We start from the raw sequence: 57,671 nt of genomic DNA, 5'->3' as shown, positions 1-57,671 counted from the left end.
ATAGCCGTCGAACGATCGCCAGGTCGTGGGCAATGAACAGAATCGCCAGGTTCATGCGCTGGCGCAGTTCCAGCAGCAGGTTGATGATCTGTCCCTGGATGGAAACGTCCAGCGCGGCCACGCATTCATCGGCAATGATCAACCGTGGCTCGATGGCCAGTGCCCGAGCGATCCCCACGCGTTGGCATTGACCGCCACTCAACGAGCCCGGCTTGCGGTTGGCCAGCTGCGGCCGCAGGCCGACCAGGGTCAGCAACTCATCGACCCGATGGCGAATCAGCGATGCTGGGGTCGCACATCGCACGCGCAGCACTTCAGCCAGGGTATCGCCAATGCTCATTCGCGGATTGAGGGCGGTATAAGGATCCTGGAAAATCATCGCGGTTTCGTGGCGCAGTCGCTCGATGTCGATCCGCTTGCCTTGCGCCATATCCACGCCATCGAACAGGATTTGTCCGGCGCTGACCTCATTGAGGCGCAAGATGGCCCGACCCAGGGTGCTCTTGCCACTGCCCGACTCACCCACCAGCCCAAGCACCTCCCCGGTGGCCAGGCTCAGCGACACACCGTTGACGGCTTTGACCCATTGCCTGTTGATCCCGAACGGACCACTGCCAGGGGCGGCGAAGCGCACCTGTAGATCCTTCACGTGCAACAGGGTCATGACGAAGCTCCCACAGGCAGCGGGTAATGGCAGGCCACCCGGTGTGCCTGTGCCGTGACTTGCATCTGTGGCAACAGCTGCGTGCACTGGCTGCCCTGCTGAAGGCAGCGTGGATTGAAGCGGCAACCGGTGGGCAGCGCATCCAGCAGAGGAGGCTGGCCGGCGATGGTTTTGAGCATGGCATGGCCGGCGCTGGTAGCCGGTTGGCAGTCGATCAGGGCCGCCGTATAGGGATGTCGTGGGTGAGCCAGCAGATCTAGCTTGTTGCCGTGCTCGCAGAGCCGACCGGCGTACATTACCGCGATGGAATCACAGGTCTGGGCGACGACCCCCAGGTCGTGGGTGATCATGATGATTGACAGCCCACGTTGATCGCGCAAATCCAGGAGCAGGCGCAGGATCTGTGCCTGTACGGTGACATCCAGGGCAGTGGTCGGCTCATCGGCGATCAGCACCTGGGGGTTGCAACCCAATGCCACGGCAATCATGGCGCGTTGACGCATGCCACCGGAAAACTCATGGGGGTAACTGTCGACCCGCCTTAGCGGATCGGGAATGCCCACCTGGCGTAACACATCAATGGCCTTGGCCCGTGCTTCACGTTTGGACGCCCCCTGATGCAGGCGTATGCCCTCGCCGATCTGTTCGCCGATACGCATCAGCGGGTCAAGATGACTGCCAGGATTCTGAAAAATCATCCCCAGCCGCCGACCCCGTATGCGCCGCATGTCGGCTTCATCCAGCGGCAGCAGGTCCTCACCGGCAAGGCGCACGGCCTTGCCCTGGACCCGTAGGTTCGAAGAGGGTAGCAAGCGCATCAAGGCCCGACAGGCCATCGTCTTGCCTGAGCCGCTTTCACCCACCAGACCGAGGATTTCGCCTTCGGCCAGGTCAAATGACACACGATCCACCAGCGTGACTTCGCGCTCACCGTGGCCGGCGATCACGCTGAGGTCCTCGACGTGCAACACCGGTGTGCTCATGGACGCTCTCCGAGGTGCTCGGCGACACCGTCGGCCAACAGACTGAAGCCCATGGCCAGGGTGACGATCGCCAGTCCCGGGAAGGTGCAGATCCACCAGGCATTGGTGATAAAACTCTGGCCCTCGGCGACCATCGTGCCCCACTCGGCGGTGGGTGGCTGAACCCCCAGGCCGAGGTAGCTGACCGCCGCCCCATTGAGCAGTACCAGCACCGCGTCGGACATGGAAAACACGATCGAGCCGAACATGGCATTGGGCAACAGGTGCCGAAACAGAATGCGTCCATGACCAAAGCCCAGGCTTTTCGCCGCCAAGGCGAAATCGCTCTCCTTGAGTACCAGAATCTGCGAGCGGATCAGCCGTGCATAGGACACCCAACCCACCAGGGCCATCGCAATATAAAAGCTGCTCAGGCCGGGGCCGAGGATGGCCATGATTGCCAACATCAGCACCAGGAAAGGGAAGGCCAGAATAATATCGATCAGGCGCATGCAGATCGTGTCGAACCGGCCACCGATATAGCCGGCCAAGGCGCCGACGCAAGTGCCGATCAAGAACGGGAAAATCACCCCGATCACGGAAATCTGCAAGTCGATGCGCGCGCCCCAGATCACTCGGGAAAGAACGTCGCGGCCGAAATTGTCCGTACCGAACGGATGGGCCAGGCTCGGCCCCAGCAGGCGGATATCGGTGTTCTGGGCAATCGGATCGAAGGGTGCGACCCAGGGTGCGAAGAGTGCGAGCAACAGCCAGCCAAACAGAATCGCCAGGCCCAGCACGGTGGTCAGGCGAGCGTTGCGCAAGCCCAAACGCAGCGCCAGGCGCCAGGCGGGACTGAGGGTCTGGCCGCTCATCGCATGTTCACCCGCGGGTCGATCATCACGGTCAGCACATCGGCGAGGAAATTGACCGTGACGGTGGCGAGGGCCAGCACCATGGCCACGCCTTGGACCACCATGTAGTCGCGGGTAAAGATACCGCGTACCAGCAATTGGCCGATGCCGGGAATGGCAAACAGACTTTCGATGACCACCGTGCCGCTGATCAACCAGCCGATGTTCACCGCCAGCAGGTTGACCGCCGGCACCAGGGAGTTGGGCAGCACATGCCGCCGAAATATCGCCCGCTCGGACAAGCCCCGGGCCCGTGCAGCGGTGGCATGATCGGCGTGTAGCTCCATGAGCATGTTGGCGCGCAGATTGCGCACCAGAACGGCGCAGAGGGCCAAGGCAATGGTCAGGCACGGCAAAACCATGTGATGCAGTTTGTCCCAGGCTGTACGTCCATAGCCTGAGACCGGAAATAGCCCCAACTGCACACTGAACAGCAGGATCAACATGATGCCCAGCCAAAACGCCGGCATGCCGAGCCCTGCGGTGGTGAACAGGCGAATCAGGTGATCCTGCCAGCCGCCCTTGTTGCGCGCCGCCACCGTTGCCAGCGGCACGGCAATCAGCAGCGCCAGCAGTACGCTGCCGAGCACCAGGAACAGGGTTGGCTCAATGCGGGTACTGATCAGCTTCAAGGCATCGACTTTGTAGAGCAGCGATTGGCCGAGATCGCCTTTGAGCAGGTTCTTGAGAAAGTAGAAGTACTGCATCCACAACGGCTGGTCGAGACCGTACTGGGCACGAATCCGGATCAGCGCCTCCGGTGTGCTGCGCGAGCCCAGCAGCGCCCGGGCGGGGTCCCCGGGGATTGAGCGCACGAGCACAAAGGTGATCATGCTGATGCCAAACAGCACCGGCAATAGCTGTAGCGGGCGCGACAGTATGAAACGGTAGCGCGCCAGGTTCATGGGCTAGTTCCGATGGCGGCGCAGAAAATCCAGCAGGACTGGGAAGTAGGCGTGGGGCTCTTCGTAGAACGGCATGTGGCTGCTGTTGGGGAACACATTCAGTTGTACATCCTTGAGCGCCATTTTCATGCGCATAGCACAGGCGGGCGTCAGTTCATCATGTTGACCGGTGGTGATCAGCACAGGCATTTCGAAGCCGGCCATCTGCTCGATGCGATTCCAGTCCTTGAGATTACCGGTATAGAGAAATTCGTTGGGGCCCTGCATGGTCATGTAGGGCCCCATGTTCCAGTCACCCAGGGAACGTGTCACCGGTGCTGGCCACTCGTCCAGACGGCAGACATGGCGATAGTTGAGCAGGGTGATGGCCGCCTGGTATTGCGGATGATCCAGGGTGCCCAAGGCTTCATGGCGCTGCATCATCGCGACGGTCTCACTGCCCAGGGCAGCCCGCAGACGCTCGAGCTCCAGGGACAGGTGGGGGATATCGCCGGCGGTATTTTCCAGAATCAGGGTTTTCAGCGCTTGGGGGTGATGAATGGCGTACTCGATCGCCAGCCAGCCACCCCAGGAGTGCCCTAGCAGGTGCACTTTGCCCAGGTCGAGGGCTTGGCGGACGGTCTCGACCTCCGCCACATAGCGGGTGATGTCCCACAGGGATTCGTCAGTAGGCCTGGCCGAGGCACCGGTACCCAATTGATCGAAGGCGATGACCCGCAAGCCCTTTTCCTTGAGCCAGCCATGGCTGTCACGCAGATAATCGCAAGGCAATCCCGGGCCGCCATTGAGGCACAACAGCACCTCGTCGCCGTCGCCAAAGCCATAGGCCACCAGGTGATGACCATCGACTTCCACGTCGTACCGCTGGTCTGGCTCGATCTCACGCCACATCATTGCTCTCCTGCTCGGGTGCCGCTCGTTGGCTAAACCTTACCGAGGAAACTACGCGCCCATAAGCTAGCAATTCTTATAGGTTTGATCTGGCATTCCCTCGCCCAGGCATGGCATTCTACTTGCACGATTTCAGGATTGAAATTAATAAGGGAGCTGAATGGATGCAGGCCAAGCTGTCTGACTTCAATACTCGTCTTTTATCTGGCAGGAGCCTGGACGAACAGATGGATAACGCCTTGGGGATGGTCCAGGCGTTAGGCTTTGAAGCGTTGGTGTACGACTACAGTCCGGTGCCGCTGGATCATGAAGGGGCGCTGATCACCCCGGCTGTGCTGAAGTTGCGCAATACCCCCCGTGATTGGCACTCGCTCTGGTGTGAAGAAGGTTATTACCAGATCGACCCTGTCCAGCATCTGGCAATCAATACCATTTCCCCTTTTGTCTGGTCCTATCGACCGGAGGCCGACACGGTGCTGCAGTCGTTCATCGGCCAGTGTCATGCACCGGTCGTGAGCTATCTGCAGGATTCGCGCATGACCTGTGGCGTGACGGTGCCGATGCATTTGCCCAAAGGCGGCTTTGCGACATTGACCGGGCTGCGCGCCGATACGAAGGGGAGCTCCCTGCCGGATATCCGGCAAACGCTGGGCGACTTCAGCTTGATTTCCCATGCCCTGCAAGAGGCGGCTTTTCCGCTGCTCGGCAAGGAAGCCCGCGCATGCCCGGTTCGCCTGACCAAACGCGAGCGTGAGTGCTTGAGATTAGCCGCTGAAGGGTTGACGGCGGGGGACATCGCCAGGCAACTGAATCGTTCCTTGGCCACCATCACCCTCCACCTGACGTCTGCAATGCACAAGCTTGGCGCCAAAAATCGGGTCCAGGCCGTGGTCAGGGCGGTGCATTATCGGTTGCTCGATAGCTGAAATCGGGCAAAAACCTATCTGTTTCTCTAGTTATTCCGCCGGCCAGTCCCCGGTATCGTGTGCCGCAGGATTTCTAGAGAGCGGAACGAAATGGATCTTCCCCTAACACACGAAGGCTTTGCGCCTTTTGGTTCGTATCAGACCTGGTATCGCATCACTGGCGATTTCAGTAGTGGCCGTACGCCGCTGCTGGTCCTGCACGGCGGCCCGGGCTGCACACACGATTATGTCGATGCCTTCAAGGATATTGCCAACAGTGGCTATCCGGTGATTCATTACGACCAACTGGGCAATGGGCGTTCCACCCATCTTCCGGAAAAAGACCCCTCGTTCTGGAACGTGGCGCTCTTTCTTGATGAGTTGGCGAACCTGCTGGATCATCTGGGCATTGGCGACAACTATGCACTGTTGGGGCAATCCTGGGGCGGCATGTTGGCCAGCGAGCATGCGGTGCTCCAGCCCGCGGGCTTGCGCGCGTTGATTATCGCCAACTCCCCGGCGGACATGTCCACCTGGCTCCTTGAAGTCAATCGCTTGCGCCAGCTTCTACCCATTGAGGTGCAGCAAACACTGCTCAAGCACGAGCGGGCGGGGACCTTGACGTCTACCGAGTATTTTGAGGCCGCTCGGGTTTTCTACGACCGTCATGTCTGTCGTGTCACGCCCTGGCCCGATGACGTCGCCCGTACCTTTGCCCAGATCGATGCTGATCCTACTGTTTATCACGCCATGAATGGCCCCACCGAATTCCATGTGATCGGCAGCATGAAGGACTGGTCCATCACCGATCGCTTGCCTCGGATCAAGGTGCCGACACTGCTGATTTCAGGCCGATACGATGAAGCGACGCCGTTGGTGGTCAAACCCTATGTGGATCATGTTCCCGACATTCGCTGGGCGTTGTTCGAACACTCCAGCCATATGCCCCATATCGAGGAGCGGATGGCTTGTATGGGAACGGTGGTGAGTTTCCTGGATGGGTGTTTGTAGGCGTCTGCGCAATCTGAATCGTCGTTTTTGTTGTGTTTTTCGACGCGTCTTGTGAGACGCGTCTCTTTTTTACGTAGAAAGTTTCCGCTCTCTTGAACCGAAAACGATATGCAGGGTCTGGTGTGCGCGCATTGCTATGCACACCTGCTCGCAAGCCTGCTGTCATTTCTGTATCGAGGGATTGAACATGTCCGTATTTGCCTTAGGGACGAGGCTAGTCGTTGCTTCGCTGTGTTTTCTGGCGATGAGCAGTGCCGTCGCCGCACCAACCCCCGGTGACACGGACCTGATCCGTGAACGTCAGGATCGCCTGCTCCAAGAGCAGCGCCGACGCCTTGAAGAGCTCAAGGACCTGCCCGGCAAGGAAGCGAAGCCGACCCAGCCGACGGCACCTGTCGATACCCGTTGCTTCCCGATCAAGACCATCGAGCTCAAGGGCGCCGATGCTTTGTCCGATGTGGCGCGCGAACGCCTGCTCAAGCCTTACATCGGCCAATGCCTGGGCGTGCCGCAGCTCAACGAGCTGCTCAAAGTCATTACTGACCATTATCTCGACAAAGGCCTGGTCACCAGTCGCGCCTACTTGCCCCAACAGGACCTGTCCAGCGGCCACCTGCAAGTGCTGGTCGTCGAGGGCCGCCTGGAAGGCTTGAAAGGTGCCGAGAACAGCAAGCTGTCGGATCGCGAGTTGACGATGGCGTTTCCCGGCAAGACCGGCGATCTGCTCAACCTGCGTGAGATCGAGCAGATGGTCGATCAACTGAACCGTTTGCCGTCCAACCGTGCACAAATGGAACTGACGCCGGGACAGAACATCGGCGGCAGTGAAGTGCGGGTCAATAACACCCCGCAAAAACCTTGGCGCGCCGGCCTGTCACGGCATAACGACGGCCAAAAAAGCACTGGCGAGCAGCAATGGGGCGCCTCCCTGGACTGGGACAGTCCCCTGGGCCTGGCTGACCAACTGGCCTTGCGCGGCGGCCACGATGCCGTCAGCGATCACCAGAAAACCTCGCGCAACGGCATGCTCTATTACAACCTGCCGTTTGGCTGGTGGAACCTGAGCTACACCTACAGCCAAAGCGAGTACCGCGCCGTGGGCCAGGCCAACGGCTTCAATTTCAAGCAGAGCGGCGACAGCCAGAACCATCAGGTGCGCCTGGAGCGTGTGGTCCATCGCGACGCGGTGAGCAAGACCTCCCTCAATACTGGCCTGGCGTACTTGCGTACCAACAACTTCATCGAAGACAGCAAACTCGCCGAGAGCAGCAATCGCATCAGCGAGGCGCAGTTCGGCATCAACCATGGACGGCGAGTGGGCAATGCCTTCGTCAACCTCGACCTGGGCATGCAAGAGGGCATCGGCGCCCTCGATGCCCAGGGCGATGACGACCCTGGCCCCGGGCTGCCGGATGCGCGCTATCGCAAATACACCGCCACCCTCAGCTACCTGCAACCCTTTGAACTGGGCGGCGAGTCCTTCAGTTTCAGCAGCCTGATGACCGGCCAGCGCAGCGAGGATGCGTTGTTCAGCCCGCAGCGCATGAGCCTGGGCGGCCTGTCGTCGATTCGTGGCTACAAGGACCAGACATTGTCCGGCGACAGCGGCGGCTACTGGCGCAACGACTTGCGTTGGAGCCGTCCGGTGGCCGTGGAATGGCTGCGCCCGGTGTTCGCCGAGTACGGCACCAGCCTCGGTTACGACCAGGGCGTGATTAGCGGTAATCGCTACAACGGTGACCAGCACGGGCGCATGTCGAGCAACTCGCTGGAGTTGTTCGCCCGCGGTGAGCACCTGAGCGCCAGCGTCACCTTCGCCCACTCCCTGGAACGTCCGGATGCCCTGACCGAGCGCGAAGCGCCGATCTACTTCCGCGTGGATGTATCCATCTAATTTCTGCTGCAACGAGACCTGATCATGGACGACCGCCAACACGCCTTCCTGGCCCGCCAGCCCTCTGCTGCCCTGCAAACCCGCGACGCCTTCTGGGGCATGCCCAAGCGTGGCCTGGCGTTCCTGTTGGCCAACGTCATGTTCTGGCAGCCGATGTGGGCCCAGGCGGGCGGCATCGTGGTCAGCGCGCCGGGCACCAGCCTCGGCCAGGCCGGCAACGGCGTGCCGGTGGTCAACATCGCCAAGCCCAACGGCAGCGGCCTGTCTCACAACCAGTTCAAGGACTACAACGTCGGCATCAACGGCGTGATCCTCAACAACGCCACCAACCCCGCCCAGTCCACGCAACTGGGTGGGATCATCCTCGGCAACCCGAACCTCAAGGGCACGGCCGCGAAAGTCATCCTCAACGAAGTCAACGGCGGCAACCCCAGCCAATTGCGCGGCTACACCGAAGTGGCGGGGCAGTCGGCCCACGTCATCGTTGCCAACCCCTATGGCATCACCTGCAATGGCTGCGGGTTTATCAATACCCCGAAGGCGACCCTGACCACGGGCAAGCCGATCATCGAAAACGGCCAGGTGGGTCGTTATCAGGTGGACCAGGGCAGCGTCGCGATTGAAGGCGCGGGCCTGAACGCGAACAACGTCGACCGCTTCGAAATCATCACTCGCAGCGCCAAGATCAACGCCGAGATCCAGGCGAAGAACCTGACCATCGTGGCTGGGCGCAATGACGTTAATGCCAATACCCTCAACGCCACTGCCCGGGCCGATGATGGCAGTGCGAAACCGGAGCTGGCCATCGACTCTTCGGCGTTGGGTGGTATGTACGCCGGCGCGATCAAGCTGGTGGGCACCGAGGCCGGGGTTGGTGTGAAGCTGGATGGCAAGATGGTTGCCAGTGGGGGGGATATTCAGCTGGATGCCAATGGTCATTTGAGCATGGCGCAGACGGCTGCTGCCGGCGCCATCGTCATCGACGCCAAAAGCCTGGAAACCCGTGGTCAGGTTTACGCCGGTAGCCGCCTGGACGTGAAGACCCAGGGCGACCTGATCAGCCAGAACAACCTGGTAGCGCGCGACAACGTTCATCTGGACAGCGGTGGCACACTGAGCAACAACGGCATTATCGAAGCCGGGGTCAACGCCGATAACAGCCGCAATACCACGGGTGATGTCACCCTCACCGCCAAGCAGTTGAACAACGCCGGCAAAACCGTCATCGCCAGTCGCGACCTGAATGTCACGACCACCGCAGCGCTGAACAACCAGGGCGGCACGCTCAGTGGGCAGGGCAAGACCACCGTCACCGGCAACGTTGTGGATAACCGCAATAAAGGCCGGATCCTGGGTAACACCGAACTGCACCTGAGCGCCGATCAAGTCCTCAACAGCCAGGGCGGCCTGATCAATAGCCAGGGCCTGCTGACGGCCGACCTGGGCCATTTGGAAAACAATGCAGGTGAACTGTCGAGCCTGAACAGCGCGACCCTGGTCCTCGGCAGCCTGGACAACCTGACCGGCCTGGTCATGGCCGGCAAAAATCTCGACATCACTAACACCGGCGCGATCAATAACCGGGGCGGCGAGCTATCCAGCCAAGGCGTCATGACCGTGCACACCGCCAGCCTGGACAACAGCAACAAAGGCACCGTCGCCGCCAATGGCAAGTTGCTGGTCAGCGCCACCGGCGCGGTCAACAACGCCGAAAAAGGCCTGCTCGCCAGCCGTGCTGCCGAGGTCGAGTTCGATGCTGCCAGTCTGAATAACGCCAAGGGCACGCTGCAAGGCGAGGGCCTGGTCACCGTGGATGTATCCGGCGACATCGATAACCAGGGCGGCAGCATCATCGCCAAGGACGCCAAGCTGAGTGTCTTCGCCACCAACCTGGACAACCGTGGCGGCGTGCTGTCCAGCGTCAAGGCGGCGCTGGAGGCACGCACCACCGGTGTGCTGAAAAACGGCCATGACGTGAACCGCCAGGGCGGCACGATCCAGGCTCAAGGACTCAACATCCGAGCCTTGGCTGGGCTGTTCAACGACGGCGGACGCATCGCTGCACAAGCCGGCGATGTCGTGGTCACCAACGCGGCGGCGGATATCAACAATCGCAACGGCGGGATATACGCCACGGGCAAGGTCTGGGTCACTGGCCGGGGCATGGACAACAGCGGCGGCGGGCAGGTCAGCGCCAGTGGTATCGACTTTGACCTTTCGGGTGCGCTGAACAACAACGCCGGCATCATCGAAAGCCAGGACAGCCTGGACATTCTGGCCGCCAGCTTGAGCAACCAGAAAGGCCAACTGCGCACCCTGGGCCAGAACAGCACCACGGTGTTCAACATCGGTGACCTGTTCGATAACAACGACGGCACCCTGGAAACCGCCAGCCAAAATGTCGGCCTGGACACCGGCAGCATTCAGAACGTGGGTGGCAAGCTGTTGCACACTGGCCTGGGAGTGTTCGGCATCAGCCAGGCCAACCTGGGGCAGGCCGGCGGACAGCTGGTGACCTACGGCAACCTGACGGTGACGGCTGATCGCTGGACCAACAGCACGGCGATCCAGGCCGGGAACCTGGTCGTGGATGTCGACCAGTTGACCCAGACCGCCACCGGCCAGTTGCTCAGTACCGACAGCATGGTGGGCCGTGGCAGCAACTGGCGGGTTGACGGCCTGATCGGCAGCGATGGAGCCATCGACCTGCAATTGACCGGTGCCTATGCAGGCAACGGTCGCTTGAGCAGTCTCGGCACCTTGGGCCTCAAGGCCGCGCTGATCAGTCTGGAGCAAAACGGCAGTATCGCTGGCGGTGGCAACACAACCGTCGTGGTCGATGGCGTCCTCAACAGCTACGGTCGGCTGACCTCGGCGGCGGACCTGAGCGTCACGGCCGCCACGCTCAACAACTACGGCACGTTGGGCAGTGCCGGCGCGCTCGGTGTCACAACCGGCGACCTGCTCAACGAACACGGATTGATCTTCAGCGGCGGCAATACCAGCCTGCGCGTCAATAGCCTGACCAACCGCTATGCCGATATCTACAGCCTGGGTGATCTGAGCATCGATCGCGACGGCCTCGGCACCCGTGCCAGCCGCATCCTCAACAGCTCCGGCACGCTGCAAAGCGGCGGCAACATGCGCCTGGCGGCCAGCACCATCGACAACGTCCGTGAGGTCTTGGCCACCAACGATGCTGGCATCTACACCGCCTCAATCAGGGAAGTGGCTTGTATCGAAGGGGTCAACGCCGGTGATTGCAGCGGTGGCAAGGAAAACCACGTCTGGCAGATCGTCCAGCGCGACAAGTTCGAAGTCACCGCGGCCAGCGCTGCCTCCAGCATCACCACCGGCGGCAACCTGAATATCCAGGGCGACACGCTGACCAACCGGAGCAGCAGCATCGGCGTCGGCGGTGCATTGACCGCCAACCTCGTCAGCCTGGACAACATCGGCATCGAGCCCGGCGAGATTGAAACCTCGCGCACCTTCAGGTCCCAACGCACGCGCCGCCCGGGTAGCTGGCGCACCGCCGCCAATAACTTCACCAAAAAATACTGGTTGCAGAGCCCAGGCTACAACGCCAATGACCTGAGCGGTCTTGAAGCGGCGATGAGCCGCTTCATTGGTATGACCGAGCGTGAGCTGCTGGAGTTTCGCACCCAAACCAGTACTACCGATAACCAGACCTATGCCGCGATTATCCAGGCCGGTGGTGCCGTCGACATTCCTACCCAGGGCGACCTCAACAGCGGCGTCGTGCGTGGCGGCTACAACTACGTTGGCGCCGGCCCGCGCACCGACACCCAGGCCGACAACGCCTTCTCGACCCGTATCAGCGTCAATCGGCAGCTACCCCCGAACCTGACCCAGCAACAGGTCGATCCGCTGACCTTGCCGGGTTTTGACTTGCCCACCGGGCAAAACGGCCTGTTCCGCATGAGCGGCGACGGCTCGGCCACGCCGACCCAGAGCACGGGCCTGACGCAAGTGCGTGGCCTGCCGGACCGTTCGTTCCAGGCCAACCCGCAAAAGTACCTGATCGAGACCAACCCGGCGCTGACCGACATGCGCCGGTTCATGAGCTCCGATTACCTGCTGACAAACCTGGGCTACGACCCGGACACCGCCGCCAAGCGCCTGGGCGACGGTTTCTACGAACAACGCCTGATCCAACAGGCGGTGATCGCCCGCACCGGCCAACGCTTCCTCGACGGCCAGAACTCCGACGACGGCATGTTCAAGTACCTGATGAACAACGCCATCGCCAGCAAGGACAGTCTCAACCTGTCCCTGGGCGTCAGCCTGACCGCCGAACAGGTTACGGCCCTGACCCATGACATCGTCTGGATGGAAAACCGGACGGTGAATAATCAACAGGTGCTGGTGCCGGTGCTTTATCTGGCCCAGGCCAATAATCGCCTGGCGCCGAATGGTGCGCTGATTCAGGGCTCAGACGTCAGCCTGATTGCGGGTAAGAACCTGAACAATGCGGGCACCTTGCGTGCGTCCAGCAACCTGAGGGCGACGGCGGGCGACAGCTTGGTCAACAGTGGGTTGATGGAAGCGGGTGGTCGGCTGGATGCGTTGGCGAGTAATAACCTGACTAACAGGGCGGGTGGGGTTATTGCTGGGCGGGATGTCAGTGTTGTTGCTCTGACTGGCGACGTGACTAACGAGCGTACCGTTACCACCCACGAAAGCGACAGCGGCTACCGCAGCGAACGCACCGACTTCATCGACAGCGCCGCACGTATCGAAGCCGGCAACAACCTGATCATCAGTGCAGGGCGTGACATCAACAGCGTCGGCGGCGTGCTGAAAAGTGGCGCCGACACCACCCTAAACGCCACGCGCGATGTCAATCTCATCGCCGCCGAACGCATCACCAGCGGCACTCGCGGCAGGCATCGCGACCAAGACATCAAGCAATACGGCTCCAGCCTCGACAGCGGCCGCGACCTGACCGTCAACGCTGGTCGCAACCTCACCGTTGTCGGCACTCAGATCGATGCCAAGCGCGACGTTGCCATGGCCGCCCAAGGAAACTTGACCTTCGCCTCGGCGGCGGATGAGCAGCATTCCTACGGCAAGAGCAAGAAGGTCACCCGCCAAGAGGACCACGTCAGTCAGGTGGCCTCGACGGTTAATGCGGGGCGCAACGTTGTAATGAGCGCGGGGCAGGATTTGGCGATGATCGCCAGCAAGGTCAACGCTGCAAACAAGGCCTACTTCGTGGCGGGTGGCAAGCTTGAGCTGCTGGCTGCGCAGAACAGCGACTATTCGCTGTATGACATGAAGAAGAAAGGTGGTTGGGGGAGTAAGAAGACTCAGCGGGATGAAGTGACCGATGTGAAAAACATCGGCAGTGAAATCACTACCGGGGGCGACCTGCGATTGGTCAGCGGCGGCGACCAGCTGTATCAGGTGGCGAAACTGCAGAGCGGCAAGGACATCACGCTGGACAGTAGCGGTTCCATTACCTTCGAAGGCGTGAAGGATCTACATCAGGAGAGCCACGAGAAGACTGACAACAACGCGTTCTGGGTCTCGTCCAAGGGTAAGGGCAAGACCGACGAAACCTTGCGCCAAAGCCAGTTTATTGCTGAGGGCAGTGTTGCGATCAAAGCCGTCAACGGTTTGAAGATCGATATCAACCAGGTCAATCAGCAAACCGTCAGCCAATCCATCGATGCGATGGTCAAGGCTGATCCGCAATTGGCATGGCTCAAGGACGCGGAAAAACGCGGTGATGTGGACTGGCGTCAAGTCAAAGAGATCCACGACAGCTTCAAGTACAGCAACTCCGGCTTGGGGCCGGCTTCGCAGATCATCATTGCGATTGTGATGGCAGCGGTCGTTGGACCGTTAGCGGCAGGCGCAATGGGAACCGCGACTGGAGGGATGGTTGCCGCCGGGACAATTACGGCGGAGACGGCTGCTGGTATTTCAGCCGCGGCAGGCGCCGTTGCAGCGGGAGCTGCAACTAACGCGACCGTCAGCGTTGTCAATAATCGCGGCAATCTTGGCGCCGTGTTCAAGGACGTGACTTCTTCAGATGCCATGAAGGGGTATGCCATCGCTGGCGTTACAGCAGGACTGACGGCTGCATATTTTGATGGGTGGACTGGCACTGAAACGAATACGGCAATCGACAACGTAAGCACGACGAGCTCACTGAGCACTTGGAGCGGCGTCGGTCAATTTGCCGCCAATCAAGCGTTGCAGAACGGAACCTCCATGTTGCTGAGCAAGGCGCTCGGGCAGGGTGGCAGTGCCAGCGATGCGTTGAAAAGCGCGCTGTTCAACACCTTGGCGGCAGCAAGCTTCAACGCGGTGGGCGACTACACGAAGGGTGTGTTCGCCACCGGTACGCCACAGAAAATTGTGATTCATTCAATGGTGGGCGGGCTTCTCGCCGAAGCTACTGGCGGTGATTTCAAAATCGGCGCCTTGGCAGCGGGGGCTAACGAGGCGCTAGTTGGGCATCTCTACGATCTGGTTAAAGGTGATCAAAACCTGCTGAGCATGAGCTCCCAGATGGTTGGGTTGCTTGCGGCAGCTTCGCAGGCGGATGGAGATGCCAGCAAGCTAGAGAAAGGTGCCTGGGTGGCGAGGAACGCTACGCAGTACAACCATTCGTTGCATGAAATGCAAACCGTTGCATTGGATGAGCAACGTCGACGCAACCCCGATAACAAGGCCCGCCTCAATGCAGCTGCATGTGCATTGACCCACTGCAGTAAGTCCGTTCCGTCAAGTGATAAACGCTACGATGACCTCGTGAAACTGGAAACGCTAGGGCAAGGGTTTACTGAGGAACTCGCGTTACTTAAAAGCACAGGACAGTTTGATTATGGCGTTGGAGATCGGATAGACGACACCCTCAGTGCTCATGATGAGTTAATTAACGACCTAGGGTGGACGGGGAGTGCGGCCATGGAGGCGGGAGCGGGCACGCTCTCATATATTGGTATGGTCGGCTCCGCCCCTGCCTGCGTAAGCGTTGTAGGTTGCGTGGCACCATTCGCCTTGGGATCGATGGGAACTATCGCGTTTGCAAGCGCAGCTGAATCTTTCGACCAGACCAATGCCCCTTATATCTCAGCAGAGGGTGAGCGAGTTCTCGCTTCATTTGATCCTGCTCAGTATCCCGGAGAAGCGAGCCCGACCGGGGATCTCGGCTATAAGGCTGCTCAGTCGCTGGCAGAACTGCTAGCCGCGCACGTTGGGGGTAAGGCACTATCCGGAGAACTCTCCTCTGCTTTGAAAGGTGGCGCTACTCCTAATCTGGGTGGTACAGCAGATGAGCTTCTAAGCGGGGCAAAAGAAGTAGGCGTTCCTGCGAAAGTCGATTATTCAAGTATTGAAAATCCGCCAAATGTTGGCCCCGGTAAAGAATTCACTTTGCGGCAAAAACAAGAGGCATTAGAGTTGAACAAAGCAGCCAACGAAGGTGTAGTTAAATCCGATGTCAGTGGTACTGTGTTAGTCAAGCCACAAAAAAGCCAGCGCGGTGTAACCCCAGATCCTAACGAGTGGCAGTTTGATCATATGAAGCCAAAAAATTGTGGTGGTACAAATTGCAGCTCAAATCTTCAGATTCTATCTCGACAAGAAAATAGAGCTAAATCTGACAAGTAGGTGAACTTAGATGAATAATTTTATTCGAAATATAGATGAGCTACCTTCAATTGAGCGTGTTAAATATGTGGCTCAGGGGTTGGCTCTGTTAGATGCCATAATTATGCCTGAGTGGGAATATAGATATTTCTCATTCAACTGTAATTGGGATGGGGCGGGGAAAGAAATGATGGGCTCAATGAGAGACGGTTCGGGAGGGGAGTATTTTTTGCATTTTACGAATGCAGGTGTTGCAGGGAAAGTGATATTTGGTTCACCTCTATCTGATGTGTCTGGCTGTTTGAATACTATGCCCGAGGCGTTTCAGCAATTTAAAGTTGAGCCAGCGTTCTCTACGGATAATGCAAGTCTGTTTTTTTGGCGAGGTGTCAAGCAGCCTTCGTGGTGTGCGTCGCCGGATGGGCTGAAAGAGTATCCGCTGCTAGGTTTTCTTGTGGAAGGAATTGAGGCTTATAAAACCTTAGCTAAGGACTATTACGAAAAAAATATTGATGCAGCTGTGCTTGAGGAGGTATTCGCATCGCTAAACGTGACCGCGGACCAGCTAATGATACTTAATCCTAATATAGAACTCGGTGACTTGGCCGATGATTTTCAAGAGATTTTAGGTCATGCGCTTTAATTTTTAAATTGGTAGGCCGGTGCAAAAGCGACAGCTGAAGCTCCCAAGCCGACGTAACCGGGTCGTCCGCCAAGTGAGCCAGTTGAGACTGGACGTGCGTGCCACGCGCGAGCCACAGTTCTGCGACACGTTTTTGACACATTGGCGGTACCAACGTTTCTCTGGGGCAGTTCACTGCCAGGGCGGTGCGTGCCGTATCGCTACCGCTTGATCCAAAGCGAAAAGGGACAGATTTGAATGGCACTTACTTAACGACTAACCAGCTGATACACCTATAAAAATTAAAACGTCTGGCCGAGTGCTCCCTCGAGGATGTTGTGTCAGGCTAAACCGTTTTCACCCGTAGCTTCTAGTTTCGCTAGGGCTTTTTCATACTTAGACGAGTCATTCAAGATGTTGATGAAGTTGGCGCCGAAGAAACGGCGCAACCCGCGTAATTTCTATTTGGGTATCGCTGCGGTAGTACTGATTGCCGGGATTGGACGCTATTTCGCGCTCAAAGCCGAGCAGGAGAAGATGGCCCAACAGGCGCTGCTGGTCGAGCACCTCGCCCAGCTGGACGCGACGCTGCCAAAGCAACTGGATGCAATTACCACCCTTGAGTACGTCGGTTTTACGTACGGTGACACGATCTTCTACCGCTACAGGATCGACTTAGCAGCGAGCAGCCTCTCCGAGGAACGCAAGGCCAGCATGGAGGCGAGAGTACGCCGTGATTTGGAGGAACTGGCCTGCAAGGAACCGCAGTTGCTGACGATGATGCGCAGGTTCAAGTTTCACCAGGAGCATCACTACCTGGCCCGAAACAGCACACTCTTTTCCATTGAGCTTCGCCCTGAACAGTTGAACTGCCCAAAATGATGCCGGTAAGGTGGCTGCCGTCGCTCGTTCATCGCTTCAACCATTCCCTAGACCGCAAGCGTCCAGCCAATCCGTCTTGCGAAAAGGGGATTTATGTCTTTTTCTAGATAAAAACGTGTCTTGGAGGGCCATTGATGCGACACGATGTTGTTTTACGCTTTGTAGTGATGACTTTATTCTGCTTCACGCTGACCGGGTGCATTCATTACGAACATAAAAGCGCAGAAGGAAAACCCTAGGACGAGGTCGCGACAATTCGGCAGTTCGACAAGCATCTGTCGATAGACGAGATCGATGACGATACGTCGCTATATTGGCTAGCCCGCCAAACCGAGTATCGACTCGGCGCAGGAAGGCATAAACTTTCCGTTAAGTACGCTATTGGAACTGGATACTCACGTCCAATTGAAATGACCGTGGATTTGGTCGGTGGCCGTACCTATGGGCTTTATGGCATTTCTTCGATGAAATGGTGGTATTACGAAGTTCGTGATGTCGAGACAGGTCTTTCGGCGAAAGTTATAGAGCCGGCCGTCACAACGACGCCTTCTGGATCAGCCGGGCAGGCGGTCCAATAGTTTTATCGTGGAAAGGGCGTTTGCTCTCTGTCGGTTGGCGATGAATAGCGAGGGTTGCTTCGCAGCCCAGCGGGAGCAAGCTCCCTCGCCACAGAAGCCGGATTGTTGATCGCTCGCCCATGGCGCAGTTTTATTTTGCTATCCCCTTCTTTTGTGGTTACAGCGGACACCACGGGTCTCCCCCATTCGCGCTTTCCAGGATCTTCGGAAAATTTCGTCCAAATCCCCAGCCTGAGGCCACGGCGGTCATGGTGGTTTTGCAGGCGGGGTTCTTTTCCGAGACGATCACGTTCATATAGAACTGGCTGCCGTAGATCGTTGGTGCCCATAGCACCATGTCGCTTCTGTCGGCATTGCTGTCGACTTTCAATTGGATGGTATTGACGAGTCTCCCACCCGTCGTGAGCTCGGTCACTTGTGGGTGAAAGCAGTGGTTCAGGTAGCCTTGCACCCGCTCTTCGACCACCGCCCGCTCTTGCGTCAGGCAGTACTCGGGGCTGGTTACGCCAGTGTTCAGCAGCTCGTCCTTGGTATACGGATGCAGTGAGCAGCCGCTCAATAGCAGAAAAACGATCCCTGTAAATTTCTTGTACAAAACTCATGCTCCATCTGAAAAAGGCAATATTTTCCATCTATTTAAGAGGTGGATGGCCGTGTGGCTGGATAGGTGACTGGCCCAAGGGCCGTCAGCTTGTCTATCGTGAAGGTGCTCATCAACACTTTGATGAGTACACCGATGGTGGCGTTCAGCGCGGCGATGCAGAGGGCAAACATCACCTCAGTGATCATCCATCAGTGGCCATGGAGCGACTTCCAGGACATGAACTCCGATGGTCGTAACCCGTAGCGCGCGAGCACCCCTTCGTGCAGGCGACGGAGTTCTTCGATGATCAGTGCTTGCACTTGCGGCTGCTCTCTTTCTGAAACATATTCCGCTACCGAGCGTTGAATACATGACAACGGGTCAAGTTCTGGGTGAGTGATGATTTCCCGAATGGTCTTCTTGATGAGGTCTCGCCATGCCAGGCGTAAAGGGTCCGGCTCCGCAAGGTCTTGCTTGATTGCCAGATATTCCTGTGTCGAGCGTTCGTAGGCCCAGATATACAGGTCGCGAAGCAGCTCTACACGGGTCATTTCGTACACACCCAATGTGGCTCGGCTGTAGGCCTGCTCCGGTACATCCAGAAAGGTCAGCGGACAAAGATTGGCACGGAACAAGGGGAGATTCGCTGCCAGTCGGGATGTGCGTTTATTGATGTCGGCAAAGGGCTGCAAGTAGGGCAGGTGCACCATCATGAAGAAAGACTGCTCGAACGGATCAGCGATCTGATTGGCTTTGCCAAGCAGGACGTCCAGTGCATCTTCAATTTGCTGTGGCGTTGAGAGCGGGCGATAGGTGCTTTTCCCGATGTCGACGGCGTGCTGGCGAATTCGGCCCTCGTCTGCTGGGTTGGGCAGTAGGTTTTCGGCCAAGGCGCTATGCAGGTTCATTAATGTGTAACGGTTGAACTCGGCACTCTCGATGTTCTCGACCAAAAGCTCGATAGCTGTCTTATGGTTCAAGATCATCTGCGTTTCTATAGCGGCCTTGCCCTGTGCTGCCTTACCTTGCTCGATGAGTTGTCGTGTGTCGAGCCGTGAGTAGGTGTTCCCTTCCAGATGGCTTGATGCCCACGACAGATCAATCAACAAGCGATTCAGGACCGCCCGGCTGTAAGTGCCTGCTGGCTCCGTCGCATCAGCGGTTTTGCCCATCCTGTGCAATTGGCGCCGCAACGACTCAGGTAAGTACCCTGTCTCGTTAGGACGATAGGCGTCCAGAAAGTCACGTTGGTAGCCCACCGGCTTGCGCGCTTCTGTGGGCTGGTTGATATAGGCGAGTATGTCCCGGCTGTCTGCAGATAATGGAATGAAGGCAGGGAAGGCATCGGTGTCAGTATTCAGGGCGTGGGTTTCGGCCTGGTGTTCTATTGCGAAATAACGTCGTGCCCTGCCTTCTCCCTGTGCAGTGATTTGGCTGCTTTCGACCAGGTTTGCAAGGATGCGCTGCGCCGTTCGCCGGGCGATTTCCGGGTGCTTGGTCAAAAGCTCTGAGAGGCTCGCCCCGCTCCTGGATGCCAGGATACTGTTCAGTATGTCGGTGGTCGAAGGCATGGTTATGTTGGCGCTGTTAGAGAAGATTTGGCGCGATTATGGCGCAGTTCTCAGAACTGCGCCATTTTTGGATTAAAGATGTGGCGCAGTTCTTGACGAACTGCGCCACAGCTCATCGCAGCAGATGGATGTAGTTGCTCCCGACGGTCGGGGCTACGTTATGGCCACAGATAAACCCAATGCTGCTCCGTTTAAATGGGTGGCATTGGGTTATCGACCAACCTAGCAGATTGACTCCCCCAGCGTTTTCATTTATTCAACCGCCTGCACCCGCAATCGCCTGCCAATCACATCCATCACATCACACCCGTCGCGCAACGCGATCGTCAGCATTTTGCAAAAGTCGGAAAGCACCAGCGTGTCGGAACTGATCTCCGAGCGGAACGCGATGTTTTCCAGCAGTTGGGTCACGGTGCGGATGCGGTAGTCAGCGGTTTCGAAGAGGACATCAAGCGGGGCTTGGGTGTCGATCAGCAGGGTAGCGGGGATGCAGTCGACGCCGGTGATGGGCATGTATCGGTTCATCGGTAGGACCTCATTCAGTTGAAAGGAGCTACCTCGTTGCCGGGTCGCCAAACCCGAGTCGCCATTGGGGCGACGAGGAACTATAGGCCGCCCCGATCAAGCGCTACAAGACACCGCTTTCCGAGCTTCATGTAGGAGCTTTGGCCTTTCAGTGGCGGTATTTCCCTACATCGCTTTGTGGCTATCAACAAGCTCGAAACCAGCCGTCCATTCGGCACATCATCATGGCTAGAGAGGTGATCGTGGCGAGGGAGCTTGCTCCCGCTCGGTTGCGCAGCGACCGTAAAATCGTGGGGCCGCTACGCAGTCCAGCGGGAGCAAACTCCCTCGCCATAGGGTGAAAGCGATTGCCGCTGCGGGACCTGACACTCGGCGCTGATCCAGGGGAATCGCGGATCACGTCGGCCGTGGTGCCTGTGTTGGAGCAACTGCCGCTGCAAACACTGTGGTTGCCCAACTGCGCCGGGATCGATGCAGACGGTTGGGATCGCTTGGCCAGGTTGCCAGCCCACGTGACAGGTCCCGGAATCTGACGCGCTGATAGGAATAGGCAATGCCCCAAGGCAAACCGGCATAGGTGGGCCATTTTTCGATCGTTACCATGGCCTCCTGTTTATCCATTGGAGTTCACCATGCACGACAGAAAAACCCTCTTCATCACCGGCGTGAGCAGCGGCTTGGGCAACGCCCTGGCGCAAGAGGCGCTCGCAGCGGGCCACCGTGTCATCGGCACTGTGCGCAGTGAGGCGGCGTTGCAGGCCTTCGAAGCGCTCTCCACGGAACGTGCCCATGGCGTGATCCTGGACGTCACCGAGTTCGACCGAATCGATAGCGCAGTGGCGCAGATAGAAACCACTTACGGCCCGGTCGATGTCCTGGTCAACAATGCCGGCTACGGCCATGAAGGCATCTTCGAAGAATCGCCGCTGGAGGAGATGCGTCGCCAGTTCGACGTCAACGTGTTTGGCGCGGTAGCGGTGACCAAGGCCTTCGTGCCGTACTTTCGTCAGCGCCGTGCCGGTCATATCCTCAATATCACTTCCATGGGCGGCACCATTACCATGCCGGGCATTTCCTATTACTGCGCGAGCAAGTTTGCCCTCGAAGGCCTCTCCGATACGCTGAGCAAGGAGCTGCTACCGTTCAACATCTTCGTGACCGCGGTCGCGCCAGGCTCGTTTCGCACCGACTGGGCGGGCCGTTCGATGCAGCGTACGGCGCGGAGCATTGCCGACTACGACGCCAGTTTCGATCCGATACGTAAAGCGCGCGTGGAAAAAAGCGGCAAGCAACTGGGCGATCCTCGGAAAGCGGCGCAAGCGATGTTGCAGATCATTGCCAGCCCGACGCCTCCTGCGCATGTGTTGTTGGGCAGCGATGCACTGAACCTGGTGCGCGACAAACTCAGTCGTGCGGCCAGTGAGATCGATCAATGGGAAGCGCTGACCCGTTCGACCGACGGTTGAGCGACCAGCAAAGGGGCATCAATGACTCAGGCCTCAAACACCTCGCGCATGGTGCAGTTGATGGAACATCTTGCGCCGGTCGAGGGCTACAACCTCAGCGCGTTGGAGGACATCCGTTTTCTGCGTTCGAACCGGCCGCTGACGCGCACGCCGGTGTTGTATGAGCCCGGTATCGTGATCCTGTGCCAGGGGCGCAAGCGCGGTTATCTGGGTGAGGACGTCTACGTGTATGACGCCCAGCACTATCTGGTGGTGTCTGTCCCGGTTCCGTTCACCATGGAGACCGACGCCACCGAAGCTGAGCCCATGCTGGCGGTCTACATGCGCCTCGACTTACAGCTGGCCAGCGAGTTGATGTTGCAAGTCGACGAGACCCTCGGCCCCAGCGATGCCCAACCCAAAGGCATGTACGCCTCGCCCATGGACGATTTGCTGCGCAGCTCGACGCTGCGTTTGCTGGAAGCCATGAGCCGCCCGGGCGAAGCGCAAATACTCGGGCCGTCACTGGTACGGGAAATCTACTACCGGATCCTGACCGGCGAGCAGGGCGGCTCGATGCGCGCCGCGCTCAGTCGCCAGGGGCACTTCGGCAAGATCACCCGGGCAATCCGCAAGATCCATAGCTGCTACCACGAGCATCTGGACGTCGAAGCGCTCGCCCATGAAGCCAACATGAGCATCCCCAACTTTCATCTGCACTTTCGCAGCGTGACGGACTCCACGCCCATGCAGTACTTGAAATCGACACGCCTGCACCAGGCGCGACTATTGATGCTGCACAACCCCATGAGCGCTTCGACGGCCGCGTTCAACGTCGGCTACGAAAGCGCCTCGCAATTCAGTCGCGAATTCAAGCGGATGTTCGGGCGAACGCCTCAGGCGGAGATTGAATGGATGAAGGCGACTTATGCGTTGCCGGCACCTGTTGCGCCGTCTGTTTATGTTTCGTCGCATTAGCGCTGGGCTGGATCCTGCTGGAGCTGAAATTGTTCAAATATTTAGATATTGAGCATAAATAACCAAGACGTTAAATTTTATTGGTTATTTTTTGTTGTTTTATCCTTCTTTTGATGTGAAAAAGCAATTTGCCTCAAGTTATGTTCATTTATGATTGGATCCAATGTTCGGTGACGTCAGATGCCGAGCCTGCCCACCTACGGACGTATCAAAAAGGATAAACGCCATGATGCTGAAGGATCCTTCCAGCAAATATCGACATTTCACCACCGTGGATCTGCCGGACCGCGCCTGGCCCAGCCGGGTCCAGTCCGTTGCGCCTAGCTGGTGCAGCGTCGATATGCGCGATGGCAATCAGGCCTTGATTGAGCCGATGAATGCCGAACGCAAGCGCCGTTTCTTCGACCTGTTGGTCAAGGTCGGTTTCAAGGAAATCGAAGTAGGCTTTCCCGCCGCTTCGCAGACTGACTTCGACTACGTGCGCGAACTTATCGAAACCGGTGCGATTCCCGATGACGTGACGATTCAGGTCATGACGCAAGCCCGCAGCCATCTCATCGAGCGCACGTTTGAGGCATTGAAGGGCGCTCCTCGCGCTATCGTGCATGTGTACAACGCGACCGCCCCGGTGTTTCGAGACGTGGTATTCGGTGTTGACCGCGCCGGGTGCATCGAGATTGCCACCCAGGCCACTCGCGAAATCAAACAGCACATGGACGACAATCCCGAGACGCAGTGGACCTTCCAGTATTCCCCCGAAACCTTTTGTTTCACCGAGTTGGATTTTGCATTGCAAGTCTGCGAGGCGGTGACGGACGTCTTCGCCCCAACGCCTTGCAACAAGATGATCCTGAACCTGCCGACGACCGTCGAAGTCTCCACGGCCAATGTTTTCGCCGATCAGATCGAATGGTTTTGCCGGCATTTCAGCCGTCGTGACAGCGTGATCATCAGCGTCCATCCGCACAATGACCGGGGCACCGGGGTTGCCACCGCCGAGCAGGCCTGCCTGGCCGGTGCCGAACGGGTCGAGGGCACGCTGTTTGGTAACGGCGAGCGAACCGGCAATGTCGATGTCCTCACCCTGGCCATGAATCTCTACACCAGCGGTATCGATCCACAGCTGGATTTCTCGGACATCCTCCACGTCCAGCGCGAGGTGGAGCACTGTAATCAGCTGCCCACGCATCCTCGCCATCCTTACGCGGGCGAGCTGGTGTTCACGGCTTTTTCAGGGTCGCATCAAGACGCGATCAAGAAAGGCTTTGCAGTGCGCCAGGCCAACCCCGATGGCTTCTGGGAAGTGCCTTATCTGCCTATTGATCCGGCGGACATGGGGCGCAGTTATGAGGCGGTCATTCGCGTCAACAGCCAATCCGGCAAGGGCGGCGTGGCCTATCTGCTTGAACAGCATGGGGTCGTGATGCCGCGCCGGTTGCAGATGGAGTTCAGCACCCTGGTCCAGCAAGAGGCGGATGGATCGGGCCAGGAGATCAGTAGCGAGATGATCCTTGCGTGCTTTACCCGGCATTATCTGGAGGAGGGCAAGCCCTACACGTTGTTGCAGCCTAAATTGGTCAGCGAAGGCGCTGTGACTTACCTGGAGGGCGTGCTCGACATGGGTGGCACCCAGTTCGATCTCAGCGGTGAGGGCAACGGGCCGCTGGCGGCGCTGGTCGATGCATTTGCCCAGCGAGGCGTTCACTTCGATATCGCCGATTATCATGAGCACGCTGCTCGCGATGGGGCTCAGGCCGAAGCACTGGCCTATGTCGAGATTCGCGTGAATAACCGGCTGCTATTCGGCGCCGCGCGCGACGGCAGTAGTTTGCTGGCGTCGCTCAAGGCGGTGACAAGCGCCGTCAATCACGCATCACGCCAGGGGCTGCTCAGCATGATGCGCGCTGCGGTGCCTTGCTGACAGGGTTGCGTGTACAGCCCGGCGCCGCTGCTGTGGCGCTCTAGCGCATATCCGCATAAGGCGAGATCGGCTCCACCGGTAGCGGCAGGTTGCCTTGCCAAGGGTCAAATGTGTAGCGCAAGTAAAGCAAGGCCCGGCTCGGGGCGTAGCCTTCGCTGTGCTGCCAGGTGATGCCGGCGCCCAGGACCAGGTTATCGGAAAGGCGACGTTCCACGAGGCCCTGGACACGTAAATTGTAGCCGTTGCTGCTACTGCCACTCTTGGTCAGGGACGGGTTGTCCACCAGCGTCTTGTTCGATTGCGCCAGCAGGCTCTGCAGATCAGCTTCGCGATTGTCTTTGGGGTAGAAATCAGAGCCGTCGATTTGCGCGAACGACCAACCCACTGAGCTTTCGAGCAGGGCCGACCAGTCGGCGTTACGCCAGGCGTAGTTCACCGGCACGCTGACCGAGTAGTACTGCTGTGGGCTGTAGTAGCCGCCCTGGCCGAGTGTATCTTCGCTCAAGTCCTTGTCGAAACCCATGTACATCAGGGTCAGGCCAGTGCGCAGACGTTCGTCGGCACGTTCCATCAGGCGATAGTAGTAACCGCCCATGGCTGTGCGCCGTTGGTTGTTCTCAACGTTCTGCCCCACTAACCAATGACTGCTCAGGCTTGCCCACACGCCATCCTTGGCGCCTCGGTCATGGCTCAGGCCCAAGGTGAAGCCGTTGGCGGTAACGCCGCCCCACTGGGTTCCGGTGACCGGATCGACCGCACCGGCATACGACACCAGTGAATTGGTCAGGGGGCGCCGCGATGCCGTGAGGCGGTAGTCCAGGCTGCTCCAGTCGCCGCTGTAGGTGACACCGCCCACCCAGTTCGATACGGTGAACTCTTGTGGCGTATGACCAAGGTCGAAGGCCCATCGATCATCGTGCCAGCCCATGCCCAGCTGGGTGCCGCGCACGCTCTGCGAAGCGCTGGTACAGCCATTCGCCACCACCGCGCACAAGCCGAACCGGTCGCTGCTGGAAAAATTGCTGACATCCAGATTTATGTCTTCAGCCTGGACAAAACCCTGCCCTTGCGCCACTGGCGCGTCGATGCGCAGGATGGTGGTTTGGGTGGTCAGGTCCGAGACCCCCGAGGAACTGTTGTCGGTGCGCCAGGCGAGGTCGTGGTATAGGTTCACCGTCGGATTCTGTTTTTGGTACAGCTCGTCGACGTCGCTGCGGATGCTGCGCTTCAACCAGTCATCGCTGTCGCTGGCACGGCTGGCCAAGGTCATGGCGCGGTTGTCGCGCGGTTGGGCCTGTGGCGGTTCGATCATCCTTGCCGCGCCCATGCTGCGCGCATAGTCATCCAGAGCCCGCTGCGGCTCTTCTCGGGACAGCAGACGCGCCGCATCCCGATAGACCAACGGATCACTTTGCGGGGTCTTGAGCAACTGCGCGAACAGCGCGTTCGCACGCGTCTTGTCGCCCAGCGACGCCCAGGCATTGGCCAGCCGGCGCTGAAACGACACATCCGCCGGTACCGGCGCCGACACGGCCATAAGACTGACCTTGGCGGCGTTCGGTTGACCGCTGGCGATCAGCACTTCGCTCAGGCCGAGTTGGGCCTCGGCATTGTTCGGCACGCTGGTCAGCACCTTGCGATAGCGGCTTTCGGCCTGTACCAGGTCGCCACGCTGCTGAGCCCAGTCGGCCAGGGTCAGTTGGTCGTCAGTGGTCGGCGCGCGCATCAGCAGCGCTTCGGCCTGGGCCTCATGGCCGCCGTCGCGTAGCGCTCGGGCCTTCGCGAGCAACTGGCGACGCTGCAGACGAGCCCACAGCGCGTTCATGTTGTCGTTCCAGGCGGCACGGGGGATCTGTTGCAGAGTGCCCATGGCATCGCCGTCACGCTCGGCATTGGCCAGAAACAGGCCGTGGGCATAGCGCGCGTCGGCGTTCTGGCCCCGACGTTGTAACAGCCCGTGGAAGCTTTGATCGGCCTCGGCATGGAGACCAAGTTCGCGTTGGGCATTGGCCAAGCGGTACACCAACCAGGGATTGTCCGGGTCCAGCACGCGAGCCTTGCTCAAGGCTACCGTCACCTGCGCCCAATCGCTGCGCCGGGTAGCGCCATCGGCCTGCGCATTGAGGCGATCCAGCGTCAGTTCCCGACGCACGCTTTGGAACTCTTGCTGTTCTTTGGGCGTCAGGCTGTCGAGGTAGTGCTCGGCCTTTTCCGGTGATTGCGACTGGTACAGGCGGACCATCGCACGCACCGTGCTTGCATTGCTCGGATCGAGCTTGCGCGCACGCACCAGCAAGGCTTCTGCGGTGATGTCATCGGCTTCGCCCTGGGCAACGTAGGACAAGCCGATCAGCGGCGCAGGGTCGTTTGGCTTGGCTCGGTTCGCCTGCCGGTACCATTTTTTTGCAACGCGATAATCCTTTCGCTCAAGGGCTTCATCACCCTTTTGCAGCAGCATCCACTGATAGTTGGCAGCCTTGAGATCCTGCCATTTGGTCATCCAGAAGGTGTCTTGCTCGATGGACGAGGCTTTGACGAAAGCGTGGTATGCCGCTTCGTGCCTGTTCTGGCGCATCAGCGAAACACCCAGTGAACCCAGCAGGCTGGAGTCTTGCGGGTAACGCTTGATCGCCCGCCGCAAACGGGCTTCAGCGCCGACGTTGTTGCCGGCCTCAAGCAATGCCTTGCCTTTGACTCCGGCCTGCCAGGCCGGATCAGTCAGGTATTGCTCCTGCTTTTGCAGCTGTTTAGTCGCGTCGGGGCGCAAGCTGGTATTGGGATAGTGCTTCAGAAACACTCGCCAGCCCTGCGCGGTTTCGGGCCCTACCGGTTGTTCGAGCCAATAGTTGTATTCGCGCTCGGCAGCGTTGTTGCTGGCGTTCGGATCGCCAGCCAATTGATGCAGGACGTCCAGCGCCTCAGGATCACGCTTTTCGGCAAACAGCAGGCCGACCAAGGTCTGGCGCAGCGAGGCATTGCCGGGGTACTGCCGGTCCAGTTCGCGCAGTTGCTCTATCACGACAGGGCGCTCGGCCTTGATGCCGCTACGCACATTCAGATATTCCAGCGCCGTGGCAAAGTCCGGCATATCATCGCCGAACAACTGTCGATATGCCTTGATTGCGTCTTCAGAGCGGCCGGCGACGGCCAGCAGGCGCGCCTCCTGCAGAGCCTTTTGACCGTCGGCACCGTGCATTTTCAACAAGCTCTCGGCCTGACGCAGGGCCGCCGTGCCTGGTGCCTGTTGGCGCAGTTGAGCGACCAGGCGTTCGGCTTCCGGTTGATTTTTTTGCAGCAGTGCCTGGCGGACTTCGAGAACTTTCACCTGCGGATTGTTCGGGGCGATCAGCTCCAGACGAGCCAGCGAGTCATGCACCAGGTCTTCGCGGTACAGAGCCTCACCAATGCGGACCTGCTCCAGCAGCCATTGCTGCTGGTCGGGCGGGCTGAGAGGCTGGCCCAGGGCGACCCCATAAACGCTGCTCAGCAGCAGCCCGAAACCGGTCATTTTTTGCATGGGGCAATCCAGTTTGGCACGAGGCGTCCGTTCTTATCGAAGCGATAACGTTGTTGGTCCCAGCCCTGCCCGAACAGCGTCAGTGATTGGTTGTAATAGGCATCTGCCAAGGGCGGCTGTTGTTGCAGGCGTTGGCGTTGGGTCTTGAGGGCAGCCACGCTGTCCGGGCTGGCAGCCAGCAAGGGCAGCAATGCGGCACTGAAACCAACCGGGCCGGCGCCATTGTCAAGACCGGTGAGTGTGTCGACTTTTTCCGGAACGTGGCCCCGCCGCACAGTCAGGTCCAGCATGGGTTTGAAGTGTTCGATCAACCTGGTGCGCCCGGGGGTATCCTTGTCCAGCATGCCCAGCCAGAGGTAGACACGAATGGCGTCATAGCTACCAACGCTGCCTTTCTGAGTGTCCACGGCCCAACCCTGCCCGGGTTTCCACCGTTGCCAGTCGGGTGCCAGGCCCTTGGGTGAGCTTTCGATCAGCAGACGCTCGGTGTTGCTGGCCAGCTCCGCCCAGATCGGTGCTTCCAGGGCGAAGCGTGCCAGCAATTGCGGCGGCAGATAGCTGGCATTCAGACGCCAACCCTCGGCGTTTTCGAATCCGGAGTCGCCGGGCAACAGCATCAGGCCCAGGCCTGGTAGCTTGCGCAGGCTTTGTGCCGCACTGCGCCAGAGCAAGCTGCGGCCCAAGGCCAGGTAATCCGGTTGATGCCACAGACGCCCGGCTTCCAGCAGGCTATAGGCGATCCACAAGTCGGCATCGGTGGCGTTATTGCTATCGAGTACCTGCCAGCGGCCAGCGTTGTCGCGGCCCCACTGCCATGCCGGAAGCTGCCGGTTAAGGTCTCCGCCGGCCAAATTGTCCTGAGTCCAGCGCAGCACTTTGGCGAAGCTATCGCGGTCATTGCCCAGCAGGGCGAAAAACAGCCCGTAGCTCTGTCCTTCAGACGTGGAGATCAACTGCTCCGAGGAGTGGTCAATGACCCGTCCGTCCGAGCTGAGCATCGCCTGACGAAAATTCTGCCAGGCCGGCCAAGCGCATTCGGCAGCACCGGCAAAGCTAGGCGCTACGATCAACGCGGCCAAGGCTGACGCGAAAAAAGCTTTCACCCGACTACTCCTGACCGGCCAGGCGACGACGGGCAGCCCAACGGAGTGCGCGCCACAGTAGGAATGCCGTCAGCAGCGCACTGATGGTGGCCATGACCGCCAGCAGGATCGGGTGCTCGGACAATTGGTACCAGAGCAGCAGCCACCACGGAAGGTGGCCGACGAAGTACTGCTGGCCCACCCAACTGCTCTCTACGCCACTGCTGCGGATCAGCGCCACAGAACCGGTAACAGCGTCCATTTTTCCCACGTCGCCCAGGGTGTCGCGCAGCAGTTGGTAATCGGCGTCATCGCTCGCCAGCAAGGCCACGATGCTGCGCTGTGGGTGATACGGCGACTGCAAGCCAACGATGGCGGCGATCGGTGCCTGGGCGCTGACTTCGACGCGGTTGGCAGCCAGGTCGCGTTCATCGCTGAACTGACCGGCGCGGGTCGACTTGCCGCTCTGCTCGTGGGACGGTTTGAGTAGCCAGGCACGCGTCTTGTTCAGCACCAGATTGGCATCGGCGCCATCGCCCACGCCCGGCGCCATGGCGCCGAACACCAGCAGATCGACATCCGCCTTGGCGTCGTCCCAGTTGTCCGACAGCCGCAGGCCAAACGCGGGCAGGCCTGAGCGCGCAGAGATTGCGGCGATGGTCTCGAACACCGTACTCAGTTGCACGGCACTGATGTGGGGCGGCACCATCACCAGGGTTTGCGACAGGTCAGCCATACGGCTGTATGGAAAACCGCTTCGGGCAAGGGCGCGCAGGTCGGGCATGGCGATGTAGTGATAGTAACCGGACAGGTCGATGGTCGACTCTTCATCAATCACGGCCTGGTTGTTCACCGGCAGTGAAGTCTGGCAACGGTCGCGCTGGGCACTGCCAAAGGTGCTGGCGAAGTTGAAGTCGAAACGCAGGGTGTTACGGTCGCCAATCTTCAGCGCTGGCACCAGCAACTTGTCGCTGTGGTTAGCCGACTCGTTGGACAGCACCGCCAGGCGCAGCGCCTCCAGACGGCTGTCGGTCTTGCTTTGCAGCGCCAGGCTGGTGATGAACTGGTTGTTCAGGCTGATGGTCAAGCGCGATTCGTCGTTGACCGACGGTGGCGTGTAACGGAACTTGGTTTGCAGCGCAATCCCTTGGTTACGCCAGAGGAACAGGTCAGGCGGCAGATTCACGTCCACCGTGATGGGACGTGGCTGCAGCCCGTTGGCCTGAAGCTGCTCGGGGTACTTGATCAACTCGGCGAAACGTACCGAGCGGTCCGTGCGCATCCAGTTCGGCGCGTCATAAGGCACCCGAGGCTTGAGCTGCTCGACCTTGTTGACAGTCACGCTCGAGCCCCGGAACGCGCCTGCGCCCAAGGCCAGGGCGCGGGCAGCTACAGCCAGGTCATCGTCATTGCGACCCAATACCAGCAAGACTTTACTGTAGGGATCCTGCGGGTTGTCGATCATCTGTACAACGGGTGCATCCACGGCCGGGAACTTGTCTGTGTCAGCGAGGAAGGACGGACGATGATCGTTGGTGGCAAAGACAATGGCCGACTTGGCGCGATGGTGTTCATCAGCGGGCGGCAGCTGGTCGAACAGAACGGGGAACTGCGCACCACGCCAGGCGGCCAGACTGCCGAAATAGGACACCAGGATACCGGCTGCACGCTGCTCGCCCAAGGTCGGCGCATCGGCCAAGACCATGTTCAGGACCGGCTTGTCCTGGCCCCGAGTGTCGAAGAAAGGCATCGGGAAATAGGCCAGGTCGTTCTTGAGTGCGAGTGCCTGCTCCTGCAATTGGATCTGGCTGCTGCGCCCAACGTTCAGCCATAGCGTGCTGTTGGCCGGATCTTCGCAGATATCGGTGTAGTGGCCGACGAACTCCAGGCGTACGCGGTTGAAGTCCGAAATCAGTCGCGGGTCCAGGGCTACCGATTGGGTGACCCTCTTACCCAATTGCTCCTTTTCGATCGGTACAACGCTCATTAGCACGTCGTTGAGATACACACGTAAATGCGAGATCTGTGGCTGCAGCGAAGGCGACGGCGTGTACTCCAGCTGCAGTTTCGCGTCACTGGCAATACGATCACGACGCAGGCTGAACTCGATCTGGTCGCTATTGTGGATGCCCAGCAATAGGCTGTCGGCGGGACGGCCCAGCTGTTCGAAGCTGTACGCGGTGTTCCAGCTCGGTACGTTGCTGACCGCGGCTGGCGCGACCGGCGCGGCCGGCGCTAGTGCGGTGGCGGCCTGGGCACAAACGGTGGTCAGGAGCGCCAGACTGGCAAAAAGGGTTTTGCTGAAGTAGCGGCTCATGGTGCGCTCACTGATCGAGAGTTGAGAGATGGGGCAACGGCCGGCATGCGCGGCAGAAAACTGGCCAGCCAGCGCAATATTCGCAACGGCGGGCCGGCGATGCGGCGGATCCAGGCAGGCAGGTATTCGTAGAGGCGGTAGTAACCGGTACCGCCAAGTTTGAGAATGTCCACAAAACTGTGCAGCGGGCGATCCGGGGTGAATTTCTCGCCCCAGTTGAGCCACGCGTCGGCGCGGGCAAACGTGCACTGCACAAAGTCGACTTTCTGTTGTGCATTGAGGCCGGTGAAGCTGATACCGATGAAGTGCTTGTGGCTGCGGCTGATATAGCCCGGGAACAGGAATTCACGGGTGCCGCGCTGCATCATCAGCGAGATGCTCCCACCCACCGCCAGCGACTGTGGGGTGTCGAGCTGGATGCCTGCGCCACCGTCGGAATAGTCCTGCAACATGCCTGGATAACAGTGACCATTCTCAAGGCGCACTGCCGCGGGCAACTTGACGTATACCCGGTGGGTGTGGCGAACCTGGCGAACTTCAGCGGCGACCGCCATGGCGCCCCCGATGATCAGCAGGTTGTAGATCACCCAGAGAATACTCACCACAACGGTGACAATCTCCTCGCGGGGGCCGCAGATCAGACGCCAGACGGCAAAACCCAGGCCGGTAATGTTCAGCAACGCCAGTAGCAGGTACGGCTGGGCGATTTTCCAGTCAAACTGGTTCTGCTCCATCAGGCCGCCCTTGGCGGTGACATTGAACTTGCCTTTGCTGGGGTTAAACAGTGCCACGGTGGTAGGGCGCGCGATGTACCAAGCCAGGACGGTCTCGTACACCTCCCCCCAGAAAGTCCGACGATAGGCGCCCTGCAGCCGCGAGTTGGTGATGCTTGCGTGGATCATGTGTGGTAGCACGTACAGCAGGATCATCAGCGCCGGGGCGTAGATGATGTAGGCATGCAGGAACAAAAACGCCAGCGGCGCCATCAGAAACACCAAGCGCGGCAGGCCGGCCAAAAAGTGCATCATCGCGTTGGCGTAACAGATGCGCTGGAAGAGGGTCAGGCCTTTTCCGAGCAAGGGGTTGTCGGTGCGGAAGATCTGCGCCATGCCACGGGCCCAGCGAATGCGCTGGCCGATATGCGCTGACAGGCTTTCGGTCGCCAGGCCAGCCGCTTGCGGCAATTTGATATAGGCCGAGTTCCAGCCGTTGCGGTGTAGGCGTAGCGCCGTGTGGGCGTCTTCGGTAACCGTCTCGACGGCAAAGCCGCCAATCGCATCCAGCGCGGTGCGCCGCAGCACCGCGCATGAGCCGCAGAAAAACGCCGCGTTCCACATGTCGTTGCCGTCCTGAATCAACCCGTAGAACAACTCGCCCTCGTTGGGGTGCTCGCGGAATACATTGAGGTTTCGCTCGAAGGGGTCCGGTGACAGGAAATGGTGCGGGGTCTGCACCAGCGCGAGTTTCGGATCACGCAAAAAGCCCCCGGTGGTCATCTGCAGGAAAGAGCGCACAGGTACGTGGTCACAGTCGAAAATGGCGACCAGTTCGCCGTTCAGTTGCTTCAGCGCGTGGTTGAGATTACCGGCCTTGGCATGACGATTGTCGCTGCGAGTGATGTAGCCCACCCCTACTTCGGCGGCGAACTGGCGGAAACTCTCGCGTCTGCCGTCATCGAGAATGTAGATGTTCAGCTTGTCGGCCGGCCAGTCGATGCCCATGGCCGCGTACACCGTACCTCGCACGATCGACAGGTCTTCGTTGTAGGTCGGGATCAACAGGTCGACGCTCGGCCACAGGCGCGTGTCGCGCGGCAGCGGCGCCGGTTTTCGGCCCAAGGGCCAGCACGTCTGGATGTACCCCAGGATCAGCACTACCCAGGAATAAGTTTCGGCCACCAGCAGGATCATCCCGCACATCAGGTCCAGGGGCTGGTTCCAGTTCAGGGTCGAGGTGTAGCGCCACCACAGGTAACGGCACGAGACGATGGTCGACAGGACCACCATCAACAACGTCGCAAAGCGGCCCGGAACCCGCCGCACCAGCATGGCCAAGCTCCACAGCAGCAAGACGAATACCAACTGGGAGACGTAGCCGAAAGGCTCGGTGATGCACAGCAACATAAAAATGAAGGCGACGACACCGATGGCCGCATTGACCAATCGTTGGCTGTGACGGTCCAGGCCTTTCCACCAATGGCTGCTCTGACGAATTGGCTGGCTGGACTCGGTGCGCAGGGGCAACGCTTCCAGCACCTTGCCAATGCGCGTCCACTGCCGCAGGTACAGCGCGCCGACACGTTTGAGCCAGGCTGGGGTCGACAGCGTCCACCCCCGCGGCCTGGCCGGGCGAACCAGCAGTAGCCAGAGGCTTTGTACCGCATAGCGCAACGGATCGCCCAGGCTCGGAGCCTTGTCGTTCAGTTGTGGATACCAGCGCTTTGGCTGATCGAGCACTGCGCGCCAGTTCGGTGACTCCAGACGCAACAACAGCCATGCCAGGGCGTTCATTGTCGCCAGCAGCAACGCAATTGGCGGAGCACAGTCATAGCGCCGACGCAGGTGAGCGTAAGGGAAAATGCGAGCGATCATGCCGTCCCCATGCGTTGGGTCAGGCACCAGGTGGCCAGGCTCAGCACATCCTGGGCAACCAGACTGGCCTCGGCATATGCCCCCACCGGCATCTTGAACGCCTGGGCTTCGCGCATCGCTTCATCCTGATGCACGTTGAGAGGCAGCAGGCGGGCACCATATTGTTTGCGCCAGATCAGCAGCAGGTCGCGCTGCAATTGGCTGACCGGGTCGAAGCGGTTGATCAGCAGATGCTCGCGAGGGGCTTCCTCCTGCTGCAACAGCACGTGACAGGCAGCATCCGCCTCGACAATCTGCAGGCGCAACGCACAGGGTCCGACACAAGCATGACCGGACAGTCGCAAGGGCACATCGAACAGGATCCAGTCAAAGTGTTCGGCAAGGGCGGCCTGTCGGCGGCGCCATAGATTCGGCTCGTTTAGCAGGCGCTGCTCGATGTGGTCCTGCTCGTCCCGTTTCAGGCGGCCGTAAGGCAATACACTCAATCCCGGTTCCACGGTCCAGGCCTCGGTGTTCCAACCCTTACCTTCGATCATGGCGCGCGCCCAGCCACCGCGCTCGCCGAAGCTGACACTGAAGTGCAGGCGAAGCAGGTTTTCCGGGCACATGTCGACCAGCAGCACGCGCTCGCCCAGGCTATGCAGTGCATAGCCTGTGGCCGCCAGCAGCGAGCTGGTGCCGACACCGCCGCGTAGACCACGCAGGCTAAGTGCGGTCACGACAGCATCTCCAGTTCGGGCTCACGTATCATCGGCAGGACCGCCGGCTGCAGGCGGTCCATCTCTGCCAGCAGCGGCCAGCGATGCAGGGCCTTTTGCAATTCGATCTGTGCGGAGGTGTCCACGTAGTCCAGTTCGGGCAGCTCAAGTGCCAGTTTCAGGCGGGCGATGTCATCGGCACGATCCGCACGCGACTGCACCCTGGCCTTCACTTGAAGCGCTGTGGGTAAGGCAGCCATGCTGCTTTCTCCTTGATTCGTATGTAGGGTTTCCCGGCGTAGTCAACGACCACCGTGCCAGCGTTTTCGGAGACTGCCGCTGTCTGCGGCAGATTGCTCAGCAGAGCCGACCAGTTTGGACCCTGGCCATCCGCCTGGGGTTGGGCGCTATACAAGCGGCTGATGATCTCCGACAGGGCCAGGAAACTGCTCGGATCGGTGATGTGCCGGGGGGCAGAACCGGGGTTATGCCCCATGCCCACCAACTTGATGCCGACCGGCACGTGGGTAATGGACTGGCTCGGAATCTCGCGCATGCCGGCGATCTGCATACGGTCGCCATGCAGCGCCGCACCATGCTCCGGCACGATCACCACCACTACCCGACGGCCACTGAGTTCCAGTTGTTTGAGAAAGCCACTGAGGTCATCGATCAGCCCTTGGGCAAGCGGTTTGTAATCGCTGCTCCTGGTGCCGCCATCAGCGGTCAGCACACGGTTGCCGTCATGCAGTGTGGTGGTGTTGTAGAACAGCGCCACGCGATCGTTCTTTTCTGCTTCGCGGTGCTTCCACCAGGCGTCCAGTACCTGAGCATCGCGCAGGATCGGTGAACCGTCGAAACCCACCAAGGCACGCGGTAATTTGCTGGTACTGATCGCGGGCCCCGGCAATGACCCTTGGGCGCGGACTTCATCAAGGAAGCCTTCGAACTGCCCAGTGTGGTTGAGCATCACTTCGCTGGAAAAGCCCAGCTTGCTCAGGTCGTCCATCAACATGCACTGTTGCGGCGCGGTGCCATAGAGCTGCTTGTGCGGAACCTGTCCACAACTGGCGCGCAACAGGCGGATCGCCGCCGGGCCGCTGTAGGAAGTGGCCGAGTTGAAGTTGTCGAAAATAACGTCCATCTGCTGGAACAGCGTGTTGTCGCGCAGGCCCACGGTTTCCAGATCATCCCAGGCCATGGAGCAGATATTGATCAGCAACAGGTCGAAAGGCTGCGCTGCAGAGGTCGAAGGCTTGAACTCCACCTGCCGTCCAGCCTCGGTGCTATAGAACTTCTGCAGGTAGGCTTCCAGTGTCGCGCTGTCTGGGGGGGCCGTGCTCACCGCTGCAATGGGAGCGCCACTGGCCGCCGCCGCGACCGGCTCGTCGCTGGGGCGCAGGGCTAGCACATTCGCGCTGGCCAGCCAGGCTAAACCCAGCACACTCAGAGTGGTCAGGCGCAGCCAGTGCCGGACGAAGGCGTAGACCACCACCAACACAGCCAGCAGCGCACACAGGTTCCAGTCAATGAAACGACCCATCAGTTCGACCATGTATGCACCGCTGAAATCCAGCACGCCTGGCTGGTTCAGCAGGCGGCTGAAGGGCGGCAGCCAGGTGTCCTGGTAAAACAGCGCAACACCCACGGGGATCGCGATGGCTGTGCGCAGGATACGCAGATAACGATGCGGCAACGGCAGCAGCAACGCCGCCGCGAACACCAGGTTGGGCAATACCTGCAAGTTCAGGTAACCCGCCCACAGCAATACGAACTTGAGGATGAAATACAGATTCCAGGGGCCCAGGCCCGGCCAGACGCGCACTGACGCCGGGTTAATGACTTCAAACTGGCTCATTGGGCTCGCTCTGGGCTGGGGCACGACGACGCACACCACGGGATTTCAGGTAACGCGGGGGCAAGAAACCCTGCACCACAGATAGAAAATGGCGACCGAATCTAATCAGTACCACGATCAGTGCCAGGGTCAGCAGGCTACTGAGGCCAATTACCTGGATCAGCTCGGAATAACTCATGAACAAGGGTCCGTAATGGGCAGTGTGGTGCGTTGAGGCGAATAGGCAACACGGCCGGCCGCTTCGGTGGAGCTACCGACCGTGTGTTCTTCTGCCAGAGCGAACGTGAGAGGCAGCAAGGGCGCCGCGAGGAAGTCCTCGCGCGGCAACGCTTCAACACCTTGGAGAATCTGGAAACTGCTGAAAAGATCGCGCCAGGCGAGCCGACAGATATTCCCCAATGCGGGTTCCAGTCCGTCCGCGCGACAGCCAAACAGGAACAGATAAAAGGCACCGTTGACCACGCAGGCGACGTCACCAAAACGACGCAAGCCGATTTGACTCGAGTACTGCTCGATTTCCAGGCCACCGCGCGGCATCAGCTTGAGCAGTTGGTGGCTGATTTCTCCAGAGGCGCCGTTATAGACACGCTCCACCATGGCGATGAATTCCTGGGGCGTTAACAGACCGCGCTCGGGGGGCGGCCGCAGACGTTCGAATAGGGACTGGAAGTTGGTGGTGCGGCTCCGGCGCCAGGTCTGGCCCTGGGCTCTGTCGATGATGCTGAAGAAGTGCGCCAGCGTCGTCCCATAGGGCACGGTGATGTTGGCACCGCAGGACACCAGCAAACGCTCGTCCCGATAACGCAGGCAGGGTTCCATCTCGCGTATGATGATCTTCAGTGCGATACCGCAGCGCTCGCGCAGGGCGTGAATCTGACGAGCCAACGCTTCGACGTGCAGGTTGCTGTCGATGGCCACGATGATACTGGCAGCACGAGCGTGACTGGCTTGCTGAAGCAAGTCCTCGCGGCTCTCGAACAGCCTCCACTGATCCGACAACGGCGGCGAGCCTTCAAGCACAGAACGCTGGGTCAGGTAGATCCGCTGGTCGTCGGTATGGGGCACTTGCACATTGGCCTGTTCATTGACCGACAGCGCAAACCCGTCCACCAGCAACTCGAGCTCGAACTCCTGCCCGCTGCACACGCCCAGTTCGCTGTGCCAGTAGTGCAATTGATAGCGAATACCACCATCACGGCGATAGAGCTGAGCGAGCCCGGAGATCGTATCGTTGAGCCGCAACAAACAGTCATGCAGTTGAGGTGTCTGGCCATGGCTGATCACCAACAGAGAGCATTGGCGTGCGCCCAGCCATTGCCTCAGGGACAGACAGCAATGCCGCAGCTGCGGCGCGACGTCGCCCTGCCATGCGCTCCCCGGCAGCATCAACACAATGGTAGTGCCGGCAACCGGAGCAGCACGGGTCAGCTCGCCGACCAGCGATTTGAGGGTCAGACCAATGTCGTCTTTGTTGATGTCAAACAGCTTCAGCTGACCAGGACCGGTATCTGCCGCCAGTCCCTGGGCCAGGTCCTGACTTGAATGTCCGCAGCACACTAACATCCCTTGCGCATGGGCCGGCATCGCTGCCAGGCACTGGACCGCCAGCGCGGCAGAGTCGCTCGCCTGATCCACTGCCACCCAATAGAGCCCGCCGTCACGTAACAATATCTGCTCATCGCGCAGATGGCGGATGTCTAAGGTGACCTGACTCAAATGAAACTCCCTTTTCCTTTAAATCGGATGCGGCGCGATCAGCACCTTCCCTGGCGTTACAGTTTTTCAAATGCGTCACGTTTCTGACGACTAGCACAAGCGCTCCGAGCCGGGCTCAGTGTCAGACTTAGTCAGCATGAGTAGGGTGTTGCACTGCCAAGTAGCCCCCATGATGTTCAGCAAGCGAGCTTTCAAAGCAGTATCGAGCGGCTGGAAGAAGACGAAATACCGCATTCTCCGCCGATCACCATTGGCAGACTCTCTTATGCCTCGGTGATGGCGCGCAATTGTGATGACGTTGGACTGGCAGTGTCAATAAATTGTAACTAATTTGCTCAAATATTGTGCAAAAACGGTTGAGCTGAGGATTTCGCCATTTTATTGGCGATCGCGAGGCGGCCTAATTTCAACACGCTGATTTATACCGCTTGGGGAATGCTCCGCTGTACGCTGCAGGGTTCAAGGTGGGTCGGCCGCCGGCCGCTGACACCCAACAGGTAAGGGGGGATCTCATTGCCGGGCAGAGCCGCCGCCGGATCCACTCATCAATCACACCAACGAGTAAACAAACCGCTTACCGGGGCTCCTCCGAAGCAAATGAACGGCGACTGGTTCGGTACATTCTTAATGAATTGGGCCTATACCGCCGGGTTCAACACCTTGTCGCAATTGCTGGCGCTGTTCACGCTGTTCACTGCCGCCGCGGTCTTTTTGTTCCCGGGTCGCCAAGGCGAGGTCGACGTCGGTGTCGAATCCACGCCCCGATATCGCCCGTCTCTCATCGGATACCTGGAAAAATTCACTGCTCGGATCTTCTTTCAAATACACCTACACCGACTACTTGCCGCGTTATTTCCCATCTTGTTGCATCAGGGCCTTGCGTAACTTCCCTGGCGACATGCCAAACATGCTCTGAAAGTGCCGAATAAAATGCGGCGCATCCGCGAAGCCACATTCAAAGGCGATCTCGCCGATCTGGCGATCGGAACTCACCAGCAGCCATCTGCCAAACCGGAGTCGGACCTGGCGGTAGAACTGGGCTGGGCTGTTGTTGGTTTCAGCGACAAACAGGCGTTCCAATTGCCGTTTACTGGTGCCGACCAGATGCGCAATGGCCTCGATATCCAAGGGGTGGGCCATGTGTTTTTCCATCAACATCACGGCTTCGTGCAGCCGGCGATTGGATGAGCTGGCGTACCCGAGCGCCTTGCGTCGGTCGACGAAACTGTTGGACGTGTTCTTTGCCACCGTCATCTGATGCACAACTTTGCCCGCACGATCCGGCCCGCAATGCAGGCCGATCAGATGAAGCGCCAGATCGATAACTGAAACCCCGCCCGCGCAGGTAATCCGGTCCCGGTCGATCAGAAAGTCTCTGTTGATGACAAAGCGCAACGTGGGAAACCGCTGCTTCCAGTCGTCGCCATGGTAGGCGTGGACGCACGCCGTTCGCCCCTCCATCAGGCCATGTCGCGCGAGCACGAAGCTGCCGGTGCACAGGCCGATCAATGGCACCTGTGCGGCCGCGGCCTGGTGGAGGAACGCGGGATAGGTTTTCGGCACCGCCTCGATGGAATCGAGCAATCCACCAATCACCACGATGTAGTCGAAACGCTCCGGGTCAGCGAGTTCGCTGTCGATCGGTACGTCCAGTCCGCTACTGGAAATGACTCTTTGCCCGGGTGTGCCGAGTACTTTCCATTGGCAGCGGATGGGGCGGCTTTGATCACCCGTATCGGCGGCATGCCGCAACGCATCGGTCAGCCCTGACAGCGACAGCAAGGGGAAGCGTGGCCACAACATGATGCCAATGGACAACTCGGCGGTGCCGCGGCGCATGGGTGGATGACGCGCCTGCCCATGATCGAGCCCGTCCACGAGGCTTTCCGGGGGTGTCACATTCTCTGTGTCGCCAGAATGTCGCAAATATTCAATCATTCGTGCAAAGCATCCAACAAGTTAGACCGCCGGTCCCACTACGATGGGCCTATGCGAAACGTTCTGCTACCACAATAAAAACGATCGAGGAGCAACCGATGACGACGTCCAAAATTCAGCGCTTTTCCGGTATTTGTGCCGGTTTACTGGTGTCCGTGTTGGCTACGGCACCGGTGTTCGCATTGGAGACAGTAGCGCCGGGAAGCCTGACCATCGCCTTCAGTGGTGATATGCCAGGAACAGGGTATCAAGATAGTCGGATGATCGGCTATGACGGTGAAATCATTCAACAAATTGCCGAAAAAATGGGCCTTAAGGTCAAGCCGGCATTGATGGAGTGGTCAGGGACGATTGCATCGGTGCAGTCCCAGCGCGTGGATGTCATGGCCGGCACGATGGGCTGGACCGAGCAACGCTCGAAAATCATGGCCTTGAGCGACCCGATCCACTACTTCAAGAACGGGATCACCCAGACAGACAAGACCAACTGGAACAGCCTCAAGGATTTGCAAGGTAAGAAAGTCGGCACCATCACCGGTTTTTCGTTCATCCCTGAGATGCGCAAGATCGATGGCCTGCAAGTCGCCCTGTACGACACGTCTGATGCGGCCGTTCGCGATCTGCTCGCCGGACGCATCGATGCGGTGATCGGCGACCCACCGGTCATGCAATACGCCATTTCCCGCAATGAGCAATGGCACCTGCATTTCAACGCCTTCGTCGACAACGATCCGAATTTCCCATTGCTGACTGGCTTGGGTCAGGTGGTGTTCGGCTTCAACAAGGCCAGTCCGGAACTGGTGGCGGCGGTCAACGCGCAGATTCAGACGCTCTGGAAAAACTGTGAGATGCGCAAGATCGGTGCTCGCTACGGCCTGACCCAGGATGTCTGGTTCATGCCCGAAGGCAAGGACCTGCGCTTGGGCGTCGACCGCCCGGCGGACTGGACGCTGCCCGGCTGCAAATAAGTGTGTGCGGCGATGGGGCGGACTCCTGCGGATGCACCGACTCATCGCCATGCCTATAACAAAAAGAGGTTAGCCAAAATGTCGAGCCCGTCTGACGCCGCCTTGCTGCGCGTGCACGCATTACACAAGAACTATGGCGATCTGGAAGTGCTCAAGGGCATCAGCCTGGAGTTGAAGCCCGGTGAGACCCTGTCGCTGATTGGCCCAAGCGGATCTGGAAAGTCCACCTGCCTGCGTTGCATCAATTACCTGGAAAAACCGACCAGTGGCGAGATCTGGCTGGGTAACGAGCTGATCGGGCAGGTCAAGGACGGTCAGCGTTCGCGCCTGATGAGTGACCGGGAGATGGCTGCGCAGCGCCGCGAGATCGCCATGGTGTTCCAGTTGTTCTATCTCTGGCCGCACTTGAACGTGCGCGACAACGTCGCGCTCGGCCCCATCAAGGTCCAAGGCATGCCGCGCAAGCAGGCGTATGAGTTGGCCGACGCGATGTTGGAAAAAGTCCATCTGCGGCACAAGGCCGAGTCTTATCCCGAGCAATTATCGGGTGGTCAGCAACAGCGGGTCGCCATCGCCCGGGCTTTGGCCCAGCAACCGAAAGTGATTTTGTTCGACGAACCGACCTCGGCGTTGGATCCCGAGTTGGTCGGCGAAGTGTTGGCCGTGATTCGCGAGCTGGCGCAAGAGGGCCGCAGCATGATCATGGTCACCCACGAAGTGAGGTTTGCCCGCGATGTGGCGGATCGGGTGATCTTCATGGACGGCGGGCGCATTGTCGAACAGGGACCGTCGGCGCAAGTGATCGACAACCCTTGTCACGAACGTACCCGCAGCTTTCTTGGGCGTATGGCTGTGGAGAGCGCGTGATGGTGAATCTGCAAGCTTTCCTTGGGCTGTTGCCCTTGCTAATGAAAGGCGCAATGAGCGCATTGGAAATCGCCCTCTGCACCTTAGTGCTGGCCAGCGTGGGCGGTTTGGTACTGGCGGTTTTACTGACGTTCAGCCGATCGCGACTGGTACACGGCGCCATCGCCTGTTTCGTCGAGTGGATGCGCAATGTGCCTGCGCTGGCGCATCTGTTTCTGATCTACTTTGGGCTGTCCTATCTGGGAATCAATCTACCCGCGTGGCTGGCGGCCATCGTCGGTTTGAGCCTGGTAGGCAGCGCCGTGTTGGCCGATACTTTCCGAGCCGGCTTGCAATCGCTGCACGTCGGCCAGCATGAAGCCGGGCAGGCCATCGGCCTGCACCGCGTGCAAATTTTGCGCTACATCCTCTTGCCCCAGGCCCTGCGCGTTGCGTTGCCGGCTTATGCCAACTACGTCACGCAATTGATCAAGGACACGTCCATCGCCTCGGCCATTGCCGTGCCGGAAATCATGTTCCTTGCCCGCAATCTTGTGACATCCACGTTCCAGACCTCGCTGATTTATCTGGCGGTGATGTGCATCTATGTGGCGATGATCCTGCCAATTGGTGTGGGCTTCATCCGACTTGAACGTCATCTGGGGGCGGCGCGATGATCAGTTTTTTCCAGCAATACCCGGAATACTGGAGCGACTGGATCGCGCGCCTGCTACTCGGCGCACGGGTCAGCGCCGAGTTGTCCCTGACAGGCTTCGCCCTGGCGGCGATGTTGGGCGCGTTACTGGCCTGGGCGATGAAGAGTCCCAGTGTATTGCTCAAGCGTCTGGCCGTGTCATTCATCCAGGGGATGCGTGCGGTGCCGCTTCTGGCGTTGCTGCTGGCGCTGTATTTCTCCTTGCCCAGCCTCGGGCTGACGTTGTCTGGTTATTGGGCCGGGGCCATCGGTTTGGGCTTGCAGGGCTCGGCCTACGTCGCGGAAATCCTGCGCGGTGGGCTGGACTCCGTGCATCGAGGCCAACGTGAGGCGGCCATCGCCACCGGCCTGACGCCATTGCAAGCCTTCACCGCTGTGATCTTTCCGCAAGCCATTCGCGGCATGTTGCCGCCGTTGCTCAATGCCTACGTGTCGATTCTGAAGGACAGCTCCCTGTGCGCCTTGATCGCCACCGATGAGTTGATGCTGGCGGCCCGGGCCATCGCGTCCGAATCCTTTTTGCCGATGCATATTTTCCTGCTGGTGGGGTTGTTCTATTTCGTCATCGCTTTCCCTCTTTCTCTGTTATCGCGAGTGCTGGAAGTACGATTTTCTCGCGGACGCAAAACCATTCGAGGTTGAACACATGAACATCAAGGATCGAACCGCTTCCCACAGCATTGGCCAGTTGCGGCAAGCGCTGGAGTCCGGAACGCTCACGAGCGAGTCCCTGGTTTGCGCGCAACTGGAGCGGATCGAACGCTTCAACGGTCAACTCAATGCTTATGTCGAGGCCTATCCCCAGCGCGCGCTCGGTGCCGCCATCGCGGCCGACCAGCAGCGGGCTGCCGGTGTCAACCTGGGGCCACTGCATGGCATTCCAGTTGCGATCAAGGATTTGTTCGAGATCGATGGCAAGGCCATAACCGGTGGTTCGCTGGCGCAGGAGCCGCGTATCTCGCGGCTCACCGCCACGGCAGTCCAGCGACTGGAGCGTGCCGGGGCGATCATCATGGGCAAGACCCACACCGTTGAATTTGCTTTCGGAGGGTGGGGCACAAATGCCGTGATGGGCACGCCGTGGAATCCATGGGACGCCGATGTGCATCGTGCTCCAGGCGGTTCCAGCAGTGGTTCAGCGGTGGCTGTGGCCGGCGGGTTGGCAAGCGCGGCATTGGGCACCGACACCGGCGGCTCGGTGCGGATTCCTGCGGGTATGTGTGGTCTGGTTGGCCTGAAAACCACACGTGGGTTGGTTAGCCGTCACGGTTTGATTGAGTTGTGCCCATCGCTGGATTCGGTGGGGCCGATTACCCACACCGTCGAAGACGCCGCGTGGATGCTTGACGCGCTGCTGGGGCCGGACCCGCTGGATCCGGTCTCGGCCAAGTCACCAGTGTTCAGCGCCGCGGCAGGTTTGAACCTTCCGGTGGCCGGTCTGCGCATCTGGGTGCTGCCACAGACCGAACGCGTGCACATTGCCCCTGGCGTATTGGCAGCCTATGACCGGGGGCTTGACCAATTGGCCGCGCTGGGCATGCATCTGGTCGAACAACCGCTGCCGACTTCGCTGGAGCAGTGCATGCGCGTCGCCGGTGGCCTCATGAGTGCCGAAGGCTACGCCAGCCTTGGTAGCCTGTTCGAACGCGATGATCTGCGCTTCGATCCTCATGTGCAGCGTCGGGTACTGAGCGGGCGCGCCATCGACGCGGCGGCTTATATCGATTTGCACAACCAGCGACGTGTTGCCCGTCAAGCCATGGACGAGGCCATGTCCAATGTCGATGCTTGTGCATTCCCGACCAACGCCATTGGCAGTGTGCCGTTGAGTCAGGTCGATGAGTACGGTACGCCGCTGGCCTTGCTCGGCCGTTTCGCCAACCTGCTCAATCTCTGTTCAGTGGCGCTGCCGGTGGGCTTCGACGAACAACGTATGCCGGTCTCGATGCAGATCGTCGGGCGTGCTTTCGCCGAACCATTGGCCCTGCGGATCGCCCACGCTTACCAGCAAGTCAGTGATTGGCACCAACGGAGGCCTGTGGGTTGGGACCTCTCGGACAGGGTGGTGGCGTAATGGAAATCTGTGTCGTCGGCGCTGGAATCGTTGGCTTGAGCAGTGCCTGGTTTTTACACAAGGCCGGTCATAACGTTACCGTTATCGATCGTGCGGGGGAGGCAGGCATGGGCGCCAGCGCTGCCAATGGAGCGCAATTGAGTTACAGCTATGTGCAACCGCTGGCTGATCCCTCTTTGTTGCCGGGCATTGCGAAAATGCTGTTGGCGCGCAACGGACCGCTGAAGTTTTCGCCGCAATGGAGCCTGGAACAATGGCGCTGGTGTTTGGCATTTCTCGCGGCCTGCCGTACAGCCACTTCGCGTCAGACCACTGTCGAGTTGCTGGAACTGGCGCAGGAAAGTCGGCTGGCGCTGGACGCCTTCATCAGTCAGGAAAAGGTGCAATGCGATTTCGCCCGTACCGGAAAACTGGTTCTCTACCCCGATGCTGAAAGCCTGCGCAAGGCCGGCGATCAGGTGAAGTTCCAGGCCGCCCAAGGCGCCAAACAACAAAAAATCCTCAGCCCCGCCGAAGCCTTGTCGATCGAGCCTGCACTTGAGGGCTATAAGAAGGCGTTTCACGGCGCGATCCATACCGACAGCGAATGCGCGGTCGATGGGCGCAAGCTTTGTCAGGAGCTTGCGAGATTATTGAGCAAGCAGGGTGTGCGTTTTCTGTTCGACAGTGAGGTTGCCGCTTTCCGACGTGAACGCGGGCGTATCACCGCGTTGGAGATCCACCACGCCATCGAAGGCCCAGCGCTTTTAGGAACGCAGGCGGTCGTGCTGGCGGCTGGTGCTTACAGTGCGGGGCTATTATCAGCGTTCGGTGTGCGCATGCCGGTCTACCCGCTCAAGGGATACAGCATTACGTTGCCGATCACTGATTCGATGAATGCACCGACGGTCAGCGTCACTGACATGCGGCGTAAAACGGTGTTCGCCCGGATCGGCGATCGCTTACGCGTCGCGGGGATGGTCGAGTTGTGTGGGCTGGACGCGTCGATTCCCGTTAAGCGTATCGAACAACTGAAAGCCTCGACGCAGGCATTGTTCGGTTCGGGATGGAACACCGATGATTGTCAGCCCTGGACCGGTTGGCGTCCGGCGACCCCCACCGGGCAGCCAATTCTGGCGGTCAGTGGTTGTGACAACCTGTACGTCAATTGCGGCCAGGGTGCGCTGGGCATGACCTTGGCATTCGGTAGTGCCCAGCGTTTGGTCCGACTGATCGGCAGCGCAGCGTCTTAATGTTCTCAATTCAGGGAGTAAACCCGATGGCAACGATTCAACGTTTTCAGAGCAGCGCGCGGATGTCCGGTGTGGTCAGTCACGGCGACCTGCTTTACCTCTCCGGCCAAGTGCCCACTGATCTGCAGGTTGGCATTGAAGAACAGACGCAGCAGGTGCTGGCCAAGATCGAAGCCTTGTTGTCGCTGGCGGGCAGCGACAAGGGCCAGCTTTTGAGCGCACAGATCTGGCTCAAGGATATTGATCGTGATTTCGCGCTGATGAATTCGGTGTGGGACGCCTGGCTGCCAGCGGACAGTGCTCCGGCACGGGCCACTGTTCAGGCACGTCTGGCGCGGCCTGAGGTGCTGGTGGAGATTATGGTTGTAGCGGTGAAACCTGCTTCTGGTGTTTGAGAGGGGCGGGGCGACTCATTTTTTTGGGTACAAAAAAGGCACTTGCGATAATCGCTAAGTGCCTGATTTGTTTAGCTTGTTTGGCCTTGGTAAGTTGAACAGGATTGGTAATTTTTTGATTTTGATAGGTAATTTTATTTTATAGATTTATGTGGAATACCTTTTGGAATACCAGAGGTTTCCGCAGGTTGTTGGGATTTTCAGCGATATCCCTGCCAATTGTCTTGACTAAGCTGAAGCGCTTCCACCCTCACAGCGCTAAGGCCTCCGTAGTTTCGACATGCGGACCTTCGACTCAGTGATATCCAGTACACTTGCCCCATCTCTAGCCTGCCAGCGGAGCAGGCTACCCGAACAGCTGCTCAAGATTTTTTCGAGTAAAAATGACCCTGATTAAATTAAAAGACCTTGAAGCCCACCTATGGCATGCCGCGCATATCATCACCGGCCCCATTGACGCCTCCGACTACAAAACCTACATATTCCCGATCCTGTTCTTCAAACGGATCTGCGATGTATATGACGAAGAGTTTGAAGAGGTGCTGGCCAAGGTCGGAAGCGTGGACCTGGCGCGCGAGAAAATCTTCCATCGCATCCAGGTTCCTGTTGGCAGTCACTGGGATGACGTGTTCGCCAAGTTCCACGATATCGGCAAGGCACTCAAGGATGCTTTTCTAGGCATAGAGCAAGCCAACACCCAGTTGCATGGCATCTTCGGCGATGCCAGTTGGACCAATAAAGAGCGCTTGCCGGATGAGCTGCTGGCCACGTTGCTCAACCACTTCAACAAAGTCGACCTCGGGGTTGCCAGCGTTCGTAACGACGATATGGGGCGCGCCTACGAATACCTGATCAAGCGCTTTGCCGACAAAGCCAACAAGAAAGCCGGTGAGTTCTACACCCCGCGCACTATTGTGCGGCTGATGGTCAACATTCTTGACCCCAAAGCGGGTGAAAGCGTTTATGACCCGGCTTGCGGTACGGGCGGCATGTTGCTGGAGACCATTCACCACGTTCGAGAAAACGCGGGTGATCCCCGGCTGCTGAAGCTCAAAGGTCAGGAAAAGAACTTGACCACTGAAGCCATTGCCCGCATGAACCTGTTTCTCCACGGCCAGGAAGACTTTGAGATTGTTCGTGGAGATACCCTGCGTGAGCCCAAGTTTCTGATCTACGACCGGCTCGAAACCTTTGATTGTGTGATCGCCAATCCACCGTTCAGCCTCAGTGAGTGGGGTCATGAACAATGGGCGGCGGACGCCTACAGCCGCAACAGTCACGGCCTGGCCCCGAAAACCAACGGTGACTTTGCCTGGGTACAGCACATGTTCGCCTCCCTCAATGCCGATGGGCGAATGGCGGTTGTGCTGCCCCATGGCGTGCTGTTCCGTGGTGCGGCAGAGGGCCGAATCCGCACCAGCCTGCTCCAAGAAAACCGCATCGAAGCCATTATCGGCGTAGCCCCCAACCTGTTTTACGGCACCGCTATCCCGGCTTGCATCCTGTTGCTGCGCAAGCAGCGCCCTGATGAGCATCGTGACCATGTACTTATCATCAATGCTGAGGAGATTTTCACCAAAGGCCGCGCGCAAAACACCCTAAGCAATGCCCAGGCGGATCAGATTTACCAGATCTACCTGGAGCAGTATCAGCAAGGCCCCTCTGCCATAGCATTGGAAGGCGTAGCGCGCTGGGTGCCGCTGGGTGAAATTGCCGAAAACGACTTCAACCTGAACATTGCCCGCTATGTGCAAAAGCCACTGGAAGAAGAAACCATCACCGTCGAAGAGGCGCTGAAAGACTTTCAGCAGAAACTGGCCGCACTGGAGCAGGCCGAGCAGGAGCTGGAAGAACTGCTGATCAAGGAAGGGTTTGAGCTATGAGCACGGACAGCGCCGACAGCAACGCCTCGCAGTTCATCATCTACCAGAGCGAAGACGGGCAAACCCGGCTGGATGTGCGCTTTGTCGACGAGTCTGTATGGCTGACCCAGGCCCTAATGGCAGAGCTGTTCAGCACCACGCCAGAGAACGTGCTGATGCACCTGAAGAACATCTTCAGCGAGGCTGAGCTTGAGCAAAACGCAACCACTAAGGATTTCTTAGTAGTTCGCCAAGAAGGCACACGCCAGGTAAAACGCAGCCTCAAGCACTACAACCTGGACGCCATCATCTCCGTGGGGTATCGCGTACAGAGCCATACGGCAACCCGCTTCCGCCAATGGGCCACCCGACAGTTGCGCGAATACATCGTCAAAGGCTTCGTGCTCGATGATGAACGCCTGAAAAATCCAGACCAGCCCTTCGACTACTTCGAAGAGCTGACGCGGCGCATTCAGGATATTCGCACCAGCGAAAAACGCTTCTACCAGAAGATCACTGACATCTACGCCACCAGCGTGGACTACGACCCAACCCAGGATGCCAGCATCGGCTTCTTCAAAACCGTGCAAAACAAAGTGCACTGGGCAATTACCGGGCAAACCGCTGCCGAGCTTATTCACCACCGCGCCGACAGCAGCAAACCCCATATGGGCCTGACCAACTGGCGCGGTGCCAAGGTGCGCAAGCAGGATATCGCCAACGCCAAGAACTACCTCACGGCAGACGAACTCAGCGCCTTGAACAACCTGGTCGAGCAATACCTGGTGTTTGCCGAGGGCCAGGCCATGCGCCGCATCCCCATGTCCATGGCTGACTGGGTGAAAAAGCTCGATGGCTTCCTGACCTTGAACGACCGCGACATTCTCGACAATGCCGGCAAGATCTCCCACGACATGGCCAAGCAACACGCCGAGTCGCAGTACGAGCAGTTTCACCAGCAGCGCCAACATGAAGATGCCGCCGGCGCAGACAAACGCCTCGCCGACCTGAGCCAGCTTGCTCATCAGCTATCAGACAAGACTCGTAAGAATGATTGAGTACCAGAAAAACCAAGCCTCCCAACTTGGCAAAAAGAAACTCGAAGACCTCCTTTGGGGAGCGGCCGAGTTTCTGCGCGGGCAGATCGACGCCTCCGACTACAAGCAGTACATCTTCCCACTACTGTTCTATAAACGCCTGTCCGACGTTTACCTGGAAGAGTATGTCGAGGCCATGGAAGTCAACGAGGGCGATACCGACTATGCCGTCATGCCCATGTTTCATCGCTTCCATATTCCCCAGGAGGCGCGCTGGGAAAAGGTACGCCATACCAGCAAGAACATCGGCGAAGCCATCCAGAATGCCCTGCGCCTGATCGAGACCCACAACGAACGCCTGCACGGCGTATTCGGCGATGCCCAGTGGACCAACAAAGAGCGTCTACCCGACCACCTGCTGGCCGACCTGATTCAGCACTTCAGCAAGATCCCCTTGGGCATTAAGTCGGTGGCCCAGGACGACCTGGGCGAAGCGTACGAATACCTGATCAAGAAGTTCGCCGACGACTCCGGCCACACTGCCGCCGAGTTCTACACCAACCGCACTGTGGTGCACCTGATGACCCGCATCATGGGTCTCAAACCCGGTGAAACCGCCTATGACCCCACCTGCGGCACTGGCGGCATGCTGCTCAATGCTGTGATGGACCTGCTGCATGAAGGTAAAGAATGGCGCAGCGTCAAACTATATGGCCAGGAAGTGAACCTGCTCACCTCCGCCATCGCCCGTATGAACATGTTCTTGCATGAGATCGAAGAGTTCGAAGTGCTACGCGGCGACACGCTTGCCGAGCCCAAATTTATTGAGGGCGACCAGCTCAAGCAGTTCGACGTGATTTTCGCCAACCCGCCGTACTCCATCAAAAAGTGGAACCGTGACAAGTTCGCTGCCGACCCGTATGGCCGTAACTTCTACGGCGTGCCACCGCAGGGCTGCGCCGACTATGGCTTTTACACCCATATCATCAAAAGCTTGAAGCCCGAAACCGGTCGCGCCGCTATGCTCTGGCCCCATGGTGTACTGTTCCGCGACTCGGAGCAGGCTATCCGTAAGCAGGTGATCGAGTCGGACATTATCGAAGCAGTAATCGGCCTTGGCCCCAATCTGTTCTATAACTCGCCGATGGAATCCTGCGTGGTGGTGCTCAACTGCAACAAACCCACTGAACGCAAAGGCAAGATCTTGTTTATCAATGGTATTGAGCATGTCACCCGCGAGCGAGCCTATAGCCGGCTTTCGGATGATGATCTGGCTGTGCTGATCGAAGCCTACAGTGCACCGGACAAGCTGCCGGCCATTACTGCGCTCGTGGATATCGAGACGATTCGCGAGAACCAACACAATTTATCGATACCGCTCTATGTGCAGGCCCGCGGTGATGAAGAAGTGTACGATATTGAACATGCCATTGAGGCCTGGAAAATCAGTCGCGTTCAGTTTAAAAAGCAGACCAGAAAATTTTTTAAAAGCCTCGCAGAACTGGGGTACGAGGTGAGTAGTCAATGACGACGCAGCAGTTACCCGAAGGCTGGAAAACGGTGAAATTTGGCGATATTGCCAAGCATATTTCTAAGCGCGTAGAGCCCAGCGAAACCGAGCTTGATATATACGTAGGCTTGGAGCATTTAGACCCGGACAGCTTAAATATCAAGCGTCATGGTGTGCCCAGTGATGTTGCCGGGCAAAAGCTTCTGGTTAAAAAAGGGCAGATCATTTTCGGTAAGCGGCGGGCCTATCAGCGTAAGGTTGCTGTAGCTGAATGGGATTGTATTTGCTCTGCTCATGCGATGGTTTTAGAGGGGAATCCGGACAGGGTTATTCCAGGGTTTCTGCCCCTTTTTATGCAGTCCGATGTATTTATGAATCGCGCCGTTGCTATTTCCGAAGGCTCTCTTTCTCCAACAATAAAATGGAAGGCATTGTCGGAGCAGAAATTTGTTATTCCATCTAAGGTGGATCAATTAAAGTTTACTGAAATTGGAGGAGAGATCTCACGAGGCTCCGAGGTCTTGACGGAGGCAATAGAATCTTCCAGGGCGTTATATGCTTCTATAGTACGAAAGATGCTATTAGGAGGTAATGATTATAAGGCTCTTTTTGGTAAGTTGACGACGCTACTGCCAGCAGGATGGAAGTTGGTAAAGCTCGGGGATGTACTTGAGAGGGTACAGTACGGGACCTCTGATGCAGTGCATGAAAAAGGTACTGTTCCTGTACTTAGGATGATGAATGTTGAAGGTGGTAGGATAACGAATACTGATTTGAAGTATTCGCGGCTTCAGATTGCCGATCTAGAGTCAATAAAGCTTTATCCTGGGGATATACTTTTTAATAGAACAAATAGCATGGAGTGGGTCGGTAAAACCGGTATGTTTGATTTGGAAGGTGACTATGCTTTCGCTTCTTACATGCTTAGACTGGAAGTCAAAAAAAACATTGTTACGCCGGACTTCGTTAATAGATATCTAAATTTGCCTGTCGTTCAGTACCGTTTGAAGGCGTTTGCAACTCCTGGAGTTAGTCAGGCCAATATAAATCCGTCCAGTCTTAAGTCGTTACCTTTCCTTCTTCCTCCGTTCAACGAAATTCTTGAGGCTGACAAAGTTCTAGGTGCTTTGGGTGACACAATTAATGAGTTAAGTCAAAGTAGGTTGCGTTATCTCGGAATTCAGAAGTCGGTTAGAGAAAAAATACTGGGGTGTTAGCCTGATGTTTAACGAACAAACCGTCACCGAAAATGGAATTGTCGACCGTTTAAGAAATTTAAGCGGGGTAAAGTGGACTTACTGCCACGGCGAAAACCTGCCCAAGAAAGCGCAGGATATCTTTGTCGATGAGTGGCTAAAAGACGCGTTATGTTTGTTGAATCCAGCTATCGAAAAACAGCCGGATTATGCCGACGAGGTGATCCACAAGTTGCGCGGTGTGCTGTTGGAGGCGTCGCACAGTGGCTTGGTCAGGGCCAACGAAAATTTCCAAGCGTGGCTGCTGGCCGAAAAAACCCTGGCCTTTGGCGAGAACGGTGAGCACGTCACCATTAATCTTATCGACTTCGACAACCTCGACAACAACCACTTTGTGGTGGCCCAGCAGGTACACTATGTAGCGGCTGGCGAGGTGTTCTTCGATATTGTGCTGTATGTAAACGGCATCCCGCTGGTAGTAGGTGAAGTGAAAAGCGCCACTCGCCCCAGTGTCAGTTGGCAAGACGGCGCCGCAGACTTTATGGGCGGCAAGAAGCACTACTGGCGGAATGTGCAGGCTTTTTTCGTGCCCAACTTGCTCTGTTTTGCAAGCGAGGGTAAGACCTTTGCCTACGGCGCGATTAATGCCCGGGTCAAGGATTGGGGCCCCTGGCACCACACGGATCAGCGCGAAGATATTCCCGCCACGCTGGCCTCCGTGCTGTCGAGCGCCGAAGGGCTGCTGAACCCGCAAACCCTGCTGCAGCTTCTGGCCTCGTTCGCGCTGTTCTCTACCCATAAAACTGGTAAAGACACGCCGCCCAAACGCATCAAATTGCTGCCGCGTTACCCGCAGTTCGAGACGGCCAAGCAGATCGTCGAGCGGGTCAAACAGGGTTACCCGAAAAAAGGCCTGATTTGGCACTTCCAAGGTTCGGGCAAGTCGCTGCTGATGCTCTACGCGGCCAAAATGCTGCGTGCCGACAATGAGCTCAAAAACCCCACCGTGCTGATCGTGGTTGACCGCCGCGACCTGGACAGCCAGATCAGCGAAACCTTCGGCGGTGCCGATGTGAAAAACCTGATCAAGGTGCAGAGCTGTAAGAAGCTCGGTGAACACATCGAGCAGGATAGCCGCGGTATCCTAATCACCACCATTTTCAAGTTCAAAGATGTTGAGATTGATGAACTCAATCCAGCTGGCCTAAATAGTCGCGAGAACATCATCGTGCTGGTGGATGAAGCTCACCGCACCCAGGAAGGCGGCTTGGGCGAGAAGATGCGCTGGGCGCTGCCCAATGCTCACTTCTATGGCCTGACTGGCACGCCGATCTCTGGTATCGAGCGCAATACCTTCAAGTTGTTCGGTGCCGATGAAGACCCCGGCCGCTATATGAACCGCTATAGCTACAAACAGTCGATACGCGACGGTGCCACTAATCCGGTTAAGTTCGAGCCCCGTTTAGCCGAATTGCGGGTTGACCGTGAGGCGATCAATGAAGAGTTCGAACAACTGGTCAAAGACAACAACCTGGACGAGGACGAAAAGGCCGCCCTGTCCAAACGCGCCGGCAAGCTGGCCGTGATGCTCAAGGCGCCGAAGCGCATGGAGGCCATCAGCGCCGACATTGCCGAACACTTCACCAGCCATGTGCAGCCGAAAAAGATGAAGGCCATGGTGGTGGTCTACGACCGCGATGCCTGCGTGCAGATGTATTACCTACTTGGTAGCAAGCTGGGTTTCGACGCACTGGAGGTAGTCATGAACCTCGACCAGGCTCCGGTGAAGGATGAGAACGGTAAGCTCAACAAGGACTGGAACAAGTGGAAGGAAGAGCTCGATCTACCGATCAAGCAAGCCGACTTTGAGCGCTGGCAGAAATTCGATGGTGAAGAACAGGCGCAGAAAAACCTGCTGGAAACCTACAAAGACCCGAAACAACCCCTACAACTGCTGATCGTGACCGCCAAGCTGCTGACCGGTTTCGATGCGCCGATCTGCTACTGCATGTACCTGGATAAACCGCTACGCGACCACACCTTGCTGCAGGCCATGTGCCGCACCAACCGCCTGTATGAGGCGGACGGGGTGGTCAAGCGTATGGGCCTGATCATCGATTATCTGGGCGTATTCGAAAACCTGCGCACGGCGCTGGCTTATAACCCGGAAGAGATCGACGGGATTGTCGAAGGCATCGAGAAATTCAAGGAGTTGCTGCCGGAGCAGCTGAAACAGTGCCTGGCCTTCTTCCCGAGTGTAGACCGCACCCTTGAAGGTTTCGATGGCATCCTGGCCGCACAGGAGTGCTTGCCGGACAATAAAAAACGCGATGAGTTTGCCGCAGCCTTTGGCGTGCTGGCCAAACTCTGGTCGGCCATCAACCCCGACTCTTTCCTGACACCCTACCGCCAAGATTACAAATGGCTGGCGCAAATCTATGAATCAGTACGCCCGGTTGGTCAAACGGGGGCGCTGGTCTGGGCCGCGTTAGGGCCCGAGACCATCAAGATGATTCACGAGCACACCGATATCAGTCGCATACGCGATGACATCGATGAGTTAATCATGGATGAACACGCAATCTTCACCCTGACCGAGAAAGAGCAGGAAAAACGTGCCCGCCGACTGGAAATAGACTTGATGGGGCGTCTGCGCGGCCATGGCGAGGCTGTGTTCGTCGAGCTGGGCGAGCGCCTGGAGAAACTGCGCCGAGAATATGAAGCGGGTGTAATCAAGGCCATCGACTGGCTCAAGGGCCTATTGGATGCCGCCAAAGATACGGTGCAGGCCGAGCGTGAAACCGGTGACCCTGTGGTAACGGAGGCAGACAACAAGCAGGCGCTGACCAAACTCTTCCTGGAAACCCGCCCGGAAACAACGCCGAAGCTGATTGGTGATGTGGTCGAGCAGATCGACAAAATTGTGAACGCTACCCGCTTTGAGGGCTGGCAGAACTCCAACAGTGGTCCACGCGAAATCCAGAAAGCACTGATGCTGACCCTGGCGCAGTTTGGCCTAAGCAAAGACAAGGACCTCTTTGAAAAGGCATACGCCTACATTGAAGAGCATTACTAATACGAATACCTGCGAGCGGAACAACCGCAGCTGGGGCGCTCCAGTTTTTAAACTGGGAGCTTTCAGTAATCGATGACCCGCAGTGGCCGAGTTAGAGCGCCTGGCAATGCTTTCGCCCACTGCTGCTTACTTTCGGTAATATCCGGGATATCTCAGGATTGCCGAAGGTTAAGAAATGGACGTCACCCAGATGTCGGTATCGCTGCACGATCTCGGCCTTGCCTACCGCAAGGCCAAGGTTGATCTCTACTACTCAACCAACCCCTCGCTGTTCGACATCGCCAACTATGAAGACGACCTGAGCCAAAACCTCACTCGCCTGAAAGAACAGATCGAAGCCGCGAGCGAGGATTGGGTGAAAGGCCCTGCATTTCTCGGCACTTGGACGCTAGCCCCCAAAGAAATCCAGACAGTAAAGGGAGAGCAGGACCAAAGCCTGATCTTCGCCTCACCGGAAGCAGAGTGGCTAAGCGCGACTGAAGCCGGTAACCACCCCACAGCCGTATTCCGCCTAATGGCCCGCTGCAGCATCGACTTTCACGTGCTGTCATCGCTATGGATGATGGAAGTCGGCGATCTCTTCGACAAGCAGCTCAGCAGTAACGTCTTTGGCAGCCGCCTGCGCCGTAACCGGCACGACGAGATCAACACGTGGGCCCTTGGCTCCTTCAAGCCTTACCTCAGACCATTTCGCGAATGGCGTGACGGTGGCATCAAGGCGATGCGCTCAGCCCTGAGCGAGAAGAAAAAAGTATTGGCCCTGACAGCCGATGTGAGCAGTTTCTATCACGAGCTAAGCCCGGGCTTTATGCTCGACGACGGCTTCCTTAAATTAGCCAAAATTGAACTGAGCGAATCGCAGTCAAAACTTAATCGCCTGTTCATCTCTGCCCTGTTGGCTTGGGCAAAAGAAACGCCACTGAAAAAAGGTTTACCTGTAGGTTTGCCCGCGTCGGCTGTTGTCGCAAACGCCGCGCTGCTAAAACTCGACCAATTCATCGAGCAACAAGTAGTACCGCTGTACTACGGTCGTTATGTAGACGACATTCTGCTGGTCATGGAAAACGCTAGCGACGTCAAAACTACTGAGCAGTTTTGGGAGTGGGTCTTCAGTCGCGACGGCGGCAAGGATCTGCTCAAAAAAGATAAAGGCAGCATCCTGTTCAAGCCTGACTATCTCAAAAAAGACCGCATCGCTTTTGAAAACAGCAAAAATAAGCTGTTCATCCTTGCAGGCTCTGCAGGCACCGCTCTGGTCAATGCCATTTCCGAACAGATCAACCAACGTGCAAGCGAATGGCGCGCCCTACCTGATCTGCCCAACTCGCCCTACACCGTGGCCACGGACCTGCTCAAAGCTACCAACCTTGCAGGTGAGCAAGCAGATAATCTGCGCAAAACAGATGCCCTGACGCTACACCGCGCCGGCTTTGCTCTCAGCCTTCGCAACTACGAAGCCTTCGAGCGCGATATTCCCCCAGGGGATTGGCAAGCACATCGTCATGCCTTTTTCGCCGCAGTCATCGAGCACCTGCTCACGCCGGTTAAGTTCTTCGAACTGGCTCAATACCTGCCACGCATCATCCGCATGGCTACCGCCTGTGAAGATTTTGAGTACCTAGACAAAATCATCAATGCACTGGGCGGACTAATCAACAACGTCGAGAAAGACTGCATTCTGGGGGTCAAAAGCCTGGCCGCGGCTGACGTGCCAGCCGAAGCCCGCCATTTATGGAAACGATCCATCTGGGAAGTTACAACGCAGAGCATCGTCTCAGCGTTCCCTTCCCGCCTCAGCAAGACGGGAGCTACCGCCTGGAAGAACCAGATGACCATCCATATGGAGAGCCTTGCCAGCATCCTATGGGGGAGCCTTCTGGACAGTCCGATGAACATAACCAGCCATCACCTTCAGAAGCTCCACGCACGCCTGTTCAGCTTCGACCTCGCCCATATTCCCTTGCGCTTTGCAGGCCTTCCTAAGGAAATGGTCAGCCAGCGCGGTATTCCACTCCGTAAAAACCTCACAACTACTGACTTAGGGATGGTCTGAAATAGCCGGATATTCTCCGGCTATCGAGCCGTCAGTACTTTTCAAAAAACGACCCGCGTCGAAATTTGATCCATTTTCTTCATTTTTCAGCCCTTCCGGGCGCAGCAAGGCGC

The 57,671-nt window shown here is 58.3% G+C and carries 41 protein-coding genes and 2 pseudogenes (1 of these 43 running past the window's edge); 23 read left to right on the top strand and 20 right to left on the bottom strand.

Annotated features, from left to right (window positions below; translation table 11 throughout):
• The 5 genes in view from AACY42_RS22340 to AACY42_RS22320 are tightly spaced (at most 3 nt apart) and all read right to left on the bottom strand, a layout consistent with a single transcriptional unit that may run on beyond the window.
• Window positions 1–664, bottom strand: partial view of an ABC transporter ATP-binding protein gene (locus AACY42_RS22340; RefSeq protein WP_339482356.1) — the 5' portion only. It extends 308 nt beyond the left edge of the window; only the first 664 of its 972 coding nucleotides appear in the window; the start codon lies at window positions 662–664; the stop codon falls past the left edge of the window.
• Window positions 661–1,647 (bottom strand): ABC transporter ATP-binding protein, encoded by a 987-nt coding sequence (locus AACY42_RS22335; protein WP_339482355.1) that lies wholly within the window; start codon window positions 1,645–1,647, stop codon window positions 661–663. Before AACY42_RS22335 ends, AACY42_RS22340 begins: the two co-directional genes overlap by 4 nt.
• Window positions 1,644–2,501 (bottom strand): ABC transporter permease, encoded by an 858-nt coding sequence (locus tag AACY42_RS22330; protein WP_339482354.1) that lies wholly within the window; start codon window positions 2,499–2,501, stop codon window positions 1,644–1,646. Before AACY42_RS22330 ends, AACY42_RS22335 begins: the two co-directional genes overlap by 4 nt.
• On the bottom strand, window positions 2,498–3,445 hold the full coding sequence (locus tag AACY42_RS22325; RefSeq protein ID WP_339482353.1) for an ABC transporter permease: 948 nt from the start codon (window positions 3,443–3,445) through the stop codon (window positions 2,498–2,500). Before AACY42_RS22325 ends, AACY42_RS22330 begins: the two co-directional genes overlap by 4 nt.
• 3 nt (window positions 3,446–3,448) lie before the next feature.
• Window positions 3,449–4,336 carry a proline iminopeptidase-family hydrolase gene (locus AACY42_RS22320; protein WP_339482351.1) on the bottom strand — a complete coding sequence of 296 codons (888 nt, stop codon included), beginning with the start codon at window positions 4,334–4,336 and terminating at the stop codon, window positions 3,449–3,451.
• Between the two features lie 164 nt (window positions 4,337–4,500).
• Between AACY42_RS22320 and AACY42_RS22315 the strand changes: the two genes are divergently transcribed.
• The 6 genes from AACY42_RS22315 to AACY42_RS22290 all read left to right on the top strand — a co-directional run bounded on the left by AACY42_RS22315 (window position 4,501) and on the right by AACY42_RS22290 (window position 17,276).
• Complete coding sequence (locus AACY42_RS22315; protein WP_339482350.1) at window positions 4,501–5,262, top strand: LuxR family transcriptional regulator; 762 nt, start codon at window positions 4,501–4,503, stop codon at window positions 5,260–5,262.
• 90 nt (window positions 5,263–5,352) lie between these two features.
• Entirely contained in the window at window positions 5,353–6,252 is a 900-nt protein-coding gene (locus tag AACY42_RS22310) for a proline iminopeptidase-family hydrolase (protein ID WP_339482348.1), read from the top strand.
• A gap of 187 nt (window positions 6,253–6,439) precedes the next feature.
• Window positions 6,440–8,146: a ShlB/FhaC/HecB family hemolysin secretion/activation protein gene (locus AACY42_RS22305; RefSeq protein ID WP_339482347.1), complete on the top strand. Its 1,707-nt coding sequence runs from the start codon at window positions 6,440–6,442 to the stop codon at window positions 8,144–8,146.
• A 24-nt stretch (window positions 8,147–8,170) separates the two neighbouring features.
• Window positions 8,171–15,793, top strand: coding sequence for a two-partner secretion domain-containing protein (locus AACY42_RS22300; protein ID WP_339482346.1), 7,623 nt, complete (start codon window positions 8,171–8,173; stop codon window positions 15,791–15,793).
• Between the two features lie 10 nt (window positions 15,794–15,803).
• Window positions 15,804–16,415 carry a hypothetical protein gene (locus tag AACY42_RS22295; RefSeq protein ID WP_339482345.1) on the top strand — a complete coding sequence of 204 codons (612 nt, stop codon included), beginning with the start codon at window positions 15,804–15,806 and terminating at the stop codon, window positions 16,413–16,415.
• 393 nt (window positions 16,416–16,808) lie between these two features.
• Complete coding sequence (locus AACY42_RS22290; protein ID WP_186650495.1) at window positions 16,809–17,276, top strand: hypothetical protein; 468 nt, start codon at window positions 16,809–16,811, stop codon at window positions 17,274–17,276.
• Window positions 17,277–18,011: 735 nt separating this feature from the next.
• Here AACY42_RS22290 and AACY42_RS22285 read toward each other — a convergent pair.
• The 4 genes and pseudogenes from AACY42_RS22285 to AACY42_RS22270 form a co-directional block, all read right to left on the bottom strand.
• Entirely contained in the window at window positions 18,012–18,449 is a 438-nt protein-coding gene (locus tag AACY42_RS22285; protein ID WP_250965876.1) for a hypothetical protein, read from the bottom strand.
• A gap of 74 nt (window positions 18,450–18,523) precedes the next feature.
• Window positions 18,524–18,643: pseudogene (locus AACY42_RS22280) on the bottom strand (DMT family transporter); the annotation flags it as partial.
• Between the two features lie 3 nt (window positions 18,644–18,646).
• A complete protein-coding gene (locus tag AACY42_RS22275) occupies window positions 18,647–20,008 on the bottom strand; it encodes a Fic family protein (protein ID WP_339482342.1) in 1,362 nt (453 codons plus the stop codon).
• 252 nt (window positions 20,009–20,260) lie between these two features.
• On the bottom strand, window positions 20,261–20,533 hold the full coding sequence (locus AACY42_RS22270) for a hypothetical protein (protein WP_339482341.1): 273 nt from the start codon (window positions 20,531–20,533) through the stop codon (window positions 20,261–20,263).
• A gap of 347 nt (window positions 20,534–20,880) precedes the next feature.
• Between AACY42_RS22270 and AACY42_RS22265 the strand changes: the two are divergent.
• The 4 genes and pseudogenes from AACY42_RS22265 to leuA all read left to right on the top strand — a co-directional run.
• Window positions 20,881–21,066: pseudogene (locus tag AACY42_RS22265) on the top strand (leucine-rich repeat domain-containing protein); the annotation flags it as partial.
• A 99-nt stretch (window positions 21,067–21,165) separates the two neighbouring features.
• Window positions 21,166–21,999, top strand: a complete 834-nt coding sequence (locus AACY42_RS22260; RefSeq protein ID WP_339482339.1) for an oxidoreductase — start codon at window positions 21,166–21,168, stop codon at window positions 21,997–21,999.
• Between the two features lie 21 nt (window positions 22,000–22,020).
• Window positions 22,021–22,956, top strand: coding sequence for an AraC family transcriptional regulator (locus AACY42_RS22255; RefSeq protein ID WP_339482337.1), 936 nt, complete (start codon window positions 22,021–22,023; stop codon window positions 22,954–22,956).
• 226 nt (window positions 22,957–23,182) lie between these two features.
• Window positions 23,183–24,877, top strand: coding sequence for a 2-isopropylmalate synthase (leuA, locus tag AACY42_RS22250; protein ID WP_339482336.1), 1,695 nt, complete (start codon window positions 23,183–23,185; stop codon window positions 24,875–24,877).
• Between the two features lie 40 nt (window positions 24,878–24,917).
• On the opposite strand, the gene bcsC is transcribed toward leuA, so the two are convergent.
• From bcsC to AACY42_RS22195, 11 genes are all read right to left on the bottom strand, one after another.
• Entirely contained in the window at window positions 24,918–28,394 is a 3,477-nt protein-coding gene (gene bcsC, locus AACY42_RS22245) for a cellulose synthase complex outer membrane protein BcsC (RefSeq protein WP_339482335.1), read from the bottom strand.
• The gene (gene bcsZ / locus AACY42_RS22240) at window positions 28,382–29,497 is read right to left on the bottom strand and encodes a cellulose synthase complex periplasmic endoglucanase BcsZ (RefSeq protein WP_339482334.1); all 1,116 of its coding nucleotides are present in this window, start codon (window positions 29,495–29,497) and stop codon (window positions 28,382–28,384) included. The genes bcsC and bcsZ overlap by 13 nt, the downstream gene beginning before the upstream one ends.
• Window positions 29,498–29,501: 4 nt before the next feature.
• Complete coding sequence (gene bcsB / locus AACY42_RS22235; RefSeq protein WP_339482333.1) at window positions 29,502–31,793, bottom strand: cellulose biosynthesis cyclic di-GMP-binding regulatory protein BcsB; 2,292 nt, start codon at window positions 31,791–31,793, stop codon at window positions 29,502–29,504.
• Entirely contained in the window at window positions 31,790–34,384 is a 2,595-nt protein-coding gene (bcsA, locus tag AACY42_RS22230; protein ID WP_339482331.1) for a UDP-forming cellulose synthase catalytic subunit, read from the bottom strand. Before bcsA ends, bcsB begins: the two co-directional genes overlap by 4 nt.
• The gene (gene bcsQ, locus AACY42_RS22225) at window positions 34,381–35,103 is read right to left on the bottom strand and encodes a cellulose biosynthesis protein BcsQ (RefSeq protein ID WP_339482330.1); all 723 of its coding nucleotides are present in this window, start codon (window positions 35,101–35,103) and stop codon (window positions 34,381–34,383) included. The genes bcsA and bcsQ overlap by 4 nt, the downstream gene beginning before the upstream one ends.
• Window positions 35,100–35,342, bottom strand: coding sequence for a cellulose biosynthesis protein BcsR (gene bcsR, locus AACY42_RS22220; RefSeq protein WP_339482328.1), 243 nt, complete (start codon window positions 35,340–35,342; stop codon window positions 35,100–35,102). Before bcsR ends, bcsQ begins: the two co-directional genes overlap by 4 nt.
• Window positions 35,312–36,940: a cellulose biosynthesis protein BcsG gene (bcsG, locus tag AACY42_RS22215; RefSeq protein WP_339482327.1), complete on the bottom strand. Its 1,629-nt coding sequence runs from the start codon at window positions 36,938–36,940 to the stop codon at window positions 35,312–35,314. Before bcsG ends, bcsR begins: the two co-directional genes overlap by 31 nt.
• Window positions 36,927–37,118: a cellulose biosynthesis protein BcsF gene (gene bcsF, locus AACY42_RS22210; protein WP_339482326.1), complete on the bottom strand. Its 192-nt coding sequence runs from the start codon at window positions 37,116–37,118 to the stop codon at window positions 36,927–36,929. Before bcsF ends, bcsG begins: the two co-directional genes overlap by 14 nt.
• Complete coding sequence (locus AACY42_RS22205; protein ID WP_339482325.1) at window positions 37,115–38,656, bottom strand: BcsE family c-di-GMP-binding protein; 1,542 nt, start codon at window positions 38,654–38,656, stop codon at window positions 37,115–37,117. Before AACY42_RS22205 ends, bcsF begins: the two co-directional genes overlap by 4 nt.
• Window positions 38,657–39,280: 624 nt before the next feature.
• Window positions 39,281–39,484 (bottom strand): hypothetical protein, encoded by a 204-nt coding sequence (locus AACY42_RS22200; RefSeq protein WP_339482324.1) that lies wholly within the window; start codon window positions 39,482–39,484, stop codon window positions 39,281–39,283.
• Between the two features lie 21 nt (window positions 39,485–39,505).
• A complete protein-coding gene (locus AACY42_RS22195) occupies window positions 39,506–40,594 on the bottom strand; it encodes a GlxA family transcriptional regulator (protein WP_339482323.1) in 1,089 nt (362 codons plus the stop codon).
• Window positions 40,595–40,692: 98 nt separating this feature from the next.
• Between AACY42_RS22195 and AACY42_RS22190 the strand changes: the two genes are divergently transcribed.
• The 13 genes from AACY42_RS22190 (at window position 40,693) to AACY42_RS22130 (ending at window position 57,558) form a co-directional block, all read left to right on the top strand.
• On the top strand, window positions 40,693–41,562 hold the full coding sequence (locus AACY42_RS22190) for a substrate-binding periplasmic protein (RefSeq protein WP_339482322.1): 870 nt from the start codon (window positions 40,693–40,695) through the stop codon (window positions 41,560–41,562).
• A 78-nt stretch (window positions 41,563–41,640) separates the two neighbouring features.
• Window positions 41,641–42,429 carry an amino acid ABC transporter ATP-binding protein gene (locus AACY42_RS22185; RefSeq protein ID WP_339482321.1) on the top strand — a complete coding sequence of 263 codons (789 nt, stop codon included), beginning with the start codon at window positions 41,641–41,643 and terminating at the stop codon, window positions 42,427–42,429.
• Complete coding sequence (locus tag AACY42_RS22180; protein ID WP_339482320.1) at window positions 42,429–43,085, top strand: amino acid ABC transporter permease; 657 nt, start codon at window positions 42,429–42,431, stop codon at window positions 43,083–43,085. Before AACY42_RS22185 ends, AACY42_RS22180 begins: the two co-directional genes overlap by 1 nt.
• The gene (locus tag AACY42_RS22175; RefSeq protein WP_339482319.1) at window positions 43,082–43,765 is read left to right on the top strand and encodes an amino acid ABC transporter permease; all 684 of its coding nucleotides are present in this window, start codon (window positions 43,082–43,084) and stop codon (window positions 43,763–43,765) included. Before AACY42_RS22180 ends, AACY42_RS22175 begins: the two co-directional genes overlap by 4 nt.
• A gap of 4 nt (window positions 43,766–43,769) precedes the next feature.
• Window positions 43,770–45,197 carry an amidase gene (locus AACY42_RS22170; RefSeq protein WP_339482318.1) on the top strand — a complete coding sequence of 476 codons (1,428 nt, stop codon included), beginning with the start codon at window positions 43,770–43,772 and terminating at the stop codon, window positions 45,195–45,197.
• Window positions 45,197–46,429: a D-amino acid dehydrogenase gene (locus AACY42_RS22165; protein WP_339482317.1), complete on the top strand. Its 1,233-nt coding sequence runs from the start codon at window positions 45,197–45,199 to the stop codon at window positions 46,427–46,429. Before AACY42_RS22170 ends, AACY42_RS22165 begins: the two co-directional genes overlap by 1 nt.
• A gap of 26 nt (window positions 46,430–46,455) precedes the next feature.
• Complete coding sequence (locus AACY42_RS22160) at window positions 46,456–46,824, top strand: RidA family protein (RefSeq protein WP_339482316.1); 369 nt, start codon at window positions 46,456–46,458, stop codon at window positions 46,822–46,824.
• A gap of 383 nt (window positions 46,825–47,207) precedes the next feature.
• Window positions 47,208–48,707: a type I restriction-modification system subunit M gene (locus AACY42_RS22155; RefSeq protein ID WP_339482315.1), complete on the top strand. Its 1,500-nt coding sequence runs from the start codon at window positions 47,208–47,210 to the stop codon at window positions 48,705–48,707.
• A complete protein-coding gene (locus tag AACY42_RS22150) occupies window positions 48,704–49,744 on the top strand; it encodes a virulence RhuM family protein (protein ID WP_339482314.1) in 1,041 nt (346 codons plus the stop codon). Before AACY42_RS22155 ends, AACY42_RS22150 begins: the two co-directional genes overlap by 4 nt.
• Complete coding sequence (locus AACY42_RS22145) at window positions 49,737–51,251, top strand: type I restriction-modification system subunit M (protein WP_339482313.1); 1,515 nt, start codon at window positions 49,737–49,739, stop codon at window positions 51,249–51,251. The genes AACY42_RS22150 and AACY42_RS22145 overlap by 8 nt, the downstream gene beginning before the upstream one ends.
• Complete coding sequence (locus AACY42_RS22140) at window positions 51,248–52,450, top strand: restriction endonuclease subunit S (protein WP_339482312.1); 1,203 nt, start codon at window positions 51,248–51,250, stop codon at window positions 52,448–52,450. Before AACY42_RS22145 ends, AACY42_RS22140 begins: the two co-directional genes overlap by 4 nt.
• 4 nt (window positions 52,451–52,454) lie before the next feature.
• The gene (locus AACY42_RS22135) at window positions 52,455–55,505 is read left to right on the top strand and encodes a type I restriction endonuclease subunit R (protein WP_339482311.1); all 3,051 of its coding nucleotides are present in this window, start codon (window positions 52,455–52,457) and stop codon (window positions 55,503–55,505) included.
• A 175-nt stretch (window positions 55,506–55,680) separates the two neighbouring features.
• Window positions 55,681–57,558, top strand: coding sequence for an RNA-directed DNA polymerase (locus tag AACY42_RS22130; RefSeq protein WP_339482310.1), 1,878 nt, complete (start codon window positions 55,681–55,683; stop codon window positions 57,556–57,558).
• Window positions 57,559–57,671 lie beyond the last annotated feature (113 nt).

Origin of the sequence: Pseudomonas sp. RL_5y_Pfl2_73, from assembly GCF_963970515.1 — a bacterium.
GTDB lineage: Bacteria > Pseudomonadota > Gammaproteobacteria > Pseudomonadales > Pseudomonadaceae > Aquipseudomonas.
This window is presented reverse-complemented; position numbering and strand designations above follow the sequence as displayed.

Coding starts and splice junctions, on each gene's coding strand:
- AACY42_RS22335 (WP_339482355.1), bottom strand. CDS start 1,647: ATGAGCACACCGGTGTTGCACGTCGAGGACCTCAGCGTGATCGCCGGC.
- AACY42_RS22330 (WP_339482354.1), bottom strand. CDS start 2,501: ATGAGCGGCCAGACCCTCAGTCCCGCCTGGCGCCTGGCGCTGCGTTTG.
- AACY42_RS22325 (WP_339482353.1), bottom strand. CDS start 3,445: ATGAACCTGGCGCGCTACCGTTTCATACTGTCGCGCCCGCTACAGCTA.
- AACY42_RS22320 (WP_339482351.1), bottom strand. CDS start 4,336: ATGTGGCGTGAGATCGAGCCAGACCAGCGGTACGACGTGGAAGTCGAT.
- AACY42_RS22315 (WP_339482350.1), top strand. CDS start 4,501: ATGCAGGCCAAGCTGTCTGACTTCAATACTCGTCTTTTATCTGGCAGG.
- AACY42_RS22310 (WP_339482348.1), top strand. CDS start 5,353: ATGGATCTTCCCCTAACACACGAAGGCTTTGCGCCTTTTGGTTCGTAT.
- AACY42_RS22305 (WP_339482347.1), top strand. CDS start 6,440: ATGTCCGTATTTGCCTTAGGGACGAGGCTAGTCGTTGCTTCGCTGTGT.
- AACY42_RS22300 (WP_339482346.1), top strand. CDS start 8,171: ATGGACGACCGCCAACACGCCTTCCTGGCCCGCCAGCCCTCTGCTGCC.
- AACY42_RS22295 (WP_339482345.1), top strand. CDS start 15,804: ATGAATAATTTTATTCGAAATATAGATGAGCTACCTTCAATTGAGCGT.
- AACY42_RS22290 (WP_186650495.1), top strand. CDS start 16,809: ATGTTGATGAAGTTGGCGCCGAAGAAACGGCGCAACCCGCGTAATTTC.
- AACY42_RS22275 (WP_339482342.1), bottom strand. CDS start 20,008: ATGCCTTCGACCACCGACATACTGAACAGTATCCTGGCATCCAGGAGC.
- AACY42_RS22270 (WP_339482341.1), bottom strand. CDS start 20,533: ATGAACCGATACATGCCCATCACCGGCGTCGACTGCATCCCCGCTACC.
- AACY42_RS22260 (WP_339482339.1), top strand. CDS start 21,166: ATGCACGACAGAAAAACCCTCTTCATCACCGGCGTGAGCAGCGGCTTG.
- AACY42_RS22255 (WP_339482337.1), top strand. CDS start 22,021: ATGACTCAGGCCTCAAACACCTCGCGCATGGTGCAGTTGATGGAACAT.
- leuA (WP_339482336.1), top strand. CDS start 23,183: ATGATGCTGAAGGATCCTTCCAGCAAATATCGACATTTCACCACCGTG.
- bcsC (WP_339482335.1), bottom strand. CDS start 28,394: ATGCAAAAAATGACCGGTTTCGGGCTGCTGCTGAGCAGCGTTTATGGG.
- bcsB (WP_339482333.1), bottom strand. CDS start 31,793: ATGAGCCGCTACTTCAGCAAAACCCTTTTTGCCAGTCTGGCGCTCCTG.
- bcsA (WP_339482331.1), bottom strand. CDS start 34,384: ATGATCGCTCGCATTTTCCCTTACGCTCACCTGCGTCGGCGCTATGAC.
- bcsR (WP_339482328.1), bottom strand. CDS start 35,342: ATGGCTGCCTTACCCACAGCGCTTCAAGTGAAGGCCAGGGTGCAGTCG.
- bcsG (WP_339482327.1), bottom strand. CDS start 36,940: ATGAGCCAGTTTGAAGTCATTAACCCGGCGTCAGTGCGCGTCTGGCCG.
- bcsF (WP_339482326.1), bottom strand. CDS start 37,118: ATGAGTTATTCCGAGCTGATCCAGGTAATTGGCCTCAGTAGCCTGCTG.
- AACY42_RS22195 (WP_339482323.1), bottom strand. CDS start 40,594: ATGATTGAATATTTGCGACATTCTGGCGACACAGAGAATGTGACACCC.
- AACY42_RS22190 (WP_339482322.1), top strand. CDS start 40,693: ATGACGACGTCCAAAATTCAGCGCTTTTCCGGTATTTGTGCCGGTTTA.
- AACY42_RS22185 (WP_339482321.1), top strand. CDS start 41,641: ATGTCGAGCCCGTCTGACGCCGCCTTGCTGCGCGTGCACGCATTACAC.
- AACY42_RS22180 (WP_339482320.1), top strand. CDS start 42,429: ATGGTGAATCTGCAAGCTTTCCTTGGGCTGTTGCCCTTGCTAATGAAA.
- AACY42_RS22175 (WP_339482319.1), top strand. CDS start 43,082: ATGATCAGTTTTTTCCAGCAATACCCGGAATACTGGAGCGACTGGATC.
- AACY42_RS22170 (WP_339482318.1), top strand. CDS start 43,770: ATGAACATCAAGGATCGAACCGCTTCCCACAGCATTGGCCAGTTGCGG.
- AACY42_RS22165 (WP_339482317.1), top strand. CDS start 45,197: ATGGAAATCTGTGTCGTCGGCGCTGGAATCGTTGGCTTGAGCAGTGCC.
- AACY42_RS22160 (WP_339482316.1), top strand. CDS start 46,456: ATGGCAACGATTCAACGTTTTCAGAGCAGCGCGCGGATGTCCGGTGTG.
- AACY42_RS22155 (WP_339482315.1), top strand. CDS start 47,208: ATGACCCTGATTAAATTAAAAGACCTTGAAGCCCACCTATGGCATGCC.
- AACY42_RS22150 (WP_339482314.1), top strand. CDS start 48,704: ATGAGCACGGACAGCGCCGACAGCAACGCCTCGCAGTTCATCATCTAC.
- AACY42_RS22145 (WP_339482313.1), top strand. CDS start 49,737: ATGATTGAGTACCAGAAAAACCAAGCCTCCCAACTTGGCAAAAAGAAA.
- AACY42_RS22140 (WP_339482312.1), top strand. CDS start 51,248: ATGACGACGCAGCAGTTACCCGAAGGCTGGAAAACGGTGAAATTTGGC.
- AACY42_RS22135 (WP_339482311.1), top strand. CDS start 52,455: ATGTTTAACGAACAAACCGTCACCGAAAATGGAATTGTCGACCGTTTA.
- AACY42_RS22130 (WP_339482310.1), top strand. CDS start 55,681: ATGGACGTCACCCAGATGTCGGTATCGCTGCACGATCTCGGCCTTGCC.